Origin of the sequence: Paenibacillus amylolyticus, from assembly GCF_047302515.1 — a bacterium.
Taxonomy (GTDB): domain Bacteria; phylum Bacillota; class Bacilli; order Paenibacillales; family Paenibacillaceae; genus Paenibacillus; species Paenibacillus amylolyticus_G.
On record NZ_CP168019.1, the window covers coordinates 576713 to 634383 of the forward strand.

Sequence of the window (57671 nt, forward strand, 5' to 3'; positions counted from 1 at the left end):
TGCTGGCATATACCGAATCAGAGTAGGTGGTATAAGGACCACTTTTCTCATGGAATATCGTATTCCACTTCAATTGTCCAGTTGTAACATCGAATGCTTGGAGAGAGTCCAGTTGCCAGTCGAGTGTTGTTTTGCTGCTTGTTTTGGTCACGGACTGGGAGGCATGTACATATACAAGATTTTTGGATGGCACGGCATGGATTCCCTTGATCAGGACATCTTTCTCTGTATTAGCCTCAGATAACATCAGGGAAGATGACGTCCACGCCGGTTTGGGCATGGATTCGGTTGAAGCAGCGGCGTAACCTGTTGTATTCATGGTGAAGAGGAGCATGCCGCTGAGAATGAGGGCAGCCCATGTTTTGGACTTGTGTTTGGTCAATGTATGCAAGTGATAAACCACCTTTCTTCTTCGGTTCAAAATAGAACCGATTGTTGAATTTTACCATTAAAGTCAAGCTGAATTCAACCGAACGCACTGTAACCTTTTATCATTGGTTCATCGAACTTACTTTGTTTGGTGAAGTATAAGGGTTACAGGGAATTCATCTTCTTTCGATGAAGGTGGAAGTCTGATATATTTAGTGCGGTGACAAGCCATATCTGCGTAAGACGTTGGATAGAACATAGGAAATGAAACAAGGAGAATAGCTATGAACTGGAGTGAAAATGCGACCGTATGGGTCATTGGATGTATCATCATATTGTTGCTGCTGGCCTGGATTATTCGGCGGGTTATCGGGCGCGGGCAGCGGATCCGAAGTGAAGCCAATCCTCGTAAGATCACAATAAAGGACATCGACAAGATGGAGGATGGTTCGGAATTTGAATTATATCTCTATCATTTATTCGAAGAGCTCGGGTACGATGAGGTGCATAAGACAACAAGAAGCCGGGATTTTGGGGCAGATCTGGTGTTTGTTGATAGACTCGGCAGACGAAGTGTGATACAAGCGAAGCGATATGGTGCGAACCATCCCGTAGGGTTGAGTGCTGTGCAGGAGATATATACATCCATGCGTTATTATGAAGCCGACCGGTCGATTGTATTAACGTCCGCTCGTTACACCGAAGCCTGTCGGACGCTTGCGGCGGTTAATGGTGTGAAGTTGCTGGACCGGGAAGACCTGATGGAATTAATCCTTTTATTCAAAGCGAGAAGAGTGGAAGAAGCGCTGGAACTGATCGAAGAAGATGATCATGAACCGATTGAAACGTGGCAGTCTCGGCGAAAGCGGCAATCCCGCTAAGATCTTAGGTGGAAGCCTTTTTAATGATGTACATCTCATTCCAGTCGGAAGCACCTTCACTTGCGTAGCTGCACATGATATATTGAGTGTATATCAACCAAAGGAGTGTGTGATCCATTATGGCACGTACACAAACACAAAAAGCATTACGCAAAGCAGAGCGGTCAGGTCAATGGTGCTCGGAACAGAGCCGAAGAGTTAACGGAGATTATGGTGCGTTATCCCAGCATGTGCGGCTCATGCCTACGAAGCAGGAAAAATTGCAAAAGGTTAAACACAAGAAGCAGATCATCCAGGATGGTGGTGCTTCTTTTTATTTTTTCTATGAGGTGCCGATTGCTGGATAAATAAGACGATAGAATTTTGTACACTAAATGAAGGGAAGAACCTATACATATGACAACAGCGCTGCACATGAATAAAAAAATCGTTCGGCGTTTTTTGCTGCAAACGCAAGCTTTACTGGGACGTTGGCCCGCAGTTTCCTTACCTTCGGGACCTGACCAAGTTTTGAGTTTGATTCGTTCCCTTGGTTGCGTACAGATCGATCCTGTGGCTGCTGTAACTGGAAACCAGCATTTGGTGCTGGGGGCTCGTGACCCTGGTTATACTGCTGACAGCTTAAATACGCTGCTGAGTGATCACAAGGTGTTTGAATATTTTGCAAATGCTGCTTGTGTCATTCCAATCGAGGATTATGCTCTCTTTGAACCTGTTCGTGCCCGATTAAGGGAGCGTCTGGCTCCGTCCTTGCAAGGTTTAGAGAAAACAGTGCAGCATGTGTTACAGCGTTTGAAGGAAGAAGGACCTTTACCTTCAAGAGCCTTTCGTGCTGTTGAGCGGGTAAGTGGTTATTGGGACAGTGCAGATGTGCCAAAGACAAAGGATACAACACTTGCTCTGAATTTACTGTTAGACTCCGCTGTGATTCGTGTGGTGGCGAGGCAGGGGAATGAACGTTATTTTCATATTACCGAATCTGAGTTGCAGCAACAGGGACTTACGATGAAAGAAGACATCGATGTGTTGGCCCAGAGACAGGCTCTGCTGGATAAATACATTTATGCGTATCGTGTCGTAGATGCCCGTGATCCCCGTCTGGGTTGGCTGAAATCTACAGCGGCTGAAAGACGTGCCGATATTGCTGCCCGTGTGTCAGATGGGCGAATGATCCCGCTTAAGGTGGAGGACGTGGCCACGCCTTATTATATTCGTGCTGAAGATGAGGATTTGCTGCTGCATATGGAAAGGGAAGAGCCACACTATGATCCGTCTGGACCGGTACGTTTCCTGCCGCCGCTGGACAACCTGTTATGGAGAAGAGAACGTATTGTTGATTTATTTGATTTTCATTATAAATGGGAGATTTATACGCCAGAGGTGAAAAGAACCTACGGTTATTATGCTATGCCTATTCTTCACGGTGATCGGTTGATTGGACGTATGGACCCACGTCTTGATCGCAAAACTGGAGTACTTACCGTTCGTTTGTTATCGATGGAGGAGACTGCTCCACCTGTGGAAGAATGGATTACGGATTTTCGGGAGGGGCTTCAATTCTTTGCGTCCATGCATGGAGCACGTTCCATTACTATCGAGAAGACGGTACCAAAAGAGTTGAAAAAGCTGCTTAAATTGATTTGATTAGAGGATATACGAAAGAATGTATGGATACGGGAAATTGGAATTGTTAAGGGGGGGAGGATCTAAAAAGGACAAAAGAAGGAGGAGCCAGAGGGCCAAGAGGGCCCCTCCTTCTTCATTTGATTTTAATATCATATCTCTAGCATTACATCAGAAGTGCTAACGAAAACAAAAACCTAGGTTCAACGTCCACGCCAAAACTTCTTTAGTTCACCAGATGAGGCATTTCAACGTTGGGATCAACATCTGCTTCATAATCCACACCATCGGTTTCAAAACCAAACAGCTGGAAGAATTCGCGACGGTAACCTTCCAGATCGGACAGATCGTAGATGTTCTCTGTGGTCAACTCATTCCAGAGCTTCGCCACTTCTTCCTGAACGTCAGCTCTCATCTCCCAATCGTCAATGCGAATGCGACCTTCAGCGTCGGTTGGAACTTCTCCCCCCGCATACAAGCGATCAGCGAACAGACGTTGCAATTGCTCGATGCATCCTTCATGCAAGCCTTTTTCTTTCATGACTTTGTACAATGCTGAGATGTACAGCGGCACGACTGGAATCGCAGAACTGGATTGAGTCACCAGTGCCTTGGCTACAGTTAAGTACGCACGTCCACCTTTGGCACTCAAACGATCATTCAGCTTGTGTGCAGTCGCTTCCAGATGATTCTTGGCTTGACCGATGGAACCATCACGATAAATGGCATGCGTAAGTTCAGGACCGATATAAGAGAAAGCGATGGTTGTTGCATCATCGGCAAGCACGCCGCCTTGTTGCAGGGCATCCATCCATAGTTCCCAATCATCTCCACCCATAACGGTTACCGTCTGACGAATTTCCTCTTCGTTTGCCGGCTCAAGGGTAACGGAGCTGATTTCGCCTGTGTGGAAGTTTACCGTTTTGTTCGTGTAGGATTGTCCGATAGGCTTCAGCACAGAGTTGAATACTTCACCCGTGTTCGGATCGGTACGGCGTGCCGAGGCTACGCTGTATACGACCAGATCGACTTGACCGAGTTCACTGCGAATCAGTTCAACGGCTTTGTCTCGTGTTTCGTTTGCAAATGCATCACCTGTAACGCTGTACGATTTCAGGCCTGCTTCCTCAGCGGCTTTTTCGAATGCAGCGGAGTTGTACCAGCCTGCAGAAGCTGTACGTTTCTCTGTGGAACTGCTTGGACGATAAATGCCGACTGTATTCGCTCCAGCTCCAAAAGCAGAAACAACGCGTGACGCCAGACCGTATCCGGTGGAAGCACCGATCACGAGCACATTACGCGGTCCTTTCAGCTCAGGCTGGGATTTCACATAATCAATCTGTTCCTGCACTTGCGCAGCGCAACCTACAGGATGGGAAGTGGTACAAATAAAACCACGTGTTCTTGGTTTAATAATCATTTATTTGCATCCTTTCATATTCAGCTCATGTTTCAGCATTTCGATAAAATGCTCTTACACATACTCTCTTATTGTAAAACAATTACCTCGGAAACGGAAACCGTTTCGTTTGATTTCACTGGAAGGGTAGCGTTATATCTCTAGTTTTGCGATGATGTGAATAGAATGTACTCGCTTGTTAGGATAGAAAGGACAGGGATACCATGCTGAAGGAACGCATTGAACTGCTAAGCAAAAGAAAACAAATCTTCCGTAAAGACCTTGTGGAAGGTCTGGTCACGCAGGCCCATTTTGCCAATATCCTGGCGGATCGTTATCCGCTCCCTGAGGACTTGGCAGAAGCCATCGCCGGGCGTCTTGGGGTATCCCCTTCCTATATTCTAAAAGCTGCGGCTCAGGACGAGGAAACACTCGAACGGGCAGAGGCCATCTTCGAACAAATGTCTGTTCCAGCGTCGGCGATATCTGAAGATATGGTGCATGCACTGGCAGATCGGGATGACACGCTGACCGTTGAGCTGACAACGGCCTTGATGAAGGCGGTCTATTATCAGCAATTAAACGATGCAACGGCTCATGAGTATATACATACGTCCTACCTCAATTTTTACCTGGAGAAATACGGTCGTCCAGACGATATTGATCTGCCGCGTCCGTTAGTCAAGGCACTTTTATTCTATAAAATACAATATTATCGTTCCAAAATGGCTTTTGTGGATGTACTAACTCATGCAACCAGGCTCAGTGAGCTGGCGCTTCCGGGCAGTGAATTCTGGTTGTCTGTGCAAAATATCAAGATGGAAGCCTACATCCAGGTCAAACAGTATGAAGAGGCAAAACAGGTATTCGAGCTTACAATGCGTCATGTATATGATCAGCGGATGTTCCATCGGTTGTCCGGGTTATATGTGGCATATAGTGGTTATTGCTTCGCGATGGGGCTGGTTCAGGAGGCACTCTCGGCATTAACCATGGCGGAGGCGAACCTTGTGTATGCGGGCAACCAGGGAGATCTGGTGACGGCGATTGCCAACAATCGGATTGTCATGCTGACGATGACAGGTGAATTGGATCAGGCACAGGCTGAGATTGAACGATTTGAGTCGCTATTGCAGCAGGAACCGGAAGAAACACAGCAGGCGATGCAGCCGCTCATCGGTGTGTATCGATGTGAAGTAGCTCTGGCACGGAAGAACTGGGGCGTGCTTGCGCAGAGTGTAGATCAACTCTTGAAATGTGCAACAACACAGGACCAGCAGATGAGCGCAACCTTTTACCAGAGCCATCTGGCTCTTGCGCATGGAGATCGCGAAGTTTTCATGGAGCGGGCGCTTGCGTGTCTGCCTTATTTTGAATCCGCGCAGCATGTCATGCGGCTTGAACCGTTATATGAGGGGATGGCCGTGGTGTCTGAGGATCAGCGGAAATACAAGGAAGCGGCGATGTATTATCGGAAACTGGTCTATCTGTTACGCAAAAAATAGAGCGGAAATCGGCTTGGAAGAGCCTGATTATGGCATGATTTGGTGCATTGCCAAAGCACTTGGCACAAAATTTAGCTGCCAATCGTGAAATGAAGATTGGATTAGCAGATCTTTTTTTGCGGAATTAGCATAATTCCTTACCCAAGAAACGATTATTCGGTAATTCAATTGCCGGATTTTTCGTTTTTTTTGTATGCCGCCAGAAGGGTATTCAAGGACAAGTCACGGTGTTTATAATTTAACTATAATCAAAAATAAAACAAATGAGGTGTTTACTATGGGATGGTTCGGTAAAAAGAACAAACAGGAAGATGCAATTGCTAAAGCGGATAAAATAATGAATAAAGGACTCACTGGCATGATGATGAAAGGCTTTGTATCAAAGGAACATCGGGAGGCGATCAACCAAAGTTTGGATTCGGCAAAGCAGGCACAGTTGGCGGCGAGTGGTTCGCTTCCACTAACTGCAACAGCTACGGTGGTGACAATCACCGATACAGGCAAACTGATCAACTTTGATCCGATTGTTGTGCTTGTATTGGATGTGACAGAAACGAATGGCAACCAGTATCAGCGAACATTGGAGACACTGGTGTCCAAAATGCAAATTCCACGAGTAGGCGATCGAGTGGGATTGGGTCAGAATCCAGCGAATCCCTCCGAGCTGATCTACATGGGGCTAATGTCCATCTAGAAGGTATTTGGTTATAAGAAAGTCATAATCTATTTATATAATGCGTATAACAACGCTAAATAGATATATTGATAGAGATATTAATAGAAATATTATGAGAGGGTGGATCATATGGTGGGATTCCTAAGATTCATTGGCGTATTAACGGTGTTCGGAGTGGGATTCTTCCCATTTCTTGCAGAGCAGTGGTGGAATGATTCATTTAAGTTTGTGCAGGCATGGTGGTATGCTCCGGCGATCTTTGCCGGGTTTGCACTGATCTTTGTTCCTGCGATTTTGAGCAATATTTTTGGCGTAGGTCGAGTGAAGACAGGTTTACCAGCAGTTGGGGTCATTAAGACTATACAACAGACGGGGACGTATATTAATGAACAGCCTGAGGTTCGATTGGGTCTGACGGTGTCGCGTAAGGGGCGGGAGAAATACGATACCGAGATGAAAGCCGTCATTCCGCTGACCTCCATGGCACAGTTTCAGACGGGCAGTTTCATTCCGTTAGTGGTCTCCGTAAAGGATGAGCGCAAGGTAGGGATTGATATGCAGGGGCAATTATCACAGGAGGATATGCAGCAATTGTTGGATGAAAAGATGGTACAGCAAGGGGTATCACCTGAAATGATGGACATTGCAAGAACAGGGGAAAAAGCGATGGCCAAGATCCTTGATGTCACTCCACTTGGGAGTGGAGGCAGTAATAAGATCAAGCTTCAGCTCAAACTCAGTATAACAAAGACGAACGGTGAAACCTTCAATGTGACAACGCAAAAAGAAATTTTGTCATCTGCGCTGCCGCAGGTGCAGCAAGGTCATATCATTAACGTCATTTATTCAAGACAAGACCCGACAAAATTGGTGTTGGCATTGAATCTACAGGAGCGACAATTAAGTGACTTATTCTCTTCCTGAGGATATAGACAAAAGGAGGTCCTACAGGTCATGTTTATGACGTGTAGGACCTCCTTTTTCATTTGGTATGTACGAGAGATGCAAGCGACGGATTGTTTTCAAACAATACCAAGGCGCATGCGATAAGAAAAGAGTACTTTTCTGGATTCTCCGTCAAATACAAGATTAGCCAGCGCTCTGAACTCGTCAGCAGCTGTTAATAGATCATCCGCTCCGAGCTTCAACGCTGTTTGAAGGCCGCCTTGGCTCAGGGCGAGATTGACATATCGATCGGCTGTGAATGTCTCGTGGTGATGAAACACAATTTCCCGAACATATCGGAACAGCCCGGACTGTTGAATCTGCTGCAAATGCCCATCTTTGCTCCATTTGTGTGCCTGACTATCCTGGGGAGCCAGACTGGCTGCTCGTTGATCTGCTTCCTTATTCAGCTGCAGATAGGCTTGTTCTAACTGCCAGTCTAACATTGGCGGCCAGTCGCAATCGTAGGCTGCAAATACGCCCCCTGTACGAAGTACACGTGCAAACTCGCGTAGTGTGGGTTGCGGCTCCATCCAGTGAAATGATTGGGAGCAGGTTAGCACATCGACACTGCCATCTGGTAGTCCGAGGTCGTGAGACAAGCCGGACACAAAACGCAGGTTATCCGGCTTCCCGGCAGATTCCCACTTGGATTCAGCTACAGACCTCATGTCATCGCTGGGTTCAAAGCCGATGATACGTTCAGCTTCATTAAGCCAGATCCACGAGGATAAGCCGGTGCCACAACCGATATCTGCGACCATACGCGGTGTGCTGCCAAGATATGTCGTTAGAATATCCACCACTTCAGTGGGAGCAGCTGGTCGGTTCTGATCGTATAACGTACCAAAACCTTTGAAACGTTCCACATTGTTGCGTCTAATGTCTTGCATGGATAAACCTCCTTCGGTCAGATGGATGACGGAGAGTCAGCTGTGATCAAAAGTTGTATAGGCCTATATTATATCATTCATTGTTGGGAAGTTTGTTCATGACGTTCTGCAAATGTTCAACGGCTTTGATATGACGTCTGAGCAATTCCTGTCCAACATGAACAGGCTCGATTACGGTCAGCTCGGAACCAAACGACAGCAGGAAGGAGTAGAGCCATTCCCCTACATTCAGTTCGAGAGAAACACGGAGCCTGCCATCATGCTCTTTTTTAATGAGGGAGGGTTCGAAAAAATCATACACTCGGTATGCAATATTGCTGGAGAACGAGAGTGTAAGAGAAGTCAGGACAGGAGCTGCTTCTGATTCAGGGTCGTTTGATCCGGCAGTAACAGAGTGATCGTGTTTTCTCGCCAAAAAAGTCAACTGGGTGATCCGTTTCATCTTAAATGTCTCGAATTCTTTCCGATCAGGGTCATCATGGATATACCCTTTGAAGTACCATGTACTGTTTTTGAATATAAGCTTCTGTGGCTCCACGGTCGGAATGCTCTTCTCACCATCCGAATTAACATAATGAAACGTAATCAGTTGATTCGTTAATATAGCCTGCTTCACCTGATTGAACAGTTCTCTCTCTTGCAGGGGGATGCTGCCCCATGGTGAGAAATTGAATTCGATCCAATCCAGCTTGTGATCAAAAAGGGCGGTTAACCGTTGCAGCATATGGGCACTGTTAAGATGGGGGATCGCACTGATGCTGTATAGTCCCATCAAAATTTCATTCTGGTCTTCTTCCGACAACAGGGACTTGTCCATGACATAGTTGTCCATCAGATGGATACCGCCATGCTTGCCGGTCGTCGTATAGACGGGGATGCCCGCAGCGCTCAGCCGGTCGATATCGCGGTACACCGTACGTACAGAAATCTCGAACATACGGGCGAGTTCGGGTGCAGTGGCTTTCTTTTTCTCCAATAACAAAAGCAACATTCGAAATAGTCGGTTATTTTCCATGCTCTGATTATACCATGACAATAGGTGTCAGGGTATGGGTGGTACACTGGTTACATAGTCTTATTGAGATATGAAGGAGGAACTGGTCATGACAATGAAAGAAGGTTTTTACTGGGGTGGCGCTACGGCTGCCAATCAATTCGAGGGTGGATGGAACCAGGGTGGCAAGGGGCCGAGCACGTCTGACATGATGACAGGGGGAACCCACACGATTCCACGCCGGATTACGCCTGTATTGGAAGAGGGCACGTATTATCCGAGCCATGAAGCGGTTGATTTTTACGGACATTACAAAGAAGATATTGCCATGATGGCAGAGATGGGCTTCAAAATGTTCCGCATGTCCATCAACTGGTCCCGGATCTATCCGAACGGTTATGATCTGGAGCCAAACGAAGAGGGATTGCAGTTCTACGATAATGTTTTTGCCGAGTTGAAAAAGTACAATATTGAGCCGCTCGTAACGATCTCCCATTATGAAACACCATTCGGTCTGACACAAAAGTATAACGGCTGGGCTTCCCGTGAAGTTATCGATTGTTATATCCGATATTGTACAACCCTTTTCAACCGATATAAGGATCAGGTCAAATACTGGCTGACGTTCAACGAGATCAACTGTCTGACAATGCCGATGGGTGCTTATATGGCTGCAGGTATTCTATTTGAAGGCAAAGAGACGCTGGTGGACGGAGTGGATGATCCACAGACTCGTTTCCAGGCATTACATCACCAATTTGTCGCCAGTGCCAAAGCGGTGAAACTTGGACACGAGATCAACCCTGAGTTCAAGATTGGTTGTATGGTCGCTTTCATGACAACCTATCCAAACACATGTAACCCGAACGACATGCTGCTTGCACAGAAGAAAGACCAACTGTCCAACATGATCTGTGGTGATGTTCAGGTTCGTGGTGCGTATCCTGGATTCGCTAAACGTTTCTTCGCCGAAGAAGGTATCCAGATCGAGATGCAACCGGGAGACGAGCAGACTTTGCGTGAAGGCTGCGTAGACTTCTATTCCTTTAGTTATTATATGTCTTTGGTTGAAAGTGCGGACGAGTCCCTCGAGAGAGCAGAAGGTAATCTGCTGGGCGGTATCAAAAATCCATATCTCGAAGCTTCCGACTGGGGTTGGCAGATCGATCCAAAAGGACTGCGTTACACACTGAATCATCTGTATGATCGTTATCAGATTCCATTGATGGTGGTTGAGAACGGTCTGGGTGCTGTCGATGTGGTAGAGGAAGACGGCTCCATTCAGGATGACTATCGCATTGATTATTTGAAAGGTCACATTGAACAGATGAAAGAAGCGGTAGCTGACGGCGTAGATCTGATTGCCTACACCATGTGGGGATGTATCGACCTGGTTAGTGCATCCACTGGAGAGATGAAGAAGCGTTATGGCTTTATTCATGTCAACAAGGACAACGACGGTAACGGAGACTTGAGCAGAACACCGAAGAAGAGCTTCCACTGGTACAAAAAAGTCATCGAATCCAATGGTGAAGAGTTATAAATTGGCGTGAAAAAAAAACCAGATCCGCCTGTTCGCTTAAATGGGACAAGCAGATCCATGTGGTCCTAAACGAGTTCAGGACTACTATATATGAATATAAAAATACCCGGCTATCCTTCAGTTAAGGAAAGCCGGGTATTTTTTTGTGTAGTACAATAGCGAGCCGCCTATGCCAGTCTTCTGCTTTGCAGTTGGGACATGCGCTCTAAATGCCGCCGGTAAAACCATATGCATGTGGAGAGCCAGCAACCACTCAAGAAGTATCCGCCGACAATATCACTTGGATAATGCACCCCCAAGTAGATACGACTTATACCAATGGTCAGTATAAATACGGCGCTGGCAACAATCATCAGCACACGTCCGGTGACGGTGGGTACATGTTTCCAGATTAGAAAGGCCAGTCCACCGTACAGGCTAAATGCTGCCATAGAATGCCCACTGGGGAAGCTGTAACCACTCACTTCAATGATCCGGTTAATGGTAGGTCTGGCACGCTGGAATACCAGCTTGAGCAATGCATTTAACAGGGTTGAACCTGCAAGCACACAAGCCAGGAAGAGCAGTTCGCGTTTGTGTCGCAGGCAAACGTATAACACAATCATGGCGATGATGGTAATGAAGACCACTGGCATTTCGCTGCCGATCCAGGTAAAAAGGTGCATGAATTGTGTCATACCAGGGGATTCCAACCCCTGAATCCAGCCGATCAGCGTATCATCAAATCGATGAATCTGGTTGTCGCTGATGGACAGGGCGATGCTTATAAAAGCGATCATGCATAACGCTGCAACGAGCAGCGGGAATGAGATATTCTTTTTCCAGTTGTGTATCAAATGTTGAGTTCCTCCGTGATGGTTGATTTCGTATGTTGTGTCCTTGCGTATGTCGGACATAACGATATTTGTATTGTGCTATAATTTTACAATAAATATAGCAGCAATAAAAATATGTAACCTTAACAACGCTTATTCAAGCAGAGAATGTAGGAGGGGAGCGGTCGGAATGAAACGAAGTTGGGTGATGTGCATGTTGATCTTACTGTTGGTTACGTCTGGGTTAGCTCTATTTCCCGGAGACAAAGTGTTTGCTTGCAGTTGTGTCGAAAGTGATGTTCAAAAGAGGTTGGAAACGTATACCACGGTATTTACAGGAAAAGTAGTAAAGAAGGAACGTTCTCAACAGTCGAAGCATGATGGCTTATTAAGAGAGTATACCTTTGATATAGATACTGCATGGAAGGGGGTTAATGCCAAAAAGATGAAAATCCTTGCGAGTGACGGAGGGTCTGAATCCTGTGGCATTCAATTTGAAAAGAATCAGTCCTACCTGATCTATGCTTATCAATATGAAGTGGATCATAAGCTTCATACGAATCTGTGCAGTCGCAATGTTCCAATTGAACAAGCCGGAGACGATCTGAAATTGCTGGGTGCGGGAAAGGTTGTAAGTAAAGAAGATTTTGGAGAAACCACCGATGGGAGAAGTGAATATTTCCAACTCATCTTATATGGTGGAGTCATTTTATTGGCAGCGTTGGCAATCGTGTGGATATGGAAGCGAAAGAAAAGAATCTGATTGCCCAACGGAAAAAGAAGCCGATCCCCGTACAGAACGTTAAGAAACATTGACGTTCTATACGGGGATTTTCAGGAGTGGCGTCAAAATTTTACCCATTTGGAGTCGAGATTATCGATCCGATGGAACTAGTTCAGCTGCAACATGTATTCATAAGCCGTAACACCAAATACCCGTTTGAAATGACGATTCAGATGGGTCAGATCGACAAATCCGCAATCGGCAACAGCAGTATATACGTCCTTTTGCTTTTCGATGGATTGACGGGCACGCTCCACCTTGCAGTTTAAGAAAAACTGGTAGGGGGATATGCCTGCATGTGCCTTGAATTCACGGATAAATTGAAACTTGGACATGCCAAATTCGGAACTCAGGTTATCCAGCTTGAGCACATCTTCAGTGCTGCAAAACATGATTTCCTTGGCTTTGCGGACCAGGTTGTCCTGAGGCAACCAGAGCTTGGTGTCCATTTCCTTCTGAGCCAGCAGGTGAACCAGATCGAAGACCCGTTCGCTGCACTCGGCTTCGTTCTGTCTGAGTTGAACGGCATCGTTCAACATCAGAATGTTACGTGCAAGCTCGGGATCATAGACGATGGGACTTCCAAAACGCAATTCCTTTTTGCCGATAATCTCCTCTACCAATTCCGGCTTCAAATACAGCATCACATAGTCAATGCCAGCCTTATCATAGGAGCTTCCATCATGGGACTGTTCACGGTTAAACAACATGACACCATTTTGGTGAGACGCCTGATATTGTCCGTCCAGGTTATATTGTTGAATGCCACGCAGGGTTACGCCAACCGCATACTCTTCATGGCAATGTTTTTTGTATGCAAAATCAGTAAAGCTGGCGGATAGTGCCAGCACGTCTTGCGACTTTTTATAGTTAAACCGTTCCATGCAGCACACCTCCCAAGCTTTAGATTAATCCGGATACTATAATGGCTGAGTATAACAAAAAAAGGGCCATGAGAATACTTAGTAATTTTTGGTGGCGATTCAGTAACGTCTTGAAAACCTTACCGAATACAACCCAACTGGAATAGGCGAGAAAACCAATGAATGTAATGAGCAGCACGAACAGGAACGAAGAAAATGAACTTTGATAAAAGGGCAATACATAACTTGGAATGACAGTGAAAGTAAACAAGACCACCTTTGGATTCACAAATTGCATGATGAAACCGTTCCAGAATCCGGTAACTTGTTTCGGTGCATCCTCGGTCGTACCCATCTTGTAGATCTTGTACGCCAGATATACCATGTACAGGCCGCCGACAATCTGCATCACCTTCAGAATTCCGGGTAACACTCCCGCAAGAAGCTGATTAAGAAAAGCTGATGCGGTAAGCAGCAGACCAAATGCCAGCGTAGCTCCCCACACATAGTGCATCGTTTGACGCGCCCCAACCTGTTGTACGGAAGAAAGAATTACGATATTGCTGGGGCCGGGGGTAAATGTTACGACGATGCAGTAGATTAAAAAAGATGCAAGATTCATAAGGATGATGCTCTCCTCTGGTTGTAGTTTAGTTCCATGATCATACGTCCATAGAGTGAAACCATATAGTACATTATTGCAGCAGGTACACCGTTAACAGCAGGAGCTTGTTTTTAAAAGATAAGGGGTGGTTTTCTTTTTGAATGATTGCGTTTACAATTTAGACGATGTACAAGGTGATCAGACCACTTGAGGAAGTGAACGGAATGAAAAAAATGCTGCTTGTTTACATTTTGCTAATCTCAGCATTTGCGTTGTATGTATTGAGGTTTGAATACACCAGTCAGGTAAACAGTTCTTGGGAGGACCGGGGGCTGCGCGGTGATATCGGAGAGACGTATATCATGATTACATTCCAGTCCGGGCTAGAGTATTGGAAGAGCCCGCTCAAAGGATTCGAGGATGCCGCGGATGCACTTGGTGTGACCGTAGAATATCGCGGAGCTACCCGGTATGATGCGAAGGAGCAGACCATGGTGATCGAGCAGGCTATCGCTCGTAAACCCGCAGGAATTGCCATATCTGCGATCGATCCACAATCGTTAGTTCCAGCGATTAACAAGGCAATCGACGCAGATATCCCTGTTGTATTATTTGACGCGGATGCACCCGGTAGCCAGGCCTATTCTTTTCTTGGGACAGATAATTACAAGTCGGGTGTAATGGCTGCCGATAAAATGGCTGAACTACTGGGTCGTGAGGGAGAGGTCGCGGTATTAACTTTACCCGGGCAACAAAATCATGAAGAGCGGACGAAGGGCTTCCGCGATACGATCAAGGAGAGATACCCTTCCATGCAGATTGTTGAAGTTGCAGACGGACACGGTGATGCGATGGTATCCAGAGACGAAACACAGAGAATGATGAAGGAACATCCCGAGCTGGCGGGTATTTTTGTGACTGAAGCTACCGGAGGGGCAGGAGCGGGGGAAGCCGTTCAAACTGCCGGGGACAGACATCCGTTGCAGATTATTTCGTTTGATACAAATAAGGCTACATTGGATATGATCAAGAACGGTACAATCTCAGCTACGATTGCACAGGGAACCTGGAATATGGGATATTGGTCACTCCAATATTTGTTCCATCTGCATCACCAGTTAACGGTTCCTGCCCCATCCTCATCCGGTGAAAACGCACCGCTTCCCGTGATGGTGGACACAGGGATCTCTGTGGTGACACGCTCGGATGTGGATGATTACTATGCCAAATAACAAGGAGGATTTCAAGAGTCCAGGGCATTGGAGCAGGAGAGCGATTCTCTCCACTTTCAGGAACGGGATTCGGCGTTTACGCTTGCGTAATATGCCCCTTCGCTACCAGCTGATGCTGCTTTTTCTGTTATTCGCCATTGTACCTTCCGTAGGACTTGGGTTGCTTGTGAACTGGACGGTGGAGCGGGTTGTTGAACGACAGGTTGAAGGGCATACCATGCAACTGATTGGCAAAGTGAATGAAGCTCTTAATAGCAAAATGGAGAATTTGCAAAACATGACCTATCTGATTGCATTTGACCCGGATATTGATGCTTTTATGAACGACAAAATGCCACAGAATGATGATGCAGGCATCGAACCGATGAACATGGACACCAATGCCGAAACGGAGCAAAATCGGTTATATGGCATCAAACAAACCTTGCAGGGGTTCACAACATTGTATCCTGAAATCGCCGGGATTGTTCTCGTCAATGCAAATGGTGACTATATTAGCAACGAGATGTATCCCCGAGCGGAACAAAGCTTGATCCAGGAAAATTGGTATCAAAAAGCTTCGGCCAATCCGGGCATCTTCATGGTATTGGGTCAGCCGAAAGAGCGAAATCTCACGACACATGTACGGTACAAGGATGATGAGATTGTATCAGTTGCACGTTCCATAACGGATGAAGCGTCAGGGCGAGTGCGAGGCGTTATTATGATTGATCTTAAACTAAGGTCCGTCTCTCAGGCTGCCCGTAATGTAACCTTGGGGAAATCCGGTTATGTGATGGTGACGGATGCAGAAGGTCAAAGTGTATACAAGCCGGAGCACCCGCTAATAGAACACATTCCCACAGACTGGTTCCCCTCTGGTGAGAGTGGAACATTTACCGCCGATACAGAAGGTGGAACGTTATTATTCATGTATCAGTCGTCTACCTTTACAGGTTGGAGAACGGTAGGGGTATTTCCAACAAGAGACTCGATATCCGAAGTGCGCCAAATCCAGTTTTACGTGGTTAGCTTTGTATTTGTGGTGTGTTTGTTTGGCCTGAGCGCCTCTTTATGGTTCTCCCGTTCCATTGCTCAGCCCATTTTCCGGCTCATGTCCTACATGCGCAGGGCGGAGACTGGCAATCTCAGACCAGGCCGCTGGAGTGATCGCGCTGACGAGATTGGCATGCTTGGCAACAGTTATAACCGAATGCTGGCACAGATTCGACAACTGATATCACTAAATGAATTGCGGGAGCGGCAGAAGCGCGACGCTGAAATGCGAAGTTTGCAGGAGCATATCAAACCACACTTTTTGTACAATACCTTGGATACGATTCATTGGATGGCACGCAAAGAGGGTGCAGAAGATGTATCCGGCATGGTTGGTGCGTTATCTCGATTATTTCGTATAGGGCTTAGTAAAGGACAGGATTACATTCCGCTGCATTCCGAGATTGAGCATATGACCAGCTATATGCAAATTCAGCAGACACGATACCGCGATCGTCTTCAGTATACATTGAATATTCCAGAGGAACTGCGGGACCTTTTTGTGTTAAAGCTGCTGCTTCAGCCCCTGATAGAGAATGCAATCTATCATGGAATCAAGGGCAGGCGTGGGCCGGGACACATTCGGGTGGAGGCCAGATTGGAACATAACAGACTGCTGCTGACCATTCATGATAATGGAGCAGGCATGTCCAACGAACGGCTGGCCGAGATGCAGCAGCTGCTCGAAGCTCCTTTGGCAAGTTTGGAAGCGTCTTCGCCTGGGATGACAGGTAAAAGTTATGGAATGTTGAATGTGCAGGCCCGTCTCCGGCTGTCCTTTGGCGATGAATACGGTATTGTGCTGGAGAGCCAGGAAGGTGAAGGAACGAGTGTGACCATCATTCATCCGTTGATGCGGGAGCTCCCACCAACCAAGCAAATCAATAACGAAGAGAGGCAGGAGAGTGAATGGGAAAATTCATGAAGTCGACCGTGACAACTTCCACTGAAACAGATGAGACATCCGCATTGACTACAGTAATGGAGATTACGCCGGATAGCCATGTGGCGAAGAAATACCGCGTGCTCATCGCTGATGATGAACCGATCATTCGTGAGGGGATTCGGGATGCCATTGACTGGACAACTCTCGGGATGGAGGTTGTAGGTGAAGCGGAAGATGGCGAGGAAGCGCTGGAACGGGCGGCTGATTTGGGTGTGGATATTGTTCTCGTCGATATGAATATGCCATTTCTGAACGGAATCGAACTAATCCGTGCCCTTCAGCAGAAGTGTCCAGGCTGTCGTTACCTGATCATCTCGGGACATGATGAATTTGCATATGCGCAGGAGGCGGTTCGTCTTGGCGTAGAGGATTACATCTTAAAACCTGTGCAAGCAGAACAATTATATGCTGCACTTGAGCGATTGCATCAGCGACTTACTGAAGAGCACCAGAGGACGGCATATGTACAACAGGCAGCTCATCAGATTGAACGTAATATCCCGTTGCTTCGCCAGCGATTTATGCTGGAGTGGCTGGAGGGGCAGGCTGAAGGGAGGGATCTGACGGAGCAGCTTGTGTTTTTGCGGTTACCCGCCGTCTCACCTGTGCAGATTGGGGTCGTACGCTGGCCTGCCGCTGAAGCGCGTCAGACGATACTGAGAGAGAATGATCGTCAGTTGTTTCTGTATGCAGTGGAAAATATAATTAGTGAACTGCTGGGGGACCTGCCGCATGTCCTGTTTCGGGACGTAAGCGGCTTGATCGGCATGTGTCTGTGGCAGGAAGCCCCCGAAGAAATAGAGTCCCTTCTGGAACAGCAGATCAGTTCTTGCCTGAATATTGCCATTCATGCTCATGTGGAGACACATGCAGGTACACTGGAAGAAACGCCGGATACGTACCGTCATTGCCGTGAACGGGTATACGGGGAAGTGCAGTTGTCCCCTCTGGTTCGCCGGGCAAGACAACTTATTCACGAAGAATATGCCGAGCGGGAACTGACCCTGGAATCGCTCGCTTCCCGTCTACAAGTATCTGCCGTATATCTTAGTCGTGTGCTGAAGAAAGAGCTGAATGATTCCTTTGTCACGCTTGTCACGCATGCTCGCATTCGCAAGGCTATACAGTTATTAGACTCAACAACATTACCGATCCACACCATAGCTGAGCGTGTAGGTTATGATACCCAGCATTATTTCAGCACTGCATTTAAGAAAACAATGGGCATTTCGCCAGTGCAGTATCGAAAGAACGGAGGAACGGCTTATCAACCTTCTGCGAATTAAATATCGTATTACAGTTGTTCATTCAGACATGTGATACATGAGATGGATGTGTTCTACTTCGTGTGAAGCGAAGTGGAGCATGTCCTTTTTTTTGACTCCGGTATGGTATCTCATGGGTCACACTTGTACTTTAAGCGTTTCCATCAAAAGTTAAATTTTTATAAAAAAGGTTCAAAACGTGCAAAGACCTTGCAGCATCTCCAATGCTACCATTAGTCTCAGACAGGAACAGCAAGCAACAGGATGCACTACATGTATTGTAAGCGTTATCTTATAACTCATTCAGAACCGTATGACGTGAGGAAAGGGGAACTTCATATGAAAAAAGGAGCAATGCTCATCTGGCTTCTGGTGATGACCTTGATGCTTTCGGCCTGCAATCTGGCAGAGAGTGGCCCAGGCAGTAAAGAAAAGGGATATGTCGGTATATCGATGCCAACCAAATCATCAGAACGATGGGTGGGAGACGGGGAGAACATGGTCCGTCTGTTTCAGGAGCAGGGGTACAAAACCGATCTTCAGTATGCTGAGGATGTGGTTGAGAATCAGATTTCGCAGATTGAAAACATGATCACCAAAGGTGTGGATGTGATGGTTATTGCGTCCGTGGATGGCAACACGCTGACGGATGTAATCAAGAAAGCGCATGACGAAGGGATACAAGTGATCTCGTATGATCGGCTCATTCGCAATACGCCATATCTAACCTATTACGCCACGTTCGACAATTTTAAGGTGGGTGTGCTTCAAGCCTCCTACATCGAACAAAAACTTGGACTCAAGGATGGAAAAGGACCGTATAACATTGAGCTGTTTGGTGGCTCTCCTGATGATAATAACGCCTATTTCTTCTTCGATGGTGCGATGTCTGTGCTGAAGCCGTACATCGATTCCGGCAAACTGGTGGTACGCAGCAAGCAGATGACGATGGCCCAGATTGCGACCTTGCGCTGGGACGGAGCACTGGCCCAGTCACGGATGGATAACCTGCTGAGTGCGTATTACTCGGGTGATCATCTGGATGCAGTATTATCTCCTTATGATGGAATCAGTATTGGTATCATCTCATCCTTGAAAGGGATTGGTTACGGTACTTCGAACAAGCCGCTACCCGTTATTACAGGACAGGATGCTGAACTTGCCTCGATCAAGTCGATTGTGGCCGGGGAACAGACGCAGACAGTGTTCAAGGATACACGGAAGCTAGCGGAGAAGACGGTAGAGATGGCCAATAGTATTTTGCAAGGAAAACAGGCGGAAGTTAATGATAAAACATCATATAACAACGGAATTGAGGTTGTTCCGGCGTATCTCTTGGATCCCATCTCGGTGGACCGTACAAATGTGGAGCAGGATATCGTTGGTACACAGTATTACACGAAGGAAGAAATCGGACTGAAATAATAAATGAAAGGAGCACATCCCATGGCCGGAATCATTCTGGAAATGAAAAACATGACCAAAACCTTTCCTGGCGTCAAAGCGCTGGAAAATGTCAATCTGAAAGTCCGTGAAGGCGAGATTCATTCCATATGTGGTGAAAATGGCGCAGGTAAATCTACGTTGATGAAGGTACTGAGTGGTGTATATCCACATGGCACGTATGAAGGCGACATTTTATTTCAGGGCAAAAATTGTGAGTTCAAGGATATTAAGCAGAGCGAGGATCTGGGAATCGTCATTATCCATCAGGAGTTGGCTCTGATTCCCTACCTTTCGATCGCGGAAAATATATATCTGGGCAATGAGCGAGCCAGCAGAGGAATTGTCAACTGGAAGGAAACTTTTGTAGGTACACGAGAACTGCTCTCGAAGGTGGGACTGAGCGAAAATCCAAACACGCTGGTATCCAGCATCGGGGTAGGCAAACAGCAACTGGTCGAAATTGCGAAAGCGCTCTCCAAAAAGGTTCGTCTGCTAATTTTGGATGAGCCAACTGCTGCGCTGAACGAGGACGACAGTGAAAATCTGCTGCAATTGATGCTGGAATTCAAGAAACAGGGCATCGCCTGTATCCTGATCTCACACAAGCTGAATGAGGTATCCAAGGTATCCGATTCGGTGACTATTTTACGGGATGGCAAGACAATTGAGATGTTGGATATGAAGAAGGAAAAAGTGACGGAGGACCGGATTATTAGCGGAATGGTAGGACGTGATCTCACCAGCCGTTATCCGGAGCGTCATGCGACCATTGGTGAAGTTATCCTAGAGGTAAAGGATTGGACGGTATATCACGAACATCATGCCGAGCGGAAAGTACTGGATCAGATCCATATGAATATCAGACGTGGTGAGATTGTAGGTATTGCCGGGCTGATGGGCGCTGGGCGTACCGAACTTGCCATGAGTATCTTTGGCAAATCCTACGGCCGGAATATTTCGGGGCAACTCATTAAGAATGGTAAACCGATCCACAACAATACCGTCACGGAAGCCATTCAGAACGGGTTTGCTTATGTGACAGAAGACCGCAAAGAATACGGACTCATTCTGATGGATGACATCAAGCGCAATATTTCCTTGACGGGTCTGAGCAAGCTGACGCGAAACGCAGTAGTGAACGAGCGTGAAGAAGTACTGGTGGCGGAAAAGATGAAGAAAAGCATGAACATCAAAGCACCAAGTATTTTGCAAAAGACCGGTAATCTAAGTGGAGGCAACCAGCAAAAAGTGGTGCTCAGCAAATGGATTTTTGCCGGACCAGATATTCTTATCCTGGATGAACCTACCCGAGGTATTGATGTGGGAGCGAAATTCGAAATCTATACGATTATTCATCGGCTTGCTGCTGAAGGCAAGGGCGTACTGGTAATCTCATCCGAGCTTCCGGAGGTTCTTGGCCTGTGTGACCGGATCTATGTGATGAATGCCGGACGAATCACCGGTGAAGTCAGCCGGGAGCAAGCATCGCAGGAAACGTTGATGAGATATATGACCAAGTCTGGAGGCGGCAAGCATGGAAATGATAACAAAGCTTTTCAAAAATAATATCCGTCAATACGGCATGATTATTGCCTTGGTAGTGATTATGCTCTTGTTCGAGGTACTGACAGGCGGGCTGTTGCTCAAGCCGATTAATATTACAAATTTGATTTTGCAGAACAGTTACATTTTGGTGCTGGCGATCGGAATGGTGCTGGTCATCATTACCGGGCATATTGACCTGTCTGTTGGTTCCATTGCAGCCTTTGTTGGTGCCGTTGCCGCGATTATGATGGTTGATTGGCAGCTTCCGGCTTGGCTTGCGGTCATCGCTTCTTTGCTGGTTGGGGCTTTGATCGGTGCATGGCAAGGCTTCTGGATCGCCTATGTGCGGATTCCGGCATTTATCGTGACGCTGGCAGGGATGCTGCTGTTCCGCGGCTTAACGATGATTGTGCTGGAGGGGCAATCGATCTCTCCTTTTCCAGGTGGTTTCCAGAAAATAAGCTCAGGCTTCCTGGCGGACATTCAGTTCTCAGGTTTCGGTCTGGTATCTATCATTGTGGGTCTTGTGCTCACCGTCTGGTACATTGTCAATGAACTGCGGGAACGCCGTTCCCAGCGAAAATATGGATTCGAGGTCGTGTCACAGGGACTATTTTTGCTCAAGTTGATTGTGGTGGCTGTTGTGACAAATCTGTTTACGTTTGTACTCGCAAGTTATGCAGGTATTCCAAATATCCTGGTCCTGCTGTTTGTCCTGATCGTTGTGTACTCCTTCGTTATGAATCGTACTGTCATGGGACGGCATGTGTATGCGCTTGGAGGTAATGAGAAGGCCGCAGGTCTGTCCGGAGTCAAAACAAAAAAGGTAACCTTCTGGGTTTTCGTGAACATGGGTACACTTGCTGCGGTATCCGGGTTGATCTTCGCCGCACGTCTGAATGCAGCTACGCCAAGAGCGGGTACCAACTTCGAGCTGGATGCCATTGCGGCCTGCTTCATCGGTGGTGCTTCCGCTTCAGGGGGTATAGGTACGGTATTTGGTGCCATCATCGGTGGTTTGGTTATGGGTGTGCTGAATAACGGGATGTCCCTAATTGGTCTCGGTATTGACTGGCAACAGGGGATTAAGGGATTGGTACTGCTGCTCGCTGTAGCATTTGATATCTATAATAAAAATAAAAGAATGGCATAGCGCATTGTAGACGGGATAGTTGGTTAAAAAGAGAGTTTAGATGAAGATATATACACTTCACCTTGCAAGCAAAACAGACCTTGATCGCAGGATCAGGTCTGTTTTGGCTGTATACACAACTTTTTTACATCAAGGCATCAAGGAAACGTGTGGCGATCCCAAAATAGATAAACAGGGACAAGATATCATTCAATGTGGTGATTAACGGGCCAGAGGCAACAGCCGGGTCGACTTTGAAACGACTAAGCAGAAGCGGAATACAGGTACCGGTCAGTGTGCCAATGACAAGAGTGAGGAACAGAGACACCCCAATAATGGCGCCGAGTAACCAGTCCCCTTGCCAGAAATAAGCGATGACAGTAATCAGCAATCCACATACCAAGCCAATCATGGTGCCTACCTTGATCTCCCGACCAATCAGTGCGAGTACGGTGGCTTTGTCGAGTTTGCGTCCGATCAGTCCGCGTACCACAACAGCCAGAGACTGCGTTCCTGTGTTACCGGTCATACCTGCGATCATCGGCATGAAAAATGCCAGTGCCACAACCTGATTGAGTGTATCCTCGAAGAAATCCACAATACTTCCCGATATTAGGCCGATGAACAGTAATAGGATGAGCCAGGGAAGTCTGCGTCTGACGGCCACGAGTGGTTTGGTATCAAAGTCGATATCCTTGCTACCGCCCCCCATCTTGGCCAAATCTTCACTGGCTTCATCCATAATAATATCGATGACATCATCCATCTGAATGATACCGCATAACCTGTGATTTTCATCCACCACCGGAAGTGCAATGAACTCATAACGCTGCAGAAGCTGTGCTGCTTCTTCCTGGTCCATATCCACCGTTGCATGGATCACCCGCCGGGTCATCAGTTCTTCAACCTGGGTCTTATCGTCAGCCAAGGCGAGGGATCGATAACTCACGACACCGACCAGTTTGCCTTCATTATCGGTTACATAGAGATAACTGGAGGGTGAAATATGCATGGTCCCTTGCGATTGTCGTAAGGCTTCCTTGGCTGTCTCATGAGCGAGTAGGGTCCGATATTGATCTGTCATGATGCGTCCTGCCGTCTCCGGCGGATAATTAAGCACGGATCGGATAATGGCAGAGTGATCCAGGTTCATATTGGACAGCAATTCTTCTCTGCGTTTGGCGGGTAAATCGTGCATAAACCGGATCAGATCACTTTTGTCCATCTGCTGCATGACTTCAAGTGTTCGTTCCGGCCCAAGTCGTTCAAACAGTTGAATCTGTTCGTGCAGCTTCAAGGTCTCGGCGAGATCCGCCAGAGCATCGGGTTTGAATAGGAGCAGAAACCGATTGGTTTCTTCTTCAGGGAACTTTTTATATACAAGTGAGAGGTCGTAGGGATGCAGTTCTTTCACCAATTTATAGAAATCGGGAAGGTTCCGGGATTGTACATGTTGCACGAGTTGTTCGGTGATCTCCTCCACGGAGAAATCTTTTTTGGTATGAGGTCCGTTCATATCGACACTCCTTTCTATTCGGTCAGCTTCATATTTTTAAACGAAATGGGTTGGGAATTAAACAAATGGAGAAAAAATGAGAGTCCCAAAATGATATTGTAATCTTGCTCAAACATTCGATATGGGCTTACAAACAGCCGCTGCAAGGATATACTTGTTGTACAGTAACAGACGAGGAGGACATGCGCTAGTGGAAGTAGATATCAGAACACAATTGCTCAGCATGGTTGAGCCGGAGTATCAGAAATTCTCGGCTGCACTTATTCCCAACATCACGAATGTACTTGGTGTAAGGTTGCCAGCCTTACGAAAAATTGCCAAGCAGCTTGCCGCCGGGGACTGGCGCACGTATCTGGAAACGGCAGAGGATGAATATTTTGAAGAAGTGATGTTGCAAGCAATGGTCATTGGACATGTACAGGCTGATCTGGACGAGCTGTTAAAGGCTATTGAAACATTTGTACCGAAGATTGACAACTGGTCGGTGTGTGACAGCTTCTGTGCGGGACTGAAATATACGAAGGTCCATTCGGAACCCATGTGGGCGTTCTTGCAGCCGTATCTGAGATCAGATCAGGAATATGAAATCCGGTTTGGTGTGGTAATGCTGTTGAATTTTTATCTGAATGAGCGATATATCGATCAGGTTCTATCCGCATTGGATCAGATTAGGCACGAGGCGTATTATGTGAAAATGGCAGTTGCTTGGGCAATCTCAATGGCTTATGTGAAACAACCTGAGGTGACTATGCGTTATTTGAACCGTAATACCCTGGATGATTTTACGTATAATAAGGCACTTCAGAAAATCACGGAATCTTATCGCGTTGATCCAGAGAGCAAGCAAATGATCCGCAGTATGAAACGTAAGGTGAAGAAGCAGATTACCTCCTAGTTCTAGCATTAAGCATTCCACCAGGGAGAGGGCGGTAAACGAATGAGAAAAAAGTTGATGTACACCACGATGCAGTTGGACGGTCGTCCATGGGTACTGCTCGCTACGGAACAGGGATTGTGCCGAGTGGTCATGCCCAACGAAACATTGGAAGATTGGAATGGCTGGATACAGAAAGTTGCACCTGGCGTGGAACTGGAAGAGAACGAGGATGCTCTGAAACAAACAGGTATGATGGATTGGTTACAGTCCTATTTTGCAGGAGAATTGATAGCTTATACAGATGCGATCCCACTGGACTTGATCGGAACGAACTTCCAACAGGAGGTATGGAGAGAGCTAGGGCGTGTGCCTTATGGTGAAATTCGGACCTATGGTGACATTGCCGCTGCGATTGGAAGACCTTCGGCTGTGCGAGCAGTTGGGGCTGCAAATGGGGCCAATCCAATTCCGGTTCTGCTACCATGCCACCGCATTATAGGGGCTAATCGCAAGCTGACCGGGTTCCGTGGAGGCTTGGAGATGAAGCGCACACTGCTGGATATCGAACAGATTGAAGGCGTGACCGATGGAGGGCATGCGCGGTTCCATTTTTAAGCCTGATAATAGTTAGAAAGTGAAAGTCCAATATGAATTAAAGCATATTTATTATTTAGAGAGCATCATAAACAATTTTGATTATACTTTTTTTTCTTTATTTGGGATAAAATAAGTGATTTGCAATATGGAAGTGGTATATAATCTATGTGTGGTATATATATATCTTAAATACAACTACTAGGAATATGCATATTCAATGAGGATTCAAATTTAATTCAGAAAGGAGGAACTACGATGTCGTATGCTCCTCAAAAGCGTCATTCTAATCGAGCAAAGCGCTGGATCATTACGATTGGAATATTCATAGTTGTTCAAATAATTTTTATCGCTATTGATGGCACTTTCTTGGAACCCAGTATAAACGATAGTGACAACGTATTGGCCAAAACGGTAAGAGGGGTTTTGGAATCAAAATTACTCACCGAACGGATTGCCCCGTATTCTTTTCCATTTTTTAATTTGTTTTTGATAGTTCACGTTGTTGCAATATTGATTCAAGCATTGGGAGATAGTATATTAGCTATATTTGCAAAAAGATAAGCAAACTAATGGCAGGATACTAAAAGATTTATAGAAATCCAATTTGCAAGCTGGTTATGGTAAACACCAGGAGCCAGCTTGTTATTTTCTCTGATAACGTTCTCTTAAGATCACCTTATATCTATAAATTCTCTTTTTCAGTTTTCTCTCCACATCAGTCACTTCTAAATATCAAATGTGCAGTTTCAGAACGGACTCCTCTTTTATTTCTACCAAGCTTTCCCCTTAAGCAATCATTTTAATAATTCAAACGCATAAACAAGAGTGAGTTCTCAAAGAGTCGATGTTACGTGAGGAACGTCCTTTTGTAGTAAAGTAGAATTTTGAATTTTTTTGGCAATTATGGTAGAAATATATGATGGGTTATGATACAATAGTGGAAAAAATATGTAAATGTAGATTATTTAGTTTGTTATCTTGGTGATCATCAATTAATATATTTATGGATTTGGACATAAAAAGAATTCTTACATAGATATATGAGGGGGGAAATCACAATTGGAAGATATACATATAAGTTCCGAGGAGTTAAACGGCGTACATCTTCACCTGTACAACACGAATAAATTTAAGACAGTAAGTATTATGTTAACGATGAAGTCGCCTCTCCAAGAGAGTTTGATCACTGCAAGAGCACTCATTCCCCATATCCTGAACGGAGGGTCAATTAATTACCCGAATCGTAAGTTGATACAACAAAAACTTGATAAATTGTACGGAGCAACTCTCCTTCTAGATGTACAAAAAAAAGGTGAAGATCATAGCATTGTTTTTAGGATGGAGATACCTGCGGACAAATTTCTTGATAATTCTGCTTCATTACTGAAGTCGTCTCTTGAATTATTGCATGAGATCGTTTACAATCCCTTAATTGAAAATGGAGGGTTTCATTCTATAATTGTTGAACAAGAGAAACGTTCCTTAAAACAACGGATTGATTCAATACATAATGAAAAAATGCTATACGCGAATGTTCGCTTGCTAGAAGAGATGTATAAAGGTGAGCCTTACCAAATTCCAGCATTCGGAAGAAAAGAAGATATTAATTCACTGGATGCAATATCAATTTATCAAGCCTATGAAAATATGCTTCAAACGGATCGTTTTGACTTATTTATTGTGGGTGCGTTTAACGAAGATCAGGTCAAATTAATGGTGCAGAACATCTTTTGTGAACAACATAACAATGAATTTATGAAAGGGTTTTCTTCTGCAAGTGTAACTGTAAATGATATTAAAGTTATTCAAGATAAAATGGACGTAAAGCAAGGTATCCTTCTGTTAGGGTACAGAATTTCTTCGACAATACAAGATGAGGATTACGAGGCTGCAAGAGTGGCGAATGCTATTTTTGGCAGGTTTCCATCTTCCAAGCTATTTCGTAATATACGTGAAAAGGAAAGTCTCGCTTACTTCTCTCATTCCCAAATGGAAAGCAATAAAGGATTATTGATCGCTATGGCAGGGATTGATTTCATTCATTATGAACGTGTAGTTGAAATGATTAGAGAACAAGAGCGTGCCATGAAACAAGGGAAATTTACAGAGGCGGAAGTTGAACAAGGTAAAGGAATGTTGATTAATCTATTACTGGAAGCGCATGATTCTCCTGTAGGAATTATGGACATATTCATTCAATCTGTGGATAGTGGATTATCTATTGATATACATGATCAGATTCAAAGAATTAGTAAAATATCAAAAGCTGATGTCATTTGCGCCGCTAAAAAGTGGGAACTGGATACGATCTATTTCTTGAATAGAGAGGAGTGAATGAATTGCACCCCATTATTTATGAGGGATTAGAAGAAACCATATATTATGAAAAGCTCCCCAATGGCCTTGAAGTGTACATACATCCCAAGAAAGACTTCCATAAAACAGTTGCTACATTCACAACTAAGTACGGTTCGATCGATAACAAATTTTCACCTGAAGGAAAAGATTATTCTGTTCAATTCCCGGATGGAATAGCCCATTTTTTAGAACATAAGATGTTTGAATGTGAAAAATGGGATGCATTTCATAAATTTGCAGAGCAAGGAGCCTTTGTTAATGCGTTCACCAGTTTCACTCGTACGGCGTATACATTATCGGCTACATCTCGCATAAAAGAGAATCTCACAACTCTTCTTGATTTTGTTCAGGAACCCTATTTTACAGATGAAACGGTAGAAAAGGAAAAAGGTATCATTGAACAGGAAATAAAAATGTATGACGATAATCCAGATTGGCGTGCACGATTTGGTGTTCTGGATAATCTGTATAAGAGTCATCCAGTTAAAATCGATCTGGCAGGAACAATTTCTTCTATTCAACAAATTACAAAAGAGGATTTGTACACTTGCTATAATACATTTTATCACCCGAGTAACATGTTGCTTTTCGTTATTGGACCTGTAGTTCCTGAAGAAATTTTAAGGCTTGTTCGAAGCAACCAGGAGCAAAAAGAATTTCCGGAAACTAAAAAGATTCGCCGTTTTTTTCCTGAAGAAGGTGCTGCAGTGAACAAAAGCTCAAGTGTTATAAAATTGCTAGTTCCGATTCCTAAAGTTTTTATTGGATACAAAGAATCATTTCCGATAAAACAAGGACAAGAGATACTTAAATATGAGTTGTCATTAAATGTTTTGCTTGAGTTGATGTTCGGAATTGGTTCAGAAGCTTATGAGAAAATGTATGAGAATGGTTATGTGGACAACTCATTTAATTTCGAATATACGCATGAAAAGAATTTTGGGTTTTCGATCATAGGTGGAAACAGTCATTCGCCTGAAGACGTAATTAAAATTATAAGTGAAACCATCGAGAAATTTAAAAAGGACTCCATCAATAAAGATGATGCAGAACGTGTTATTAACAAAGAGATTGGTGCATTTTTAAGTGCCATTAACTCGCCTCAATTTATCGCTAATCAATTTACACGTTATCGTTTTAATGACTTGGACTTATTTGACGTATTGCCAATACTTGAGAGCTTAACAGCATCTGATCTTGAAGATGTACTGCATGTACACTTTTCGAGTGATTCAAGAACAACATTAATTGTAAAGGACAAATAGAAGACAGAAAATCAGGAGCTGAGAGAATGTCAAACCTTTTAGAAATTAAAAATGTTAGAAAATCCTATGGAAACAAGGTTGTCTTAAAGGGGATTTCATTTAATGTCCCATATGGATCAATTGTTGGTTTTATTGGCGATAACGGTGCGGGGAAATCAACAACATTCAAAATTGTATTAGGATTAATTTCCAATGACGATGGCATGGTGAACATATTTGGAGAAGAAAATATAAATAAAAACCCTAAAATCAAAGAGAAGATTGGCGTCGTATTTGATGCAGCTAATCTGCCGGCTCATCTTACAATAAAGCAACTGAATAAAGTTTTTGGTAAATTGTTTGATTCTTGGGATCAGGATAACTTTCATCGTCTAGTTAGTTCTTTTTCTCTCCCTGTAGATAAAAAGGTAAATGAGTTTTCACGTGGGATGTCAATGAAACTGTCAGTTGCTGTTGCATTGTCGCATAATGCACAATTATTGCTTCTTGACGAAGCGACGGGAGGGCTTGACTCCTCATCAAGAGAAGAGGTGTTAAATGAGTTGAAAAGTTTTGCCAGCAAAGAAAATGGGGGTATATTACTTTCCTCTCATATAATGAGTGATATTGAGAAAATAGCTACTCATCTTGTCATTATAAAGGAAGGTGAAATTTTGCTGAATGCAGAGAAAGATGAAGTTTTTGAAAAGTATACAATTGTAGATATGGACATGGAAAAACTTAATTCACTTAACCAAGATATCGTGGTTGCCAAAAGAAACTTTGATACGTATTACAGTGTACTTGTATCCGATAAAAAGCAATTACCGCATGATCTGGTGACTAAGCCCATCTCAATGGATGACATCAGCTTATTATTAACAAGGAGTAATGAATAAATGAACGGTTTATTATTGACAAGTTATTATTTAGTTTATCGGAGTTCCTTTTTATATACGGGACTGGCCATACTGTTATCGGTCATCATTTTAACATTTGCAGATGCCTCAATGCACCGGTTAGTTGCACTGTTAAATATCTTGCTTATGGTGATGTCTGCCCTTGACGTAATCAAATTCGAGGGTAAGTCGGGTTATGATAAATATGTTCTTACTCTACCTGTCAGTAGAAGTACTATTGTACAAAGTCACTACCTCTTCTATTTTTTGGTGGTTATTTACGGAGTTATACTATCGTATAGCATCTTTTATGTATATGATCTGGTGTCAGGCACGCCGATCAATGAGATGTCCAATTCTATCTTTTTTGGGATTTTCGCAGTTCTTCTCACTGGTGCAATAAACTTTCCACTGTACTACATCTTTGGTCCAGAAAAATCAGATTCCATTACATTGGGGAGTGTAGGTGGGGCGATATTGGTTACGATTGTTTCACAAAGCTTGGTTGGTTATGTGGCATCATTCTTTAACCCGATCAATCCAGATCTACTTGCCCCGATTATTTACTTAATATTTGGTGTTATTGTCTATATTGTATCTTTATGGGCTGCTATTCTAATATACCGAAGGAAAGAATTTTAAGAATGACAATTTTATAAAACAGTCTCAAAATTTTTTTGAAGACTGTTTTAATAGGTAATTCGTCTAACAAGGTTAATTATTTCGATAATAGAGTATGTTAAAGCTAAATCGGAGGGGTTATTTATGGAAGGAAATATGCTTTACAATCTATATTTAAAACCAAACTCAGAATATTACGGTAAATTGGAGAATGATGAAAAAAAGCAGAATAGGTATGAACTTGGTGACATTCCTGATACATATGCGGTTATCTCAGATCGTGAATCGGTTTGGAAGCACTATCATGTTAAAGGTTCAAGACTTCCTGATCAGGGATGGAAAATTCATGTTACAGCGTTATTCGAAGAATCACAGAACCTGCTAGATCGGGTTTCTAAATTATGTATAGATGAGCGGATTGAGTTCAAGCACCTCAAGGATAGACAAAGTTTTATCAAAACGAATTCGAAGAATGCCAATCGTGCTTCTTCGGGGAAGTTTATAACAATATACCCTGTGAATAACAATGTCTTTGTAAAATTGTTAGACATGTTATGTCTGGCAACCCAAGGATTTAAGAAAGGCGCATATATACTTAGTGATAAGAGATGGAAAAATAGTAATGTATTTTACAGATATGGTGGATTCAGAAGTATATATAATGAATATGGAGAACATTGTATTAAGGATGGACAAGGTAATCTAGTTAAAGATGAGAGAACGCCCTTTTATCAGGTTCCTGATTTTGTGAAAGATTTTGATGATTATCTGAATTCACTAAATTATTCTGATGATCTGGAAACTAAAGGGGATGGCAATTTAGAGCGATATGAGATTGAAAGTGCACTTAGCTATAGTAATGCGGGTGGGGTATACCGTGCGACTCGAAAGAAAGATAACCTGAATGTGATTATCAAGGAAGCCAGGCCAAATGCTGGTTTGGACGGTTCAGCTCATGACTCCTTATCGAGACAGATAAAGGAATATGATGCTTTAGCGAAGCTTAAAGATGTAACGGGCGTTGTAAGTTTAATAGAGTATTTTCAAGAATGGGAGCACTACTTTTTGGTGGAGGAATTCATTGAAGGGGGAGACTTAAGGCAGTGGCTCGCTCAACACTTTCCATTCTTTAGAGACGATGAGCGTATGCGTAATCATGCCGCAAATGTTAAAAAGGTATTGTTGCAACTTTTTACGCTGATAGATCAGATGCATAAAAAAGGAATAGCCATGGGTGATTTTCAGCCAGCGAATATAATGGTGGCTGATGACTTAACCGTGAGGCTAATTGATTTTGAAACAGCTATGCATGTAACCTCCAAAGACAAACCCACTATGATGACCATCGGATTCGCATCCCAGGAAATGAAGATCAGTGGAGCGAGAGATTGGTTTGGATTGAAGAAATTAACAAAGTATCTGGCTCTTCCAGTGTTATCTTCGGAAGTTTTAGATGAGTACCTACAATACAATCACTTCAGATGGATAAAAGAGATTTATGAAGATTCATTCTACCAATTTATTGTAGATTTACAAGAGAAATGTGACCAAAAAATAAGAAATTACCAAGAGTATTTTCCAAAAGAAATGGTCCTTTATGATAAAACAAGTGACTTTAACATTTCCTCAATCACGAAGAAATTAATAGAGGGCATGCAGGATAATTTAACAAATGATGAAAGATTTGTTCATGGAGATATCCGCCAGTTTGAGATGAATGGGGGTAAATTCAACTTTTTAACTGGTGGGACTGGTGCTGCTTTTACACTTATCAAAAATAATACGAACTCTCTAGAAGTCGATAAGTGGATCCAAGACTTTTTGTTAGGAAATTTAAATACTATTGAATCCAATGGTATGTTTGATGGGAAAACAGGGATATTGGCTTTATTGTATGAAACAGGTTATGAGGCAGTTGTCTTAAATGAATTGAAGAACATAAGAGCTAATATGAACGAATCCAATATTTCTTTGCGCTCAGGTCTTTCAGGAATAGGACTGTTCGTCATCAGTTTATATATCGAGACAGAAAACGATGAATATTTACAGTTTGCGAAGGAAATTGAAGAGTCAATTGAAAGAAATCGAAATAACGATGCGCGGTTTAGCACGAATGATTGGATGGCAGTAGGGATAGGAGTAATTGATGGGTTATCGGGTGTCTCTCTCTTTTATTCCGCCATGTATTCCATCACGGATGATAAACAGTATTTGGAGAGAGCTAGACAATTAATAAAGGAGGATCTAGAAAAAACAATATTTGACGAGGTAACCGGCTCCCTACAAACATTGGATAATCGAAATCGTCAATTGCCCTACCTTTCAGGAGGATCGATTGGAATTGGAATTGCAATATGGTTTCTAAATCATGTAAGTGGAGAAGATGCTTATCAAGAAGAAATCAATGCGATTACAAAGTTGTCACAGATCTGTTCCACTATTAGTGGTGGGTTGTTCGATGGGGCAGGAAGCTTCCTTTTAATTCCTTCTTTGATGAAAAATATCGGGGGACGTGAAGTAATTATTAAAGAGGTATTGAGCCTGCTTAATTTATTCTTAATTGATAAAAATGGATATTATGTATACCCGGGTCAATTCTCATATAGGCTAGCGGATGATGTTTATACAGGTAGCGCGGGAATAATACTGGCATTGATGGGGATCGTCAAAGATAACCCGCTCTATTGGTTGCCACTTGTCAATTTAGATGAATTTCTGACAAGAACTAAAGCTCACGATGTTTCAGTAACGAGTTAATAAAAATTAGTTGAGAAATATATGGGTATATTGTTGAACATAAATTTTCGGAGGAGGTGAAAACAATGAATGCAGTATTGGAATTGCAAAAACTAGCGAAAGACAAAGAAGGTAAAGGCCAAGCTGTGGATGGAACAATTACAACCACATGGACTGTAACTACGTTTCTCTCAACAATCAGTAACAGCTGTTAAAAGTATAATTTCCACTCAGAAAAGGAGCTGAAAGCAATGAAAGCAGTATTGGAATTGCAAAAATTAGCAAAAGACAAAGAAGGTAAAGGTCAAGCCGTGGATGGAACAATTACAACCACCTGGACTGTAACTACGTTCCTATCAACAATCAGTAACAGCTGTTAAAAAATCTATGAAATAGAACTGCAAAAAACGCGCCATTTTACTAACTTCAATAACTGGTTGCTTAGCTGATTTTAGCTGATCTTCAGCTAAGCAACGCATTATTTTAGATACAAACCAACCATTAAAAATCAATAGAGGTGAAAAAATGGAAAAATTACTGGATATAGCTAAAATTCCCGAGCCATTTGAGGAAGGATCAGTACAAATCTGGCTTGACTCAAACCGGGCTGACTTTGTTTTGAAAGCTCATTTTGATGAAAATATTCCTGGTGGAAGCAAGGGGAATTATTTTATTGATGAAACTGTTAATTTTATTAGCGAAATTGCACCATTGACGAAGTATAAAAAGATCATTGATTTAGGTTGTGGCCCAGGCCTGTATTCCCAAAATTTAGCTGCTAGGGGATATGACGTTGTTGGTGTGGATTTTAATGAAAAATCAATTGAATACGCAGTTCACGAAGCCCAAAAAAAGGGTTTAATAATAGACTACAGAATCGAAGATATGACTAACATTGAGATTGAACAGGAGTTTGATCTTGCTCTACTAATCTATGAAATCTATAGTGTCTTTAATCCGGAAAACAGAAAGAAAATACTTAGCAATATCCATCGTGGTTTAAAGTCCGGAGGATTAGTTCTATTAGATGTGTTATCGGAGAATAGTTACGAAAAATTTGAGCAAAATTTTATGTGGGGTTTAACTAGAAAAGATAATCCATTTTCGGATAAAAAACATTTATCTTTATTTGCTTCAATAAAATACCCTGATCATGTGACTTTGTCAAAAAATGTTCTCGTTTTTGGAGATGGTGAGCTAGTTAATTATCATTACTGGAATCAACATTTTACGATTGAAAGTCTGGAAAAAGAAGTGAATGATGCCGGATTTACTCTCGAAAAAATATATGCAGATGTGAATGGTGGAGAGTATCAAGCGGAGGGTGAGTCTTTCGCGGCGGTTTTAAAGAAGAAATAAGGATTATGTCCCGCCACCGACAGTTTTCACATTAAATGCTTCATCTCGAACGTCCTCTCTCTCCAGTCATGCATGGAATTACACCGGTTCTTTACTTTTTGGTTCATGCTGCGGATCCTCTGCTTACTCTCTCGATCAACGCGAGAGGATTCCGTTATTTTCTGGAGAGACTTATGATGTGAAAAATCATTCGGAGCAGTATGCTTCAGATTATCCATATCACTTCATGTTTATCTCCATAAAGCCTGGAGATAGTCCAAGCAAGCGTCATATTTACATAATAAGTTTTGTATGCTATTAGAGCGTTTACATAAGCGACCAGCACATTGAAGGCATGACGGATGAAGGGCATGCGCGGTTTCGTTTTTAATGAGATTGGATGAATGTATAGACAGATGGATGGAAAATAAATCTCTGATAGGAGATTGAACGCGTAGGACAGGCACTGGATTGTGTCTGTTTTTTGGCATTCTTTGATCCGTAGCGAGCCAAACGATCTGCATATGGGACACCAACGTTTTATATATTTTTGCCCAGTGAACCCTTATGGTACCATGGTTTAATAAATAATTAGATGCATGATGTACGAAAAAAACGGACTGAAATGAGGGATGACATATGGAAAAGGTCTACTGGTTAACAAACGTGACTTTGGAGCGGGATTATGTTCGGGAGGGGAAACAGGTGACAGGGACACGGACAAGCCCCGCTCATCTGCGGATTGAAGATGGAGTGATCGCGGAGATTGTGGAAGGAAACAACCCGTTGTCTAGCGATCTACCACAAGTAGATGGCAAGGGACTTCTGCTGCTGCCTTCGTTCGAGGAGGCACATATTCATCTGGATAAAACCTACTACGATGGGCCGTGGACAGCCGTTAAGCGTATTTCCAGTATTTTCGAACGTATTGAAGAAGAAAAGGTTCTGTTGCCCAAGTTGTTACCAGATGCCAAGCGTCAAGCGGAGAGTATTCTGACCTTGATTCAGGGGTACGGCTCCACTCATGTACGTAGTCATTGCAATATTGAACCCGTCAGTGGCTTGAAAAGACTGGAAGCGACGTGGCAGGCTCTGGAATCATTTTCGGGCAAAATCTCTTCGGAGATCGTGGCTTTCCCGCAGCATGGACTGCTTCGCTCCCATTCAGTGGAGCTTATGGGCCAAGCGATGAAGGAAGGTGCAACGCATGTGGGCGGACTTGATCCTCATACGGTGGACGAACAGATTGAGAAATCATTGAACGCCATGGTTGAACTGGCTGTTCAGCACCAGGCGGGCATCGATATTCATCTGCATGATGGCGGGCAGGCTGGCAAACAAACGCTGTTGGAACTCGCAAATCTGACCGAAGCAGCAGGGCTTCAGGGTAAAGTTACGGTAAGTCATGCGTTCTGGTTCGCCAGCGCAGAGCAGCAGGAAGCAGAAGATATGGCGCAGCGAATGGCTTCGCTTGGGATGAGCATTGCTTCCACGGTGCCTATTGGCAGAACGATGATGCCTCTTCCCATGCTCCACCGTATGGGTGTGAACGTGAAGCTGGCCACAGACAGCCTGACGGATCATTGGTCTCCTTTTGGCAATGGGGATCTGCTTGAGAAAGCGGGACGATTCGCAGAACTGTACGGATATAGTGACGAATTGTCCTTGTCTCAATCTTTGGCATTCGTAACAGGGGGTATCACACCGCTGGATTCACAAGGGGAACAGGTCTGGCCGAAGGTAGGCGACACCGCGAGTTTTGTATTGGTGCATGCGAGTTGTTCGGCGGAGGCCGTTGCGCGGCGATCTGCGCGGCAGGCCGTATGGTACAAGGGGCAATTGGTCAGCGGATCAACAGCGGATTGAGGGAAATAGAGCGGGTGCAGCCACGGGAAACCGTGGTTTTTGGCATGGGAGAAAAAGAGGAAAGAACTGTTCGCATATACCACATTTTGGGTTATGATGGACGTAGTTAATGAAGGGAGTAATACAAATGAAGATTGAGTATGCAACGGAAGCTGACTACGACTACATCATTGAAAGAGATCGGCATATCCATCAGCCACTTGTGAAAACGAAGATTAGTGAGAAAGAAATATTCATCCTATGGGACGAGGACGAGGGATCAAGAGTTGGATGGATGAGGTACGGGTACTTTTGGGATAACCTTCCCTTCATGAATATGATCTGGATTGATGAACCCTATCGAAACGGCGGGTATGGCAAAAAAGTCGTGCATTACTGGGAAAATCTAATGAAGCAACAAGGCTTTGATACGGTGATGACTTCAACGCAATCAGACGAACATGCCCAACATTTCTATCGAAAGCTGGGGTATGTTGATGCAGGGGCTCTGTTGCTGGATACACAACCTTTGGAGATTATATTAATCAAGAAAATCTAGTAAATAAGCTGCAAGGAGAGAGGATTGTGGATATGGAGCAAGTGACGTTACAACCCATAACCAAAGAAAATGAACTTGAGTGCATCCACCTTAAACCACGGGAAGATCAGCTGGATTTGGTCGCAAGCAATGCGGATTCATTGATTCATGCGACGAAGGAGATTACATCCAAACCATACGGCATTTTGGCAGAGGATCAGATGGTCGGTTTTATTTTATTTGATAACGAGATCTACAATGACGGGTATTACTGGATTCTGCGCTTCATGATTGATGAGAAGTACCAGGGGAGGGGTTACGGCAAACTTGCCATTCAAGAAGTGATTCATATGTTGCAAGAGAGAAGTGACTGCCAGCAAATCAGGGTATCCCATGTTCCGCATAACATTGCGGCAAATGCGCTGTACAAACGTTGCGGGTTTCAAGAAACGGGAGAGTTTGAAGACAACGGTGATATCATTTTAAGTTATCAAGTGAGGTAACAAGGAGGGGAAGCTTGATGATAAGAGAGGCAGAAGCTAGGGATGCAGCGGTTATCGAAAGACTGTATAAAGAATTATTGCCGAACAACTTAAACACGAAGGTACTGGCAGAACGGATTGAAGAGGTTCGGAATAACCCAAACAGTTTCTTGTTTGTGTATGAAATGGATGATCAGGTGATCGGCACGGCTCATTTACATATTTGTCTGGATGCATTGGTGGAAAATAGACCATTCGGCGTAGTTGAGCGGGTTATCATTACGGAACATGTGCAGAGCAAGGGATATGGATCTGAATTGATGAAACATATAGAGCATGTATGTGTGCAGAAAAATTGTGTGAAGGTGTTTCTTACGAGCGGATCATCCAGAAACGAAGCACATCACTTTTATACGAAATTGGGGTATGACGGAGAATCCAGCAAGGCATTTAAAAAGTATTTATAACTTATAACAATCATCAAGGAAAAGGAAGTAGAAGCAAAGAAATGAAAGATAACAAACATCCGGTTCAAGAACTCCAACTCATCGTTACTTTGCTCGTGGCTACTCTTTGCTGTCTAGGTGTTGTGATGTATTTACGTGCCCAAACAGATACAAATATGTATCGATTTTTAAGTTGGGATATGTTCCTGGCATGGGTACCCTTCATCATCTCATCCTGCATTAGATACATATTTAATAAGAAATTAACCACAACGAGCATGATATGTATGGGGCTGATGTGTGGAGTATGGCTCTTTTTTCTGCCCAATGCGGCCTATCTTTTTACGGAGATTCTGCATTCATTCAGATATTTTGATGCTCAAGGGGAGGTTAGATTTTGGGTTAATATTGATTTTTGGTATGGACTCACTCTGACGTTTGCCGTAGCGATCATCGGATTGCTGCTCTCGACTTGTTCGATCATTCAAATCCACGGAATGTTAAACAAATTAGTAAATAAGTACATTAGTATGATCGTTGTCGGTGTTATTTTGCTATTGAGCAGTATAGGGGTCTACATTGGCAGATTTAATCGGTGGAATTCGTGGGATGTATTATCCAGGCCCGGGAAGATCTTCGTGGATCTTGTGAATGATTTTAATGCGGCGAACAGCATAATGGTTGAGTTTGTCGCCATTGTATTTACGGTTCAACTTTTTGGATACGTTATTTTATCTTTGCTAACCGCAAGGTCTAGCAGTTCATCTTCATTGGAAAGGATAAGGGTCTGAAGGACATGTTGGATTTCTCGAACGTATGGAGGCACAGCATGTGTTAATTCATGTTCACGGGGTGGCGTATAGAAAGGTTCTTTAATTGCTGTACATGTAATTAGATTGAGGAGGAATGACGTATGAGTTTAACTGAGTGGTCTACAGATATTCTTCAATATGATCTGTCGGATGAATATTCGATTCGCAAAGCTGATTTTGCTGAATGGGGATTATATTGCACGGTTTATTATGATATGCGTTATGTCGGATTTTTCAGAGAAGAAGAGTTCAGTTCTTCCAAGATCAGTGCGTACTGGATTTACAAGGGGGAAAGCAAAATAGGTGGTGTGAGAATGGAGCCTAACCGGATGTATCATTTGTTTTTTATCCCACCATTCCAGCAGTGCTTTGAGGTATTGAAGCTTCTGAAGCATAAATTATTACAGTGGTCGGATCGCACCAAACGCATTCTGACCTTTGAGATTCTTCCAGACCAAGTCGATCTATATGCAAGAGCTGGATTCTGGCCAGTGGAGTTCAGATGTCGCTGGATGCAGCGGCCTACAGATCATTTTGAAATCGAATGGGATAGCAGGGTAACCGTGAGGAGTCCAAAGATTATTGAAAGTGAAACCGGCACCAGAAAATATGTGAATGAAGATGAAATTGCTCAATGTGACCTGGAGAGTTTTGCAGGAAGTCTTGAAGCTACACGCAGAAAACATACCACTCTTGCAGATTTTATACCAAGCGATGACCCTAATTATACCAATGAAATTCTGACCCAAGCTTCTACGTTTGTATACGACAAGGAAACGGGACAACTTATTGCAAATTGTCGTCTTTGTCTGCAAGACAATCAGGCTGCGGTATATAGCATAGGGGTTCGTCCGGCATATAGAGGAAAAGGGCTTGCTACGCTGATGTTACAGAGAGCATTAAATGAACTTAAGGGTAAGTATCCCGTTCTACGATTGTATGTGATGCAAGGAAATGATGCAGAGTCCGTGTATCTGAATCTGGGCTTTATTCCGGGTGTGCAGGAGATTCAGACAATGTATATTCCTGAGGAGGAATCACAATGAAGATTGCCATCTTAACCGATATTCATGGGAATGTTCCTGCGCTTCAAGCGGTATTGGCTGATATCGATTTAAGAGGGGATGTTGAGCATACATTTTGTTTGGGGGATATGATCGGTATTGGCCCTTACTCCAATGAAGTGATCGAGATGTTGTACAGCCGTAAAAATATGATAGCGATTTCAGGGAATCACGAAGAGGCCGTATTGAGTTTACTCCAAAATAAGGGGCCATTAGAAGGGCATAAAGGCATGGCTGAGCACCATGAATGGATTGGTCAACATCTAAGTGTAGAATCGATCAAGAGAATACAAGCTCTACCGAAATTCGTTGAAAAAGAGGTAGAAGGACATCGTTTCCTTTTGACTCACTATCATATGAGCAACGACAAGTTGGATGTCATCGATAAAGAACCATCCGGTACCAAATTGGACGCGAAGTATCATGGGACGGGCCATGATTTGGTTTGTTTTGGTCATTATCATATTCTTCATTATTATAAGACAGATCAACGAATCTATCTAAATCTGGGCGCTTTAGGCTGTAACGATCTTGCCATAGCTAGATATGGCATCGTGGATCTCCAAGAGGGCAAAGTGGACGTGAAATTCATTGGCGTTCCATATGACAATAGAGAGTATCTGAAATCGTATGAGCGGTTGAACGTTCCAGATCGGGCTTTTATTTTGCAGGCATTCCATGGGAATCAGTTGGAAAGAGAGGATAGTGAACGTTCGTAGCAATGTGTTGTTGCTTTGGAAAGGAGAGATGTACATGGGAATGATCATTATGTTGGTGGTGTATCTGTTCCTCGGTATTTATGTTGTGAAAGTTGGAATAGATAACTCCAAAAATAGCCAGCACACCAAAGAAATATTATCAGAGTTAAGGGAGATTAAGGAACTGTTGAAAGAACGAGGGTAAAGAGGAGGGATGTACTTGTGTCTCGAGCACCATTTCAAATATTAGTTTTTCCTTATATCAGGTTGAAAGATTCAAATGATTATGCATATGCTATCTTTCGAAGATCAAGAGAAGGTTACTGGCAGGGCATAGCTGGGGGAGGGGAAGATGAAGAAAAACCATTAGAAGCAGCTATGAGAGAAGCATTTGAAGAGGCGGGAATCCCTTTAAATAGTAAATACAGGAGTCTTAATTCAAGATCGACTCACTCCGTGGTAGATGTGGTTGGTTATTTTATGTGGGGACCTGATACATTTGTTATTCCTGAGTATTGCTTTGGAGTAGAACTAGATGAAATGGATCTGTCTTTATCCAATGAGCACTCAGAATATAAATGGTTGGCTTATGAAGAAGCTCGTGAAATACTTAAATGGGATAGTAATAGAGTAGCAATCTGGGAATTGAATCAAAGACTGATCAGAGAGTCATCGAAATAGACATGTATTCAAGCGAGGAAGGATGCTATGATTTACGATCTACAAGGTGAAGCCAATATGGAACCTATTGTTGGAATGTTATTTTCTGCGGTAAGAGAGAATAGTGAGCGACTTAAATCGATTACTGAGGGGACGTCGCAAGAAGAGGTAGATTACAAAGGGGAAAAGAACCAGTTTAATAGTACAGCTCAATTAATACGACACATTATGTTTGTTGATATGAATTGGGTTTATAGAATAAAGGGAGTTGTCCTTCCGCAGTCATTAATAGAGCAATATGGTCCCATGACTGATGAAAATAATAGACTTCCGCTGGTTCAAGATGTGTCACGTGACACACTTATCTCTCAATATGAGGGTGTATTAACCCTTCTGAAAGAAACATGCACACAAGTAGCAGATGCTGACCTAGATCGAGTAGTTACTTTTGGACATCAGAACGAAAAGCAAGCTACGGTACGTTGGAGATTATGGCATATGGCTGACCATAACCGTTATCATCAAGCTCATATTAATCAGCTAAGAAAGTGGTTCCAAACACAGAATGATTGCTAACACATAGGCAGGTTATTTTTCTAATGCCAGATCTGATGATATCACCACCTGCCCTCAGCGGTTACTTCAGATCTGAAGTACACGTATAACAATATCCTGATCATGGTTACCAAAACCGGCACCATAGATCGTTAATCCCCCTACGTTGGGGCTTTCCTCGTCAACCGTGAAACGTAGCGTCCAGAACGGTTCGCTAAGCTTAATATCCGCGAGAGTAATGTCTGACATCCGCTCACCATCCATATAGGTACCGGAAGCATCAATGCGGATGGTCTTCAATAAACCGTATTGATTCACATTGCGATGCCACCATTCCGGCGTATATTTGCCGCGTGCTGCTCTGCCAAAGTCGGCAGGGCTTGTCCACGTTCCGAGAGAAACGCCATTGAAGGTGAAACGAATATCGGAAGGCCAATGATCTCGCAATCCCGGAGCCTCAGAGGCTAGTTCCATTGAAATTTCAATAGCATCGGTTGTCTGGTCGGGAAGGACAAAGTTCGGTGTTTTATATTCAACATAGCCCTTCCCAAACCACAGGATAGCGGCGTGTACCCGCTCGGGATCAAGGAAGTAACGCGGATCATCCCATACGCCGATCTCTTTCTCAAGTGTTCCTAGCCCACAGGTAGGGTGGATATCAAAAGCAGTGTAGTGTCCCACGGCTATCGTCTGTTCTCTGGTTCGTGAAGTTTGACTTGCGGACGGCAGCTCGATTTCAATCTGATTTTGCTTGAGGTAACATAATTTGTGCGTCCCTCCGTTGATCCGAACTCGCCTGCTCCCAATTAGACCCGCATCCTCCAGTTTGCGAATATGCATCGTGACAATGGAGGGGCTAAGCTCTAATACTGCGGCAATATCCTTCACATTCATTTCGCGATCTGCAATCATATCCATGATTCTCCATCTGACTTCGCTTGCCAGCGCCTCATATAAAGGAAGGAACTGGGGCTTCCCATTTGCTTTGATCATCTCTACAACTCCCTACCCTCAATCTTCTAAAATCACATATATATTAATTTAATAAAATTAACTCCAAGATGCAATCCAGATTCATTGCAAGTTTACACCCAATGGTGTTTAATTTTTGTAGTTGTTACAAAGTTGAATTCTTATATTTGTGAATTTTATGATAAGAGATGGAGTGGAGTAATGAAATACAATAACCCTGTTGTGAAAGGTTTTTATCCAGACCCTAGTGTGATTAAGGTGCACGATACATACTATATGGTGTGCAGTTCTTTTCAATATTTTCCGTGCGTACCGCTCTTTGAAAGCGAGGATCTGCTGAATTGGAAACAGATTGGTCACTGCCTGACTCGTAAAAGCCAGATTCAGCTAGAGACGGTGAATAGCTCCGGGGGTGTATTTGCCCCAACCATCAGGCATAATGACGGGCGTTTTTATATGGTCACAACGAATGATACGACGCATCAGAACTTCTATGTCTGGACGGACGATATTTACGGAGAATGGTCTGAGCCTATTTATGTGGATCAAGGTGGGATTGATCCCGATTTGTATTTTGAAGATGGAAAAACCTTGTTTATGAGTAATGGCGTGGATGATGAAGGCGTTGGCGGAATTGTCCAGTGTGAGCTTGAGATTGAAAATGGCCGCAAACTGACCCCGAGTCGTTCGATATGGAACGGAACAGGTGGACGATATCTGGAAAGCCCGCATCTCTATAAAATGAACGGTTATTATTACCTGCTTGCAGCCGAAGGCGGCACGGAGTATGGTCACATGGTTACGTATGCTCGGGGCACTTCTTCTTCGGGACCGTTCGAAGCCTATGCGCACAATCCGGTTCTAACCAATCGCAATCTGGGCGGGTATGAGCTCCAGGGCGTGGGGCATGGTGATCTGGTTCAGGATGATCTGGGGAACTGGTGGCTCTTTCACCTGGGATTCCGACAGATCGGCAGATGGGCTACGTACCATCATCTGGGTCGTGAGGTGTTCTTGACTCCGATTACGTTTGATGAAGACGGATGGTTTACAGCCGGGCATGAAGGCACAACACTGACGAGTTTTGAGACCAATCGTATCCCAGATACGGTGATCCAGCAGGATAAGAAGCATTATACGTTTGAAAATACCGACTGGAACCTCGACTGGTGTTATCTTCGTCATCCAAATACAGAGCATTATCAGCTTGAATTAGACAAGCTTACGCTAACAGGCACCGAAGTGACGCTGGACGTTCCAGCATCCCCGACGTTCATCGGGCTACGTCAAAAAGACTTTAATGCAACAATTTCAGTCGATGTCAGTCTGAGGAGTGGAGAAGCCGGGATCACGATCTACATGGATGAGAATCATCATTATGAAGTGGCTATTCGTGGGCAGCAGGACGGTTATAAGGTGATCGAACGTCTAAATATCGGTGATATCAAATCGAGAGAACATGAAGTGGATCTGGGAAATAAACAGCATGCAACGCTGGTGATCCGCTCAAGCCAGGAACGCTACAGTTTCCTGTTTCAAGCAGATGGTGAAGAGATCCTGCTGGGCACAGCACAGACGAGATACCTATCCTCGGAGGTGGCAGGAGGCTTTACAGGCGTACTTATTGGGTTATACGCGAGTGGGCAAGATACTTCAGCTGAGTTTACAAATTTCAAGTGTGATTATCATTAAGAAGTTAAGGGGAGGGCCTAAGGGTCCTTCTCTTTTTTTTAATTTGTGTCAAAATATAGATATATTAATAAATGCCAATAGAAAAGAGGTATGCAAACGTGGAAGTACATTATAAAATGCCGGAATCATTAGAAGGCATCGTTCGAATAGATAAGGAATTACGTAAAGAACATGATGCGACCCTTCATGATTATGTGGGGTTTTATATTAGTTTTAACAATGATGAGGATAGATACTATTGTACGCCAGATGATGCCATCATATTTGGAAGAACAGGGGCAGATGGTGACCATTTTGCTTTTTTCACGTTTAACAGATCCATTAGTGATTTGGAAGAAGCTCCGGTTATCTTTATCCAACCTACGGCGTTTGGTAATCAAGTAACATTAGTGGCCAGAAACCTTAAGGATTTTGTAGCATTATTTATTAATCTTAAGGAAGTATATGTTTTGGAGAGATTTCGATTTTATAAAAACAAATTAGATTTTATGAACGACTATAACGATAACTATATGGAAGATATAAGGATGAGAGAGAGTGATTATCATTTAATTATTGAACTGCTAAAGGAGAATATAAAAGGAATAGCAGAAATTGATGATGTATACGAATACATTATTGAATCCAGAAAACAAATAGAACTCGGAATAAATAATGATGACTTCGGATGATCTCTCTATTGAATCTTTAAAATAGTCTGAATGTAACAAAATGTCAAAAGAACGTGTTATTTAATTATATAGCTTGATTGGATAACCAAGGAGGAGTTGTATGGAGGATCAATGGAGAATTGCGAAGTATGACCCGGCATGGCGTGATTTGTTTCTCGAAACGGGTTCGAAATTAAGAGAGGCATTAGGAGAAAAGGCTGTGCGGATCGATCATGTTGGGTCTACTTCAATTGTGGGTATAGACGCCAAACCTATCATAGATATACAAATATCTGTTGATAATTATGAGAATCTGTCGGACTACAAACGTGAGATCGAAACAGTCGGATTTGTATTTAGAGCAGAAAATCCAGATAAGACTAAACGTTACTTTCGTGAAGAACCCGGAAACAGAAGGATACATATACACGTTAGACAGGCAGGCAGTTTCTCCGAGCAGATGACCTTACTGTTCAGAGACTATTTAAGGGAGCATCCAGAAGATTGTTTGAAATATGCGGAAGAAAAGCACAGACTCATGTCATTGTATAAAGATCAGCGTCCCAAATATGTTGAAGGAAAAGGGCCAACGGTGTGGAGCATATTACAGAGAGCACATCGTTGGTCTCAAGAAATCGGATGGCAACCGGCAAAATCTGATGCATGAGCACATCCAATGATAGAGATAACTGTATTGGAGTGATGAGATGAACATGGGAAGAAAGCTGATGACAACCGTTCTAACCATCATTTGTTTTACTTTGGCTGCAAGTATCATATCGATGAATGAATCCTACAGTTTTGATTTTTACATTCTTATTTATCTGGTATACGCGACTCCCTTGATCCTGTTGATAGGGCTACCTTTATCGATATTGCTAGACTATCTGCTCAGCCGAATACAATTTCCTAATCATGTGTTGTATCTAAGTACGAGGATATTAGGCTATGCATGTGCTGGAGTTTTGGGCATGTACATCTATTATCTGGTCATGGGCGCAGGAGAAGCAATCTTGGATTTCAAAGAGACGTTAGTTCTGACCTTATTCGGCGTTCTTGCTGCTATTCTATTTGTACTAATTGATATGGGATTGGAAGTTTTGTTAAAAAAGCAAAGAAGAAAGAGTTAAATTAAATTGATTTGTCAGGAGGAAAGTAAAATGACAACGCATTGTGCACTTCTAATCATTGACGTACAGGTAGCAATGTTTGATGAAGCAGATCCCGTATATCAAGGGGAACGATTGCTTCAGAAGATCCAGGTGTTAATTGCCAGAGCCCGTGAAGCAGGGCATTCCATCATATATATCCAGCACAGCGAAGGGGCAGGCAGTCCACTGGAACGAGGAACACCGGGGTGGGATATCCATCCGTCCATTGCACCTATAGCTGGTGACCTCGTTATCGAAAAAGAGACACCGGATTCGTTTCACAAAACCAATCTGCATCTGAAATTGCAAGAAGATGGCGTGACGGAGTTGATTCTCGCGGGTATGCAGACCGAGGTATGTGTAGACACGACTTGCCGCAGAGCGTTCAGTCTGGGATACACGGTCAATCTGGTTCAAGATGCGCACAGCACATGGAATTCAAAGACACTTCAAGCGGAGCAGATTATTGCACATCACAATACGGTACTGAGACTGTTTGCCAACGTGATGGATACGGAGAATGCGCTGTAATGCTAGGAAAACGTAGGCGATTCTGGTTTTTCATAGGTGCGGCAATCATGTTTCTGTATTTTCTAATCACGAGTAACCCTGATCCAAATAAGCCGATTTCAAGAAATCAAGTGATAAGCACAGAGATGAGCGTAGTTGTGTACACCAGGACAGGCGACGGTGGAGCACACGTTAGCATTGACAATGTTACGTTAAGTAAAGAAGACACTAGCCGTATAGTCGGCTGGCTGAATGCAGCCCCGGAATCAGCCAAAATACCAGTAGATGATGTCACAGGAAGCATTAGTGCGGGAATTGCTTTGAAATTAAAGCATAACGCTAAAGTTACGATTCAATACAATCGGAAACAGATTATTGTATCCACAAAAAGCAGATTTAATAGAGATTCGAAATATATACTTGATCAAAAGGACTTAAGAGACTTTTTGGATCAAAAGTTGGAAGGGACATATTTTGGTGAAGATACCGTTAGTGTTGAATAAGGGGGAGATGTATTGACGATTAACAAAAGAATAATGAATCTATCAGCCTGGCTTGCTGTATTAGCCATCATATGTATTCCTGGAACTTTACATACTGAAGATGGACCGCTCCGAACAGAGTATGGTTTCCCGCTCCGATTTTTTACGGATTATCATTATGCTAATTCTGAGGGAACTATCTGGTTTATATCTGGCATCTATTTAAATGTACTTCTATATTTGTTCAATGTTCTGTTTATTTATGCAGGAATTCATGTGATCTTATATATAAAAAAGAAATTAACTAAATAAATTGAACTGAATATTTACACGAAATGGAGAGGACAGAAAAAACCTGAAGAAGCGAAGTGTTCGCCTTTATCCCCGGAGTTTCCCATTATAAAATGAATCAAAAAAATCTGGGGATAACAGCGATCGGAAGGTTGTTCTGTCATCGGAGTGGTAAGTGTAAACATTCGGAGGATACCTTTGCCAATACAGAATTGATCAAATCTCTATGAAAAACATCGATAAAGGGGAATATACCAATGGAAACCTTCTTTCGTTATAACTGGATGGTACGTGAGCAATGGTATGTGTGGTGTGAAGATGTGCCGCTTGAAGAATTGCTTCGGCCTCGCACGGGCGGAGTAGGCAACATATTACAAACATTATTTCATATCATTGATGTAGAGTGGAGCTGGCTTCAGTTGCTTCAGGGCAAACCGGATGATGCGGAAAATTTTGCAAACTACCAGAATCTTGAGGCGGTAAGGCGACACGATCGCAAGTTACGTCCTGATGTGGAGGCGTTTGTTACAGCATGGGAGTCGCGTATGGAAAAAAGAGCTTATATTGATCATCGCTCAGCTGGCAAGGCCAGTACAGATTCATGGGGAGAAGTTATGCGACATGTGATCGTCCATGAGATTCACCATATGGGACAGCTGTCAGTATGGGCCAGAGAATTGGGCAAACAGCCAGTATCCGCCAATGTCATTGGCAAAGGCCTGATTATACCTGACTAACAAGGAGAGAGCGGCATGACATGAATGAACGGAGGAGAAGTGATGATTCATTGCAGGAGAGCTACGATTCAGGATGGCGAAGTGATGAGCCAACTATCCCATCAACTGGGTTATGTCAGCACAACTGAAGAAATCAAGGAGAGACTAACTCTTCTCTCTTCCTTACCAGACCACTATGTATGTGTGGCTGAGATTGATTCGAGGGTCGTAGGCTGGGGCCATGTACAGGGAAGACATTCCATTGAGAGTCCATCTTTTGCCGAGATTGGTGGACTAGTTGTGGATGGGATTCATCAAGGGATGGGGATTGGTAAGATAATCATGAGCGAATGCGAGGAATGGGCTCGGGTTAACGGCTTTGATAAGATTCGGGTACGTTGTAACGGAAAAAGGGAATCTGCACATCGGTTTTATATAGCTATCGGATATGAAGAGAAGAAATGGCAGAAGGTATTTGATAAACGATTATAATCTAATCTTGTGTATCATGGAAGGAGGAGAACGATGACGATTCAACTTAGCCAGATGAATTGGGTAGAACTGGATGAACGTATCCAGCAGGTGATGGAACAGGAGTATCAGATCATTCCCTTGCCACCCGGGCTGGAAGCGAGTGTGATGAGAATCGAAATGGAAGATCAACGGTACGTATTGAAAGTCTGGGACAAGGATTCTAAACCGGATATCGCCAAACAATATCGATTATTGTCCAAGCTTTATCAAAGTGGAATTCGTGTTTCTAAACCCTACGGTTGGGGATTAGACGAGCAAGAGAATCAAGTGCTGTTAACGAGCTATAATGGGAAGCCGGTTACCCAATTAACACCAACCAAAATGACACATTTGGCTGAGCGATTAATGGAGGTCCATCGTTATCCGGTGAATGAAGTGAGTACTGGAGAAGATGAAGAATACATATTCAGGTACGATTTTGTTCAATACTTTTTTCATCAAATTGAATTACATGACGATATAAATGATCTTCTGGCAAACTTGATCCAGCAGGTCCAGATCAGACAGGACCGCTTGATTCATGGCGATTATTATCTGGGAAACATTCTTGAGATGGACGACCATTACACCATCGTCGATTGGACTAATGGGCAGTATGGTGATCCAAGGTACGATATGGCATGGTCTGTGTTTCTGATCACCGTCTATAATGGGGAAAGTTATGGCGAGATGTATCGCGCTCAATTTGCACGTTCTGCAAGTTATACGTACACGCTGGAAGAGGAGCAGGTTTTTGAAGCTGTAGCTTGTCTTCGCTGGATTCTGTTAAAGCGCGTTGGGGATGTACCCATGGGGCCTAATGTAATGGAACGGGTTCACAGCATGGCTATCCATAATCCGTATTTGAATGAACATCTGCTGTAATCGTAATACGGGGATACACAATGACGACAGTATACGATTAAACGAGGGTAGGTCCACATTTTTGCAAATAAAATAAACAGTCAGTCCTAAACTAGCGATCCTCGCATACCTATGATAGTAGAGGAGCGTGATCGATATGGAGCAGAAAGTGCAAACCTACTTTGAACTGAAACAGCAGCAAAAAGATATTGAGCAGCAGTTGTCTGTACTACGAGATGAGATTGTTGCGTATTGTGCAGAACAAGGGGTCTATGAGACGCAGGTTGGTGGTTACACCGTGAAAACAGTGCTTCAGAACCGGAAGGAATACGATGATCAGAAGCTGTATGCTTCTCTTCCAGACCCGGACATCTGGCGATTGTTGTCCAAGGTAGACAGCCATAAACTGAAAAGCCTGATCAAGCTGAACATTCTGTCCGAGGAACAAATTAACCCGGCATGCACAGTGAAACAGGTGACCTTGTTACAGGTGGACAAGCTGTAAGGCTTCATATCCTCTTTGTATATGAGTTGAATTTAATTGAACAGCCCGATCACAAAACACCTTCCGAGAAATGTTCTGTTTAGATGAGCAGTCGGACATACGTGGAGGTGTTTTTGTTGTGCAAACAGGGCCGAGGATCATAAATAGTTAAATATGAGGGGGAAGAAGTATAATTTGTTCATTGTAAGCGTATTCAACAAACGATATGATGGATAAAAAATGGCAGGGAGGAATTGTAAATGCCAACTGAAATTCCATCACTACATGCTGCGTACGCTAATACGTTCAAAATAGGTGCTGCTGTACATACCAGAATGTTGCAGTCTGAAGCGGATTTCATCGCCAAACACTTCAATAGCATCACGGCTGAAAATCAGATGAAATTTGAAGAAATTCACCCGGAAGAGAATCGTTATGATTTTGAGGCGGCGGATAAAATTGTTGATTTTGCTGTTGCCCAAGGGATTGGGGTGCGCGGACATACTTTGGTCTGGCATAATCAAACATCGAAATGGGTCTTTGAGGATACCTCAGGTGCTCCCGCTTCCAGAGAGCTGCTATTATCTCGCTTGAAGCAACATATTGATGCGGTAGTAGGTCGGTATAAGGGGCAAATATATGCGTGGGATGTCGTTAATGAAGCTGTTGAAGATAAGACCGACCTGTTCATGCGGGACACGAAGTGGTTAGAGCTGGTGGGGGAAGATTATTTGCTGCAAGCGTTCAGTATGGCTCATGAAGCTGATCCAAATGCTCTTCTTTTCTATAATGACTACAATGAGACGGATCCGGTCAAACGGGAGAAGATCTACAATCTGGTTCGGTCTTTGCTTGACAAGGGAGCGCCTGTACACGGGATTGGGTTGCAAGGGCATTGGAATATTCATGGTCCTTCGATTGAGGAGATCCGAATGGCTATTGAGCGTTATGCTTCACTGGATGTGCAGTTGCATGTTACGGAGCTGGATATGTCCGTGTTTCGTCATGAGGATCGTCGAACGGACTTCACCGCGCCAACTTCAGAGATGGCTGAGCTACAGGAGCGTCGATATTAAGAAATCTTTAATTTGTTCCGTGAGTATAAATCATCCATTACCTCTGTGACGTTCTGGGGAGTAGCGGACAATTATACCTGGTTAGACCATTTCCCGGTACGCGGACGCAAAAACTGGCCCTTTGTTTTTGATCAGCAGTTGCAGCCTAAGGAATCATTTTGGCGTATCATTAACCCTATGTCCTGAAAATCAGGGAAGTGGAGAGAATCGGTCACGATGTGGCCGATTTTTTGCTGTAGTCAATATAGATTATACAGTGCGGCTATCTCGTTCGTGATTGAACACTACGCTTGTATATTTGTAAGTATATGGTTTTTTTATGGAAGTTTATGATAGGGTAAAAGAAAGGCAATCTCGAACAATATTCTTTTCCGAAATGAGTTGAGAAGATGGAACGCACCCGCAATTATCTGTTAATATTTGCAGGAAACTTGGTCGCTGCGTATTATATTTTTGAAGAAGGTACTTTTGCCAAACCGCTGATGTTTGCTACATTGATGCTGTTGCTGATCATGACAATCGATTACATGAAAAGTAGAAACAAATATACATTGGAATAGGGTATGTCCATGTTTTTAAACGATTCTGGAGCATAGGGTCGTTTTTTTATTGTATATAGAACAGCTTCCATTTACATCATGAGAATTGTTCATTACACTTGATGAGTAACACCTCATTAACTCAGTTTTCGTTAACTCAATTCAGATCATCAGGAGGATATCATTATGCATCAATCCGCACATATTCAGGAAGCAAGAGATTACATATTAAACCGAATCCATACCAAACCTGCCGTAGGCATGATTCTGGGTTCGGGACTGGGAGCGCTCGCGGACGAGATTGAAAATGCGACCGTTATCCCGTATACAGATATTCCGTATTTCGCCCAATCGGAGGCTATCGGTCATGCCAATGAATTGGTTATTGGTGAACTGATGGGCAAAACGGTTGTAGCGATGAAAGGCCGCCTTCATTATTATGAAGGTTTTACATTGGACGAAGTGACTTTCCCCGTTCGGATCATGAAGGCGCTGGGTGTCGAGCAATTGCTTATCACCAATGCCTGCGGAGCCATCAACACAAGCTTTGAGCCGGGTCAACTGATGCTCATTACAGATCATATTAACCTGGTAGGCAATAACCCGTTGATGGGACCGAATAATGCTGAACTGGGTGTTCGTTTTCCAGACGTATCACAGGTATACAATCGTGAACTGCGCAGTATTGCCCTTAAGGTTGCAGAAGAGCAGAATGTTGGCCTGCAGCAAGGTGTCTATGCATGGTGGAGTGGCCCGGCATATGAGACACCAGCGGAGATTCGCATGATTCGTACGATGGGTGCGGATGCAGTGGGTATGTCCACGGTACCTGAAGCCATTGTTGCCATTCATGGCGGTATGAAGGTACTAGGCATTTCCTGTCTGACCAACATGGCCTGTGGTATTCTGGATCAGCCGTTAAGTCATGATGAAGTTATTGAAGTGGCTGCGCAAGTGAAAACAACCTTTATCGGACTTGTAAAAGGCATCTTGAAAGAGATTTAATCGCGAGATGATTTTTGTCTAGGCGCGATGGATAGGATAGAGTTTCCATCCAGCCAAATCGAAACCACAAAAAAACGTATGCTTCACGAGTTGTTACTCGTGAGACATACGTTTTTTTTATTTTGCAGAACTATGAACCATCTGAGAATGATCGGCCATGATTGCTGGTGTGGACTCCCTGATGATGGGTTTGGTCACAATGTGGGAGACCTGATACGGCTGTGTCGGGCTATTAATCCGGGATAACAGCATCTCCGCAGTCTTAATGCCCATCTCATTGCTATAAATATGAACCGTCGTTAATGCAGGCTCAATAATTCGAGATTGGGGTGCATTATCGAATCCGCATATCGCAATATCCTGTGGCACAGCGACATTTCTGTCTTTTAACGCTCTAATCAGATCAACTGCTATAAAGTCATTAGCGCATACGTAAGCGGAAGGTAGGGAGGCCAGCTCTGCCACTCGCTGGTTCAACCATCCTGGCTTGGAGAAACACAGGCGATCATTATCTACGATGCAATGGGACAGGTCGACCTGCAACCCCGCCTCCAGCATAGCACGCTGATATCCAACCCATCGTTCATTAAAGCTCTTGCAGTGATTGTAATCTCCGACGAATCCAATACTTGTGTAGCCGCTCTCAATTAATTTTGTGGTTAACTGATAGATGCTATGTTCATTCTCCATGAGTAGCAGATCTGCTTTGAATTCGGGATAACATATGTTGGAAGCGCAATCGATAAAGATGGTGGGAATGCCCAGATCGGTAATCAGCTGTGTATATTCCAGATCAAATAATTCAATGCAAATGATGCCGTCTACTTTGGCTATATCAAAATTGTTGGGAAGTGTAAGTGTATCTTGATCGTCTTCACGCACGATATGAATCGAGAGATTGTATCCCTCCGCACTGATTCTTTTCTCCAGACCACTGATTAACAACGAACCAAAGTGAGATGTATTAGGCAGGTTTTCAGTTAACAGGGCGATATTACCCGGAGCCTTGGTTAGAACATGCTCATTGTCCATATAGGCAAACTGTTTATATTTAAGTTCAATTGCTTTTTTAATTACACGATTTCGGGTTTCATCCGGGATGTTTCCGCTATCATTTAATGCTTTGGAAGCCGTATTCCTGGAGATCCCCAAAGCATCAGCGATGTCTTGTATCGTGACTTTTTCCTTTGCCATCTAATGCTTCACCTCTAATCATCAATAGTCATCCATATTCTTCTCTAAGTCAAATGTATAATAGAACGGGACAAATAGCAATCTCTGTTTTACAAATGCACAATTACATTTACATTTAGATAGTCGAATTCTATTTTCATAATTGTTCCAGAAGTTTTGTTAATTAGTGTAACAATGATAATCTATTACAGTAATGATATAGAAATATCTATGCGGGTATTAACGATTCAGTGCTGTATATATGCAAATTTAATCCTCTTTAGTTACATTAATGCAAAGATGAAATGATCAAATGCACAAATATTTTTTTACAAAACGTATTGACTAAATCCGTTGAAACCTGATAAATTGTAAATTATCAAATAGGCAATTGTAAATATTGAAAGCCCTTACTGAAAACAATTGTCAACTTCTAGAATGAACGGGGGTATCGTGTTGGATAACATAGCCGACAGCAAAAAGGGCGAAGGAAGGGTACTGAAAGTGAGGACGACAAGCGGTCATAGGTTGCAGCAGCTCAAAAAAAATTACTTTTTATATATGTTGCTTGCACCAGCCTTAATTTTGACTCTTATCTTCAAGTACATTCCGATGTACGGGGCCATCATTGCGTTTAAGGATTTCAGTCCGATCAAAGGCATCATGGGCAGTGATTGGGTAGGACTGAAGCATTTCGAGAAATTTATAGCTTCACCCAATTTCGATATCATTTTAATGAATACGCTTAAACTCAGCTTTTTGGGATTGATATTCAGTTTCCCGGTGCCCATTTTACTGGCACTCATGCTGAATCAGGTACGCAAAGCTGGCATCAAGAAAAATATTCAATTATTTCTGTACGCACCCAATTTCATCTCGGTTGTTGTTGTTGTGGGTATGCTGTTCATCTTCCTCTCACCGACAGGGCCGGTTAATCAATTAGCCACATGGATTACAGGTCAGCCAATCATGTTCATGTCTGAACCGGAATATTTCCGCTGGATCTACATTTTGTCCGATATCTGGACCGGAGCGGGTTGGGCTTCCATTATATACGTCGCGGCTTTGGCCAATGTTGATCCGGAGCTTCACAATGCGGCTAATCTGGATGGAGCCAATCTCCTTCAGCGTATTCGCCACATTGACCTTCCAACGATTCGTCCGATTATGGCTATCGTTTTTATCCTTGCAGCTGGGGGTATTATGTCCATTGGATTTGAGAAGGCCTATCTGATGCAGACGTCCATGAACCTGCCTTCCTCCGAGATTATTGCCACGTATGTCTACAAGGTGGGGTTACAGTCTGGAGATTACGCTTATTCTGCGGCTGTTGGATTGTTCAACTCGGTTATCAATGTGATTTTGCTGGTGACGGTGAATTTGATTGTGAAGAAATTGAATGAAGGCGAAGGCCTCTATTAGGAAAGGAGTATTATCCATGGTTGTTAAACACACGGGAATGGATCGATTGATCCTCACACTCAATGCCATCTTTCTCACCTGTGCTGTACTGGTTGTGGTTGTTCCCCTGATTTATATTGTTATCGCCTCATTCATGGACCCCACGGTGCTACTGAATCGTGGACTGTCCTTTAATGTATCGGACTGGAGTCTGGACGGATATCAGATGATTTTGTCCAATCCAGCCATGATTCGGGGGTTTGCAAATGCGGTATTGTACTCGGTTTCCTTTGCACTGATCACCGTGACCGTATCCATATTTGCAGGTTATGCATTGTCGGATGATAGGCTCGCGGGACGTGGATTTTTCATGATTATCTTTATCATTACAATGTTCTTCGGCGGGGGATTAATCCCTACTTATCTACTCATACGTAATCTCGGCATGCTTGATACGGTGTGGGCGATCATCATCCCTGGAGCCGTTAACGTCTGGAACATCATTCTCTCCAGAACCTTTTTCAAAGGAGTCCCTCGAGAACTGAAAGAAGCTGCAAACGTGGATGGCGCTTCTGAGATGAAGATTTTCTTCCAGATCGTCATTCCGTTGTCGAAACCGATCATTTTTGTACTCGCACTTTATGCGTTCGTTGGGCAATGGAATTCCTATTTTGATGCAATGATCTATCTCGATAATCCGAACCTGCATCCGTTACAGCTCGTTCTGCGTTCCATTCTGATTCAGAATCAGGCTGCACCGGGCATGATCAGTGATCAGCTCGCGATGGCAGAACTGAAACGGCTCTCCGAGATGATTAAATACTCAGCGATTGTCATTTCGAGTCTGCCACTCATCATCATGTACCCGTTCTTCCAGAAGTATTTCGAAAAAGGTGTCATGGTCGGTTCCCTCAAATAGTGAACAGCCTGCGATACAGTAAGTTGATCCAATCCAACTCATGGAGGTCATTATTATGAAAAAAGTGAACAAGTCCAGAAAAGCCGTTACAACGGCATCCATTTCCATGTTATCTGCAATGATCTTTCTAACCGCCTGTGGCGGGGGTGGAGGCGGCGCGGCAAGTGAGGCGCAATCCCCTGATGGCAAGGTGACATTGAATTTTATAACACAGAGCTCTCCGCTAGCTCCCGCTGATCCAAACGACAAGTTGATTAACAAGCGACTGGAAGAGAAAACCAATGTGCATATCAACTGGAAGAACTATACGAGTGATGTGTTTGCAGAAAAAAGAAATCTGGCGGTGGCCAGCGGTGATTTGCCGGATGCCATTTTTGATGCAGGTTACGGGGATTATGATCTCCTGAAACTGGCGAAGGACGGGGCGATCATTCCACTTGAGGACATGATTGAACAACACATGCCCAATCTGAAAAAGGTGCTGGAGGAAGCTCCCGAATACAAGAGCATGATCACGGCTCCAGACGGACATATTTATTCATTCCCATGGATTGAAGAACTCGGAAGTGGCAAACAACGGATTCAGTCAGTGGATAACTTGCCCTGGATTAATGTGGAATGGTTGAACAAGCTTGGACTGAAGATGCCAACGACAACCGAAGAACTGAAAGAAGTATTAATCGCGTTCAAAACTCAAGATCCAAATGGCAACGGTAAGGCCGACGAAATTCCGTTATCTTTCATTAACAAACCGGGCGGAGAAGATCTGACATTTCTCTTTGCGGCATTTGGACTCGGAGAGAACTGGGATCATACCGTGGTAACCAATGATGGGAAAGTGGTCTTCACAGCAGCTGATGAAGGCTACAAGGAAGCAGTTAAATACATTCATGAGCTGGTTAAGGAAGGCCTCGTGGATGTCGAATCGTACCAGCAGGATTGGAACACGTACCTTGCGAAAGGCAAGGATAACAAGTACGGCATGTATTTCACTTGGGATAAGGCTAACATTACAGGCATGAATGACACGTATGATGTTCTGCCTCCGGTTGCCGGGCCTAACGGAGAGGTCAATGTCACAAGAACAAACGGCATTGGGCTTGATCGTGGTCGCATGGTCATTACCAGCAGCAATAAAAACCTGGAATCCACAGCGAAGTGGGTAGACCAACTGTACGATCCGCTCCAATCGGTGCAGAACAACTGGGGTACCTATGGAGACGAGAGTCAGCAAAATATTTTTGAATTCGATGAAGCCAAAGGGATGCTGAAGCATCTTCCGCTGGAAGGATCTGCACCTGTGGAACTCAGACAAAAAACCAGTATCGCAGGACCATTGGCCATTCTCGACAGTTATTATGACAAATACACAACCAAACCGGAAGATGCGGCTTGGCGCATGGAACTTCTCGACAAGGTTATGGTTCCGCATATGAAAGCGGAGAACGTATA

The 57671-nt window shown here is 43.6% G+C and carries 60 protein-coding genes and 1 pseudogene (2 of these 61 running past the window's edge); 51 read left to right on the forward strand and 10 right to left on the reverse strand.

Going from position 1 to position 57671, the window contains the following annotated elements:
• Positions 1 to 391, reverse strand: partial view of a hypothetical protein gene (locus ACDJ59_RS02625; RefSeq protein WP_413407530.1) — the 5' portion only. It extends 881 nt beyond the left edge of the window; 391 of the gene's 1272 nt are visible here — the first part of the coding sequence; it begins with the start codon at positions 389 to 391; the stop codon falls past the left edge of the window.
• A 262-nt stretch (positions 392 to 653) separates the two neighbouring features.
• Here ACDJ59_RS02625 and ACDJ59_RS02630 point away from each other — a divergent pair, with 262 nt between their 5' ends.
• The 3 genes from ACDJ59_RS02630 to ACDJ59_RS02640 all read left to right on the forward strand — a co-directional run bounded on the left by ACDJ59_RS02630 (position 654) and on the right by ACDJ59_RS02640 (position 2894).
• Positions 654 to 1250 (forward strand): restriction endonuclease, encoded by a 597-nt coding sequence (locus ACDJ59_RS02630; protein ID WP_413407531.1) that lies wholly within the window; start codon positions 654 to 656, stop codon positions 1248 to 1250.
• 119 nt (positions 1251 to 1369) lie between these two features.
• Complete coding sequence (locus ACDJ59_RS02635) at positions 1370 to 1597, forward strand: hypothetical protein (protein WP_340018217.1); 228 nt, start codon at positions 1370 to 1372, stop codon at positions 1595 to 1597.
• Positions 1598 to 1664: 67 nt separating this feature from the next.
• Complete coding sequence (locus ACDJ59_RS02640; RefSeq protein WP_413407532.1) at positions 1665 to 2894, forward strand: DNA glycosylase AlkZ-like family protein; 1230 nt, start codon at positions 1665 to 1667, stop codon at positions 2892 to 2894.
• A 205-nt stretch (positions 2895 to 3099) separates the two neighbouring features.
• On the opposite strand, the gene fabV is transcribed toward ACDJ59_RS02640, so the two are convergent.
• A complete protein-coding gene (gene fabV, locus ACDJ59_RS02645; protein ID WP_036617082.1) occupies positions 3100 to 4293 on the reverse strand; it encodes an enoyl-ACP reductase FabV in 1194 nt (397 codons plus the stop codon).
• A 203-nt stretch (positions 4294 to 4496) separates the two neighbouring features.
• Between fabV and ACDJ59_RS02650 the strand changes: the two genes are divergently transcribed.
• The 3 genes from ACDJ59_RS02650 (at position 4497) to ACDJ59_RS02660 (ending at position 7377) form a co-directional block, all read left to right on the forward strand.
• A complete protein-coding gene (locus tag ACDJ59_RS02650; RefSeq protein ID WP_413407533.1) occupies positions 4497 to 5777 on the forward strand; it encodes an XRE family transcriptional regulator in 1281 nt (426 codons plus the stop codon).
• 277 nt (positions 5778 to 6054) lie between these two features.
• Positions 6055 to 6471, forward strand: a complete 417-nt coding sequence (locus tag ACDJ59_RS02655; RefSeq protein ID WP_413407534.1) for a hypothetical protein — start codon at positions 6055 to 6057, stop codon at positions 6469 to 6471.
• Positions 6472 to 6582: 111 nt separating this feature from the next.
• On the forward strand, positions 6583 to 7377 hold the full coding sequence (locus tag ACDJ59_RS02660; RefSeq protein ID WP_413407535.1) for a hypothetical protein: 795 nt from the start codon (positions 6583 to 6585) through the stop codon (positions 7375 to 7377).
• A 98-nt stretch (positions 7378 to 7475) separates the two neighbouring features.
• On the opposite strand, the gene ACDJ59_RS02665 is transcribed toward ACDJ59_RS02660, so the two are convergent.
• Both ACDJ59_RS02665 and ACDJ59_RS02670 read right to left on the reverse strand, forming a co-directional pair.
• Positions 7476 to 8291, reverse strand: a complete 816-nt coding sequence (locus ACDJ59_RS02665) for a class I SAM-dependent methyltransferase (RefSeq protein WP_413407536.1) — start codon at positions 8289 to 8291, stop codon at positions 7476 to 7478.
• 73 nt (positions 8292 to 8364) lie between these two features.
• The gene (locus ACDJ59_RS02670) at positions 8365 to 9282 is read right to left on the reverse strand and encodes a helix-turn-helix transcriptional regulator (RefSeq protein WP_413407537.1); all 918 of its coding nucleotides are present in this window, start codon (positions 9280 to 9282) and stop codon (positions 8365 to 8367) included.
• Positions 9283 to 9394: 112 nt separating this feature from the next.
• Between ACDJ59_RS02670 and ACDJ59_RS02675 the strand changes: the two genes are divergently transcribed.
• Positions 9395 to 10828: a glycoside hydrolase family 1 protein gene (locus ACDJ59_RS02675; RefSeq protein WP_413407538.1), complete on the forward strand. Its 1434-nt coding sequence runs from the start codon at positions 9395 to 9397 to the stop codon at positions 10826 to 10828.
• Between the two features lie 167 nt (positions 10829 to 10995).
• Here the strand turns inward: ACDJ59_RS02675 and ACDJ59_RS02680 are convergent, their stop codons facing one another.
• A complete protein-coding gene (locus tag ACDJ59_RS02680; RefSeq protein WP_413407539.1) occupies positions 10996 to 11664 on the reverse strand; it encodes a phosphatase PAP2 family protein in 669 nt (222 codons plus the stop codon).
• A gap of 169 nt (positions 11665 to 11833) precedes the next feature.
• Between ACDJ59_RS02680 and ACDJ59_RS02685 the strand changes: the two genes are divergently transcribed.
• Positions 11834 to 12406 (forward strand): hypothetical protein, encoded by a 573-nt coding sequence (locus ACDJ59_RS02685; RefSeq protein ID WP_413407540.1) that lies wholly within the window; start codon positions 11834 to 11836, stop codon positions 12404 to 12406.
• A gap of 128 nt (positions 12407 to 12534) precedes the next feature.
• Here the strand turns inward: ACDJ59_RS02685 and ACDJ59_RS02690 are convergent, their stop codons facing one another.
• Positions 12535 to 13311, reverse strand: coding sequence for an AraC family transcriptional regulator (locus ACDJ59_RS02690; RefSeq protein ID WP_413407542.1), 777 nt, complete (start codon positions 13309 to 13311; stop codon positions 12535 to 12537).
• A 19-nt stretch (positions 13312 to 13330) separates the two neighbouring features.
• On the reverse strand, positions 13331 to 13912 hold the full coding sequence (locus tag ACDJ59_RS02695) for a LysE family translocator (RefSeq protein ID WP_413407543.1): 582 nt from the start codon (positions 13910 to 13912) through the stop codon (positions 13331 to 13333).
• A gap of 206 nt (positions 13913 to 14118) precedes the next feature.
• Between ACDJ59_RS02695 and ACDJ59_RS02700 the strand changes: the two genes are divergently transcribed.
• From ACDJ59_RS02700 to mmsB, 6 genes are all read left to right on the forward strand, one after another.
• The gene (locus tag ACDJ59_RS02700) at positions 14119 to 15126 is read left to right on the forward strand and encodes a substrate-binding domain-containing protein (RefSeq protein WP_341008543.1); all 1008 of its coding nucleotides are present in this window, start codon (positions 14119 to 14121) and stop codon (positions 15124 to 15126) included.
• Between the two features lie 91 nt (positions 15127 to 15217).
• Positions 15218 to 17086, forward strand: coding sequence for a cache domain-containing sensor histidine kinase (locus ACDJ59_RS02705; protein ID WP_413409699.1), 1869 nt, complete (start codon positions 15218 to 15220; stop codon positions 17084 to 17086).
• An 8-nt stretch (positions 17087 to 17094) separates the two neighbouring features.
• Positions 17095 to 18393, forward strand: a complete 1299-nt coding sequence (locus ACDJ59_RS02710) for a response regulator (protein ID WP_413409701.1) — start codon at positions 17095 to 17097, stop codon at positions 18391 to 18393.
• Positions 18394 to 18711: 318 nt separating this feature from the next.
• On the forward strand, positions 18712 to 19797 hold the full coding sequence (gene chvE, locus ACDJ59_RS02715; protein ID WP_338588265.1) for a multiple monosaccharide ABC transporter substrate-binding protein: 1086 nt from the start codon (positions 18712 to 18714) through the stop codon (positions 19795 to 19797).
• Between the two features lie 21 nt (positions 19798 to 19818).
• Positions 19819 to 21384, forward strand: coding sequence for a multiple monosaccharide ABC transporter ATP-binding protein (mmsA, locus tag ACDJ59_RS02720; RefSeq protein ID WP_413407544.1), 1566 nt, complete (start codon positions 19819 to 19821; stop codon positions 21382 to 21384).
• Positions 21353 to 22516 carry a multiple monosaccharide ABC transporter permease gene (gene mmsB, locus ACDJ59_RS02725; RefSeq protein WP_017686903.1) on the forward strand — a complete coding sequence of 388 codons (1164 nt, stop codon included), beginning with the start codon at positions 21353 to 21355 and terminating at the stop codon, positions 22514 to 22516. Before mmsA ends, mmsB begins: the two co-directional genes overlap by 32 nt.
• Before the next feature lie 124 nt (positions 22517 to 22640).
• On the opposite strand, the gene mgtE is transcribed toward mmsB, so the two are convergent.
• Positions 22641 to 24011, reverse strand: a complete 1371-nt coding sequence (gene mgtE / locus ACDJ59_RS02730; protein WP_413407545.1) for a magnesium transporter — start codon at positions 24009 to 24011, stop codon at positions 22641 to 22643.
• Positions 24012 to 24201: 190 nt separating this feature from the next.
• On the opposite strand from mgtE, the gene ACDJ59_RS02735 reads away from it, so the two are divergent.
• The 21 genes from ACDJ59_RS02735 to ACDJ59_RS02835 all read left to right on the forward strand — a co-directional run bounded on the left by ACDJ59_RS02735 (position 24202) and on the right by ACDJ59_RS02835 (position 41802).
• On the forward strand, positions 24202 to 24906 hold the full coding sequence (locus ACDJ59_RS02735) for a DNA alkylation repair protein (protein WP_076329126.1): 705 nt from the start codon (positions 24202 to 24204) through the stop codon (positions 24904 to 24906).
• Positions 24907 to 24948: 42 nt separating this feature from the next.
• The gene (locus tag ACDJ59_RS02740) at positions 24949 to 25503 is read left to right on the forward strand and encodes a methylated-DNA--[protein]-cysteine S-methyltransferase (protein ID WP_413407546.1); all 555 of its coding nucleotides are present in this window, start codon (positions 24949 to 24951) and stop codon (positions 25501 to 25503) included.
• Positions 25504 to 25740: 237 nt separating this feature from the next.
• Positions 25741 to 26046 carry a YfzA family protein gene (locus tag ACDJ59_RS02745; RefSeq protein WP_413407547.1) on the forward strand — a complete coding sequence of 102 codons (306 nt, stop codon included), beginning with the start codon at positions 25741 to 25743 and terminating at the stop codon, positions 26044 to 26046.
• A gap of 498 nt (positions 26047 to 26544) precedes the next feature.
• Positions 26545 to 27819: an EF-P 5-aminopentanol modification-associated protein YfmF gene (gene yfmF, locus ACDJ59_RS02750; protein WP_413407548.1), complete on the forward strand. Its 1275-nt coding sequence runs from the start codon at positions 26545 to 26547 to the stop codon at positions 27817 to 27819.
• Complete coding sequence (gene yfmH / locus ACDJ59_RS02755) at positions 27816 to 29108, forward strand: EF-P 5-aminopentanol modification-associated protein YfmH (protein ID WP_413407550.1); 1293 nt, start codon at positions 27816 to 27818, stop codon at positions 29106 to 29108. The genes yfmF and yfmH overlap by 4 nt, the downstream gene beginning before the upstream one ends.
• Before the next feature lie 26 nt (positions 29109 to 29134).
• Positions 29135 to 29986: an ABC transporter ATP-binding protein gene (locus ACDJ59_RS02760; RefSeq protein WP_413407551.1), complete on the forward strand. Its 852-nt coding sequence runs from the start codon at positions 29135 to 29137 to the stop codon at positions 29984 to 29986.
• A complete protein-coding gene (locus ACDJ59_RS02765; protein ID WP_413407552.1) occupies positions 29987 to 30628 on the forward strand; it encodes an ABC-2 transporter permease in 642 nt (213 codons plus the stop codon).
• A 123-nt stretch (positions 30629 to 30751) separates the two neighbouring features.
• Positions 30752 to 33364, forward strand: coding sequence for a class III lanthionine synthetase LanKC (gene lanKC, locus ACDJ59_RS02770; RefSeq protein ID WP_413407553.1), 2613 nt, complete (start codon positions 30752 to 30754; stop codon positions 33362 to 33364).
• A gap of 65 nt (positions 33365 to 33429) precedes the next feature.
• Positions 33430 to 33558 carry a class III lanthipeptide gene (locus tag ACDJ59_RS02775; RefSeq protein ID WP_218639195.1) on the forward strand — a complete coding sequence of 43 codons (129 nt, stop codon included), beginning with the start codon at positions 33430 to 33432 and terminating at the stop codon, positions 33556 to 33558.
• A 36-nt stretch (positions 33559 to 33594) separates the two neighbouring features.
• On the forward strand, positions 33595 to 33723 hold the full coding sequence (locus ACDJ59_RS02780) for a class III lanthipeptide (RefSeq protein ID WP_341008527.1): 129 nt from the start codon (positions 33595 to 33597) through the stop codon (positions 33721 to 33723).
• A gap of 145 nt (positions 33724 to 33868) precedes the next feature.
• Positions 33869 to 34702 carry a class I SAM-dependent methyltransferase gene (locus ACDJ59_RS02785; protein WP_413407554.1) on the forward strand — a complete coding sequence of 278 codons (834 nt, stop codon included), beginning with the start codon at positions 33869 to 33871 and terminating at the stop codon, positions 34700 to 34702.
• 618 nt (positions 34703 to 35320) lie between these two features.
• Positions 35321 to 36547 carry an amidohydrolase gene (locus ACDJ59_RS02790; protein ID WP_413407555.1) on the forward strand — a complete coding sequence of 409 codons (1227 nt, stop codon included), beginning with the start codon at positions 35321 to 35323 and terminating at the stop codon, positions 36545 to 36547.
• A gap of 127 nt (positions 36548 to 36674) precedes the next feature.
• The gene (locus ACDJ59_RS02795) at positions 36675 to 37085 is read left to right on the forward strand and encodes a GNAT family N-acetyltransferase (protein ID WP_413407556.1); all 411 of its coding nucleotides are present in this window, start codon (positions 36675 to 36677) and stop codon (positions 37083 to 37085) included.
• Between the two features lie 32 nt (positions 37086 to 37117).
• Positions 37118 to 37567: a GNAT family N-acetyltransferase gene (locus tag ACDJ59_RS02800; RefSeq protein WP_413409702.1), complete on the forward strand. Its 450-nt coding sequence runs from the start codon at positions 37118 to 37120 to the stop codon at positions 37565 to 37567.
• Positions 37568 to 37584: 17 nt separating this feature from the next.
• Entirely contained in the window at positions 37585 to 38013 is a 429-nt protein-coding gene (locus ACDJ59_RS02805) for a GNAT family N-acetyltransferase (RefSeq protein WP_413407557.1), read from the forward strand.
• 41 nt (positions 38014 to 38054) lie between these two features.
• Complete coding sequence (locus ACDJ59_RS02810) at positions 38055 to 38783, forward strand: DUF1361 domain-containing protein (protein WP_413407559.1); 729 nt, start codon at positions 38055 to 38057, stop codon at positions 38781 to 38783.
• A gap of 122 nt (positions 38784 to 38905) precedes the next feature.
• Positions 38906 to 39850 (forward strand): GNAT family N-acetyltransferase, encoded by a 945-nt coding sequence (locus tag ACDJ59_RS02815; protein WP_413407560.1) that lies wholly within the window; start codon positions 38906 to 38908, stop codon positions 39848 to 39850.
• The gene (locus ACDJ59_RS02820) at positions 39847 to 40587 is read left to right on the forward strand and encodes a metallophosphoesterase family protein (protein WP_413407561.1); all 741 of its coding nucleotides are present in this window, start codon (positions 39847 to 39849) and stop codon (positions 40585 to 40587) included. Before ACDJ59_RS02815 ends, ACDJ59_RS02820 begins: the two co-directional genes overlap by 4 nt.
• 34 nt (positions 40588 to 40621) lie before the next feature.
• Entirely contained in the window at positions 40622 to 40771 is a 150-nt protein-coding gene (locus ACDJ59_RS02825) for a hypothetical protein (protein WP_164783341.1), read from the forward strand.
• Positions 40772 to 40788: 17 nt separating this feature from the next.
• Positions 40789 to 41247, forward strand: a complete 459-nt coding sequence (locus ACDJ59_RS02830; RefSeq protein WP_413407562.1) for an NUDIX hydrolase — start codon at positions 40789 to 40791, stop codon at positions 41245 to 41247.
• A 27-nt stretch (positions 41248 to 41274) separates the two neighbouring features.
• A complete protein-coding gene (locus ACDJ59_RS02835) occupies positions 41275 to 41802 on the forward strand; it encodes a DinB family protein (protein ID WP_413407563.1) in 528 nt (175 codons plus the stop codon).
• A 66-nt stretch (positions 41803 to 41868) separates the two neighbouring features.
• Here ACDJ59_RS02835 and ACDJ59_RS02840 read toward each other — a convergent pair whose 3' ends face one another.
• Complete coding sequence (locus ACDJ59_RS02840; RefSeq protein ID WP_413407564.1) at positions 41869 to 42774, reverse strand: ArsR/SmtB family transcription factor; 906 nt, start codon at positions 42772 to 42774, stop codon at positions 41869 to 41871.
• Positions 42775 to 42954: 180 nt separating this feature from the next.
• Between ACDJ59_RS02840 and ACDJ59_RS02845 the strand changes: the two genes are divergently transcribed.
• The 13 genes and pseudogenes from ACDJ59_RS02845 (at position 42955) to ACDJ59_RS02905 (ending at position 52726) form a co-directional block, all read left to right on the forward strand.
• Positions 42955 to 44445: a glycoside hydrolase family 43 protein gene (locus ACDJ59_RS02845; RefSeq protein ID WP_413407565.1), complete on the forward strand. Its 1491-nt coding sequence runs from the start codon at positions 42955 to 42957 to the stop codon at positions 44443 to 44445.
• 98 nt (positions 44446 to 44543) lie between these two features.
• The gene (locus ACDJ59_RS02850; RefSeq protein ID WP_413407566.1) at positions 44544 to 45116 is read left to right on the forward strand and encodes a hypothetical protein; all 573 of its coding nucleotides are present in this window, start codon (positions 44544 to 44546) and stop codon (positions 45114 to 45116) included.
• A gap of 100 nt (positions 45117 to 45216) precedes the next feature.
• Positions 45217 to 45762 (forward strand): GrpB family protein, encoded by a 546-nt coding sequence (locus ACDJ59_RS02855; protein WP_413407567.1) that lies wholly within the window; start codon positions 45217 to 45219, stop codon positions 45760 to 45762.
• Between the two features lie 40 nt (positions 45763 to 45802).
• Entirely contained in the window at positions 45803 to 46225 is a 423-nt protein-coding gene (locus ACDJ59_RS02860) for a hypothetical protein (protein WP_413407568.1), read from the forward strand.
• A gap of 30 nt (positions 46226 to 46255) precedes the next feature.
• On the forward strand, positions 46256 to 46777 hold the full coding sequence (locus tag ACDJ59_RS02865; protein ID WP_413407569.1) for a cysteine hydrolase family protein: 522 nt from the start codon (positions 46256 to 46258) through the stop codon (positions 46775 to 46777).
• Positions 46778 to 46902: 125 nt separating this feature from the next.
• Complete coding sequence (locus tag ACDJ59_RS02870; RefSeq protein ID WP_413407570.1) at positions 46903 to 47259, forward strand: hypothetical protein; 357 nt, start codon at positions 46903 to 46905, stop codon at positions 47257 to 47259.
• Positions 47260 to 47786: 527 nt separating this feature from the next.
• Positions 47787 to 48266, forward strand: a complete 480-nt coding sequence (locus ACDJ59_RS02875; protein WP_413407571.1) for a DinB family protein — start codon at positions 47787 to 47789, stop codon at positions 48264 to 48266.
• Positions 48267 to 48308: 42 nt separating this feature from the next.
• Positions 48309 to 48737, forward strand: a complete 429-nt coding sequence (locus ACDJ59_RS02880; protein WP_164783343.1) for a GNAT family N-acetyltransferase — start codon at positions 48309 to 48311, stop codon at positions 48735 to 48737.
• A gap of 33 nt (positions 48738 to 48770) precedes the next feature.
• A complete protein-coding gene (locus ACDJ59_RS02885) occupies positions 48771 to 49643 on the forward strand; it encodes an aminoglycoside phosphotransferase family protein (RefSeq protein WP_413407572.1) in 873 nt (290 codons plus the stop codon).
• 136 nt (positions 49644 to 49779) lie between these two features.
• Positions 49780 to 50127 (forward strand): hypothetical protein, encoded by a 348-nt coding sequence (locus ACDJ59_RS02890; RefSeq protein ID WP_081746078.1) that lies wholly within the window; start codon positions 49780 to 49782, stop codon positions 50125 to 50127.
• 239 nt (positions 50128 to 50366) lie between these two features.
• Positions 50367 to 51368 (forward strand): annotated as a pseudogene (locus ACDJ59_RS02895) (endo-1,4-beta-xylanase).
• A gap of 203 nt (positions 51369 to 51571) precedes the next feature.
• Positions 51572 to 51742 carry a hypothetical protein gene (locus ACDJ59_RS02900; RefSeq protein WP_413407573.1) on the forward strand — a complete coding sequence of 57 codons (171 nt, stop codon included), beginning with the start codon at positions 51572 to 51574 and terminating at the stop codon, positions 51740 to 51742.
• Positions 51743 to 51907: 165 nt separating this feature from the next.
• Positions 51908 to 52726 carry a purine-nucleoside phosphorylase gene (locus ACDJ59_RS02905; protein ID WP_036617166.1) on the forward strand — a complete coding sequence of 273 codons (819 nt, stop codon included), beginning with the start codon at positions 51908 to 51910 and terminating at the stop codon, positions 52724 to 52726.
• A 117-nt stretch (positions 52727 to 52843) separates the two neighbouring features.
• Here the strand turns inward: ACDJ59_RS02905 and ACDJ59_RS02910 are convergent, their stop codons facing one another.
• Positions 52844 to 53920, reverse strand: coding sequence for a LacI family DNA-binding transcriptional regulator (locus ACDJ59_RS02910; RefSeq protein ID WP_101314524.1), 1077 nt, complete (start codon positions 53918 to 53920; stop codon positions 52844 to 52846).
• A 540-nt stretch (positions 53921 to 54460) separates the two neighbouring features.
• On the opposite strand from ACDJ59_RS02910, the gene ACDJ59_RS02915 reads away from it, so the two are divergent.
• The 3 genes from ACDJ59_RS02915 to ACDJ59_RS02925 all read left to right on the forward strand — a co-directional run.
• Entirely contained in the window at positions 54461 to 55321 is an 861-nt protein-coding gene (locus ACDJ59_RS02915; protein ID WP_244988247.1) for an ABC transporter permease, read from the forward strand.
• Between the two features lie 16 nt (positions 55322 to 55337).
• Positions 55338 to 56219, forward strand: coding sequence for a carbohydrate ABC transporter permease (locus ACDJ59_RS02920; RefSeq protein WP_036617174.1), 882 nt, complete (start codon positions 55338 to 55340; stop codon positions 56217 to 56219).
• A gap of 118 nt (positions 56220 to 56337) precedes the next feature.
• Positions 56338 to 57671, forward strand: the 5' portion of a protein-coding gene (locus ACDJ59_RS02925; RefSeq protein ID WP_413409703.1) for an ABC transporter substrate-binding protein. The gene runs 211 nt beyond the window's last position; 1334 of the gene's 1545 nt are visible here — the first part of the coding sequence; its start codon is at positions 56338 to 56340; its stop codon lies off the right edge, out of view.

Bases quoted from the DNA above. Each gene is read 5' to 3' on its own strand.
- ACDJ59_RS02675 (WP_413407538.1), top strand. From the start codon at position 9,395: ATGACAATGAAAGAAGGTTTTTACTGGGGTGGCGCTACGGCTGCCAAT.
- ACDJ59_RS02920 (WP_036617174.1), top strand. From the start codon at position 55,338: ATGGTTGTTAAACACACGGGAATGGATCGATTGATCCTCACACTCAAT.
- ACDJ59_RS02815 (WP_413407560.1), top strand. From the start codon at position 38,906: ATGAGTTTAACTGAGTGGTCTACAGATATTCTTCAATATGATCTGTCG.
- ACDJ59_RS02820 (WP_413407561.1), top strand. From the start codon at position 39,847: ATGAAGATTGCCATCTTAACCGATATTCATGGGAATGTTCCTGCGCTT.
- ACDJ59_RS02775 (WP_218639195.1), top strand. From the start codon at position 33,430: ATGAATGCAGTATTGGAATTGCAAAAACTAGCGAAAGACAAAGAAGGT.
- ACDJ59_RS02700 (WP_341008543.1), top strand. From the start codon at position 14,119: ATGAAAAAAATGCTGCTTGTTTACATTTTGCTAATCTCAGCATTTGCG.
- ACDJ59_RS02805 (WP_413407557.1), top strand. From the start codon at position 37,585: ATGATAAGAGAGGCAGAAGCTAGGGATGCAGCGGTTATCGAAAGACTG.
- ACDJ59_RS02810 (WP_413407559.1), top strand. From the start codon at position 38,055: ATGAAAGATAACAAACATCCGGTTCAAGAACTCCAACTCATCGTTACT.
- fabV (WP_036617082.1), bottom strand. From the start codon at position 4,293: ATGATTATTAAACCAAGAACACGTGGTTTTATTTGTACCACTTCCCAT.
- ACDJ59_RS02860 (WP_413407568.1), top strand. From the start codon at position 45,803: ATGAACATGGGAAGAAAGCTGATGACAACCGTTCTAACCATCATTTGT.
- ACDJ59_RS02780 (WP_341008527.1), top strand. From the start codon at position 33,595: ATGAAAGCAGTATTGGAATTGCAAAAATTAGCAAAAGACAAAGAAGGT.
- ACDJ59_RS02845 (WP_413407565.1), top strand. From the start codon at position 42,955: ATGAAATACAATAACCCTGTTGTGAAAGGTTTTTATCCAGACCCTAGT.
- ACDJ59_RS02640 (WP_413407532.1), top strand. From the start codon at position 1,665: ATGAATAAAAAAATCGTTCGGCGTTTTTTGCTGCAAACGCAAGCTTTA.
- ACDJ59_RS02915 (WP_244988247.1), top strand. From the start codon at position 54,461: ATGTTGCTTGCACCAGCCTTAATTTTGACTCTTATCTTCAAGTACATT.
- ACDJ59_RS02910 (WP_101314524.1), bottom strand. From the start codon at position 53,920: ATGGCAAAGGAAAAAGTCACGATACAAGACATCGCTGATGCTTTGGGG.
- chvE (WP_338588265.1), top strand. From the start codon at position 18,712: ATGAAAAAAGGAGCAATGCTCATCTGGCTTCTGGTGATGACCTTGATG.
- ACDJ59_RS02795 (WP_413407556.1), top strand. From the start codon at position 36,675: ATGAAGATTGAGTATGCAACGGAAGCTGACTACGACTACATCATTGAA.
- ACDJ59_RS02875 (WP_413407571.1), top strand. From the start codon at position 47,787: ATGGAAACCTTCTTTCGTTATAACTGGATGGTACGTGAGCAATGGTAT.
- ACDJ59_RS02670 (WP_413407537.1), bottom strand. From the start codon at position 9,282: ATGTTGCTTTTGTTATTGGAGAAAAAGAAAGCCACTGCACCCGAACTC.
- ACDJ59_RS02655 (WP_413407534.1), top strand. From the start codon at position 6,055: ATGGGATGGTTCGGTAAAAAGAACAAACAGGAAGATGCAATTGCTAAA.
- ACDJ59_RS02705 (WP_413409699.1), top strand. From the start codon at position 15,218: ATGCCCCTTCGCTACCAGCTGATGCTGCTTTTTCTGTTATTCGCCATT.
- ACDJ59_RS02650 (WP_413407533.1), top strand. From the start codon at position 4,497: ATGCTGAAGGAACGCATTGAACTGCTAAGCAAAAGAAAACAAATCTTC.
- ACDJ59_RS02685 (WP_413407540.1), top strand. From the start codon at position 11,834: ATGAAACGAAGTTGGGTGATGTGCATGTTGATCTTACTGTTGGTTACG.
- ACDJ59_RS02745 (WP_413407547.1), top strand. From the start codon at position 25,741: ATGTCGTATGCTCCTCAAAAGCGTCATTCTAATCGAGCAAAGCGCTGG.
- mmsB (WP_017686903.1), top strand. From the start codon at position 21,353: ATGGAAATGATAACAAAGCTTTTCAAAAATAATATCCGTCAATACGGC.
- ACDJ59_RS02880 (WP_164783343.1), top strand. From the start codon at position 48,309: ATGATTCATTGCAGGAGAGCTACGATTCAGGATGGCGAAGTGATGAGC.
- ACDJ59_RS02890 (WP_081746078.1), top strand. From the start codon at position 49,780: ATGGAGCAGAAAGTGCAAACCTACTTTGAACTGAAACAGCAGCAAAAA.
- ACDJ59_RS02695 (WP_413407543.1), bottom strand. From the start codon at position 13,912: ATGAATCTTGCATCTTTTTTAATCTACTGCATCGTCGTAACATTTACC.
- ACDJ59_RS02865 (WP_413407569.1), top strand. From the start codon at position 46,256: ATGACAACGCATTGTGCACTTCTAATCATTGACGTACAGGTAGCAATG.
- ACDJ59_RS02630 (WP_413407531.1), top strand. From the start codon at position 654: ATGAACTGGAGTGAAAATGCGACCGTATGGGTCATTGGATGTATCATC.
- ACDJ59_RS02660 (WP_413407535.1), top strand. From the start codon at position 6,583: ATGGTGGGATTCCTAAGATTCATTGGCGTATTAACGGTGTTCGGAGTG.
- ACDJ59_RS02900 (WP_413407573.1), top strand. From the start codon at position 51,572: ATGGAACGCACCCGCAATTATCTGTTAATATTTGCAGGAAACTTGGTC.
- ACDJ59_RS02825 (WP_164783341.1), top strand. From the start codon at position 40,622: ATGGGAATGATCATTATGTTGGTGGTGTATCTGTTCCTCGGTATTTAT.
- lanKC (WP_413407553.1), top strand. From the start codon at position 30,752: ATGGAAGGAAATATGCTTTACAATCTATATTTAAAACCAAACTCAGAA.
- ACDJ59_RS02690 (WP_413407542.1), bottom strand. From the start codon at position 13,311: ATGGAACGGTTTAACTATAAAAAGTCGCAAGACGTGCTGGCACTATCC.
- mgtE (WP_413407545.1), bottom strand. From the start codon at position 24,011: ATGAACGGACCTCATACCAAAAAAGATTTCTCCGTGGAGGAGATCACC.
- mmsA (WP_413407544.1), top strand. From the start codon at position 19,819: ATGGCCGGAATCATTCTGGAAATGAAAAACATGACCAAAACCTTTCCT.
- ACDJ59_RS02835 (WP_413407563.1), top strand. From the start codon at position 41,275: ATGATTTACGATCTACAAGGTGAAGCCAATATGGAACCTATTGTTGGA.
- ACDJ59_RS02665 (WP_413407536.1), bottom strand. From the start codon at position 8,291: ATGCAAGACATTAGACGCAACAATGTGGAACGTTTCAAAGGTTTTGGT.
- ACDJ59_RS02765 (WP_413407552.1), top strand. From the start codon at position 29,987: ATGAACGGTTTATTATTGACAAGTTATTATTTAGTTTATCGGAGTTCC.
- ACDJ59_RS02800 (WP_413409702.1), top strand. From the start codon at position 37,118: ATGGAGCAAGTGACGTTACAACCCATAACCAAAGAAAATGAACTTGAG.
- ACDJ59_RS02840 (WP_413407564.1), bottom strand. From the start codon at position 42,774: ATGATCAAAGCAAATGGGAAGCCCCAGTTCCTTCCTTTATATGAGGCG.
- ACDJ59_RS02785 (WP_413407554.1), top strand. From the start codon at position 33,869: ATGGAAAAATTACTGGATATAGCTAAAATTCCCGAGCCATTTGAGGAA.
- ACDJ59_RS02790 (WP_413407555.1), top strand. From the start codon at position 35,321: ATGGAAAAGGTCTACTGGTTAACAAACGTGACTTTGGAGCGGGATTAT.
- ACDJ59_RS02870 (WP_413407570.1), top strand. From the start codon at position 46,903: ATGAGCGTAGTTGTGTACACCAGGACAGGCGACGGTGGAGCACACGTT.
- ACDJ59_RS02760 (WP_413407551.1), top strand. From the start codon at position 29,135: ATGTCAAACCTTTTAGAAATTAAAAATGTTAGAAAATCCTATGGAAAC.
- ACDJ59_RS02740 (WP_413407546.1), top strand. From the start codon at position 24,949: ATGAGAAAAAAGTTGATGTACACCACGATGCAGTTGGACGGTCGTCCA.
- ACDJ59_RS02635 (WP_340018217.1), top strand. From the start codon at position 1,370: ATGGCACGTACACAAACACAAAAAGCATTACGCAAAGCAGAGCGGTCA.
- ACDJ59_RS02905 (WP_036617166.1), top strand. From the start codon at position 51,908: ATGCATCAATCCGCACATATTCAGGAAGCAAGAGATTACATATTAAAC.
- ACDJ59_RS02855 (WP_413407567.1), top strand. From the start codon at position 45,217: ATGGAGGATCAATGGAGAATTGCGAAGTATGACCCGGCATGGCGTGAT.
- ACDJ59_RS02885 (WP_413407572.1), top strand. From the start codon at position 48,771: ATGACGATTCAACTTAGCCAGATGAATTGGGTAGAACTGGATGAACGT.